At 69.3% G+C, this 56,663-nt stretch carries 50 protein-coding genes and 3 pseudogenes (2 of these 53 only partly in view); 26 read left to right on the forward strand and 27 right to left on the reverse strand.

Annotated elements, in window-relative coordinates:
• The 5 genes from AB0M87_RS15550 to AB0M87_RS15570 form a co-directional block, all read left to right on the forward strand.
• Positions 1-220: the 3' portion of a substrate-binding domain-containing protein gene (locus AB0M87_RS15550; RefSeq protein WP_365852968.1), read on the forward strand. The gene continues 962 nt to the left of window position 1, outside the view; the window shows 220 of its 1,182 coding nt (coding positions 963-1,182); the start codon falls outside the window, past its left edge; it ends in the stop codon at positions 218-220.
• Between the two features lie 27 nt (positions 221-247).
• Positions 248-1,024 (forward strand): ABC transporter ATP-binding protein, encoded by a 777-nt coding sequence (locus tag AB0M87_RS15555; protein ID WP_365852970.1) that lies wholly within the window; start codon positions 248-250, stop codon positions 1,022-1,024.
• Positions 1,021-1,779: an ABC transporter ATP-binding protein gene (locus AB0M87_RS15560; RefSeq protein ID WP_365852972.1), complete on the forward strand. Its 759-nt coding sequence runs from the start codon at positions 1,021-1,023 to the stop codon at positions 1,777-1,779. The genes AB0M87_RS15555 and AB0M87_RS15560 overlap by 4 nt, the downstream gene beginning before the upstream one ends.
• Complete coding sequence (locus AB0M87_RS15565) at positions 1,779-2,666, forward strand: branched-chain amino acid ABC transporter permease (RefSeq protein ID WP_365852974.1); 888 nt, start codon at positions 1,779-1,781, stop codon at positions 2,664-2,666. The genes AB0M87_RS15560 and AB0M87_RS15565 overlap by 1 nt, the downstream gene beginning before the upstream one ends.
• A gap of 107 nt (positions 2,667-2,773) precedes the next feature.
• Positions 2,774-3,778 carry a branched-chain amino acid ABC transporter permease gene (locus AB0M87_RS15570; RefSeq protein WP_365853421.1) on the forward strand — a complete coding sequence of 335 codons (1,005 nt, stop codon included), beginning with the start codon at positions 2,774-2,776 and terminating at the stop codon, positions 3,776-3,778.
• Between the two features lie 12 nt (positions 3,779-3,790).
• Here the strand turns inward: AB0M87_RS15570 and AB0M87_RS15575 are convergent, their stop codons facing one another.
• From AB0M87_RS15575 to AB0M87_RS15585, 3 genes are all read right to left on the reverse strand, one after another.
• On the reverse strand, positions 3,791-5,755 hold the full coding sequence (locus AB0M87_RS15575) for a GAF domain-containing protein (protein ID WP_365853423.1): 1,965 nt from the start codon (positions 5,753-5,755) through the stop codon (positions 3,791-3,793).
• Positions 5,756-5,835: 80 nt separating this feature from the next.
• On the reverse strand, positions 5,836-7,260 hold the full coding sequence (locus AB0M87_RS15580; RefSeq protein WP_365852976.1) for an MFS transporter: 1,425 nt from the start codon (positions 7,258-7,260) through the stop codon (positions 5,836-5,838).
• Between the two features lie 85 nt (positions 7,261-7,345).
• On the reverse strand, positions 7,346-8,167 hold the full coding sequence (locus AB0M87_RS15585) for a 3-hydroxybutyrate dehydrogenase (RefSeq protein ID WP_365852978.1): 822 nt from the start codon (positions 8,165-8,167) through the stop codon (positions 7,346-7,348).
• 416 nt (positions 8,168-8,583) lie between these two features.
• Between AB0M87_RS15585 and AB0M87_RS15590 the strand changes: the two genes are divergently transcribed.
• Positions 8,584-9,996: a PHB depolymerase family esterase gene (locus AB0M87_RS15590; RefSeq protein WP_365853425.1), complete on the forward strand. Its 1,413-nt coding sequence runs from the start codon at positions 8,584-8,586 to the stop codon at positions 9,994-9,996.
• A gap of 18 nt (positions 9,997-10,014) precedes the next feature.
• Here the strand turns inward: AB0M87_RS15590 and AB0M87_RS15595 are convergent, their stop codons facing one another.
• Positions 10,015-10,872: an endo alpha-1,4 polygalactosaminidase gene (locus AB0M87_RS15595; RefSeq protein ID WP_365852980.1), complete on the reverse strand. Its 858-nt coding sequence runs from the start codon at positions 10,870-10,872 to the stop codon at positions 10,015-10,017.
• Between the two features lie 174 nt (positions 10,873-11,046).
• On the opposite strand from AB0M87_RS15595, the gene AB0M87_RS15600 reads away from it, so the two are divergent.
• Positions 11,047-12,273: a hypothetical protein gene (locus tag AB0M87_RS15600; protein ID WP_365852982.1), complete on the forward strand. Its 1,227-nt coding sequence runs from the start codon at positions 11,047-11,049 to the stop codon at positions 12,271-12,273.
• A gap of 4 nt (positions 12,274-12,277) precedes the next feature.
• Here AB0M87_RS15600 and AB0M87_RS15605 read toward each other — a convergent pair whose 3' ends face one another.
• The 3 genes from AB0M87_RS15605 to AB0M87_RS15615 all read right to left on the reverse strand — a co-directional run bounded on the left by AB0M87_RS15605 (position 12,278) and on the right by AB0M87_RS15615 (position 15,684).
• Positions 12,278-13,048, reverse strand: coding sequence for a hypothetical protein (locus AB0M87_RS15605; RefSeq protein WP_365852984.1), 771 nt, complete (start codon positions 13,046-13,048; stop codon positions 12,278-12,280).
• Positions 13,049-13,214: 166 nt separating this feature from the next.
• Entirely contained in the window at positions 13,215-14,033 is an 819-nt protein-coding gene (locus AB0M87_RS15610; RefSeq protein WP_365852986.1) for an endonuclease, read from the reverse strand.
• 169 nt (positions 14,034-14,202) lie between these two features.
• Positions 14,203-15,684, reverse strand: a complete 1,482-nt coding sequence (locus AB0M87_RS15615; RefSeq protein ID WP_365852988.1) for a glycoside hydrolase family 76 protein — start codon at positions 15,682-15,684, stop codon at positions 14,203-14,205.
• A 157-nt stretch (positions 15,685-15,841) separates the two neighbouring features.
• On the opposite strand from AB0M87_RS15615, the gene AB0M87_RS15620 reads away from it, so the two are divergent.
• The gene (locus AB0M87_RS15620) at positions 15,842-16,300 is read left to right on the forward strand and encodes a DUF5990 family protein (protein ID WP_365852990.1); all 459 of its coding nucleotides are present in this window, start codon (positions 15,842-15,844) and stop codon (positions 16,298-16,300) included.
• A gap of 50 nt (positions 16,301-16,350) precedes the next feature.
• Here the strand turns inward: AB0M87_RS15620 and AB0M87_RS15625 are convergent, their stop codons facing one another.
• Positions 16,351-18,144 (reverse strand): cellulase family glycosylhydrolase, encoded by a 1,794-nt coding sequence (locus AB0M87_RS15625; protein WP_365852991.1) that lies wholly within the window; start codon positions 18,142-18,144, stop codon positions 16,351-16,353.
• Positions 18,145-18,343: 199 nt separating this feature from the next.
• Positions 18,344-19,231 carry an SGNH/GDSL hydrolase family protein gene (locus tag AB0M87_RS15630; RefSeq protein ID WP_365852993.1) on the reverse strand — a complete coding sequence of 296 codons (888 nt, stop codon included), beginning with the start codon at positions 19,229-19,231 and terminating at the stop codon, positions 18,344-18,346.
• Between the two features lie 187 nt (positions 19,232-19,418).
• Here AB0M87_RS15630 and AB0M87_RS15635 point away from each other — a divergent pair, with 187 nt between their 5' ends.
• Complete coding sequence (locus tag AB0M87_RS15635; protein ID WP_365852995.1) at positions 19,419-19,892, forward strand: VOC family protein; 474 nt, start codon at positions 19,419-19,421, stop codon at positions 19,890-19,892.
• An 80-nt stretch (positions 19,893-19,972) separates the two neighbouring features.
• Here AB0M87_RS15635 and AB0M87_RS15640 read toward each other — a convergent pair whose 3' ends face one another.
• From AB0M87_RS15640 to AB0M87_RS15650, 3 genes are all read right to left on the reverse strand, one after another.
• Positions 19,973-20,800: a hypothetical protein gene (locus AB0M87_RS15640; protein ID WP_365852997.1), complete on the reverse strand. Its 828-nt coding sequence runs from the start codon at positions 20,798-20,800 to the stop codon at positions 19,973-19,975.
• Positions 20,800-22,077, reverse strand: a complete 1,278-nt coding sequence (locus AB0M87_RS15645) for a VWA domain-containing protein (protein WP_365852999.1) — start codon at positions 22,075-22,077, stop codon at positions 20,800-20,802. The genes AB0M87_RS15640 and AB0M87_RS15645 overlap by 1 nt, the downstream gene beginning before the upstream one ends.
• Before the next feature lie 78 nt (positions 22,078-22,155).
• The gene (locus AB0M87_RS15650) at positions 22,156-22,974 is read right to left on the reverse strand and encodes a methyltransferase domain-containing protein (RefSeq protein WP_365853001.1); all 819 of its coding nucleotides are present in this window, start codon (positions 22,972-22,974) and stop codon (positions 22,156-22,158) included.
• Between the two features lie 160 nt (positions 22,975-23,134).
• Here AB0M87_RS15650 and AB0M87_RS15655 point away from each other — a divergent pair.
• Positions 23,135-23,796, forward strand: a pseudogene (locus tag AB0M87_RS15655) (SDR family oxidoreductase); the annotation flags it as partial.
• Between the two features lie 34 nt (positions 23,797-23,830).
• Here the strand turns inward: AB0M87_RS15655 and AB0M87_RS15660 are convergent.
• Positions 23,831-25,509: pseudogene (locus AB0M87_RS15660) on the reverse strand (IS200/IS605 family accessory protein TnpB-related protein).
• A 166-nt stretch (positions 25,510-25,675) separates the two neighbouring features.
• Between AB0M87_RS15660 and AB0M87_RS15665 the strand changes: the two are divergent.
• Positions 25,676-25,795 (forward strand): annotated as a pseudogene (locus AB0M87_RS15665) (SDR family oxidoreductase); the annotation flags it as partial.
• A gap of 26 nt (positions 25,796-25,821) precedes the next feature.
• Here the strand turns inward: AB0M87_RS15665 and AB0M87_RS15670 are convergent.
• Positions 25,822-27,312 (reverse strand): UDP-N-acetylmuramoyl-L-alanyl-D-glutamate--2,6-diaminopimelate ligase, encoded by a 1,491-nt coding sequence (locus tag AB0M87_RS15670; protein WP_365853003.1) that lies wholly within the window; start codon positions 27,310-27,312, stop codon positions 25,822-25,824.
• 451 nt (positions 27,313-27,763) lie between these two features.
• Between AB0M87_RS15670 and AB0M87_RS15675 the strand changes: the two genes are divergently transcribed.
• Entirely contained in the window at positions 27,764-29,128 is a 1,365-nt protein-coding gene (locus tag AB0M87_RS15675; RefSeq protein ID WP_365853005.1) for an NAD(P)/FAD-dependent oxidoreductase, read from the forward strand.
• 4 nt (positions 29,129-29,132) lie between these two features.
• Here AB0M87_RS15675 and ligD read toward each other — a convergent pair whose 3' ends face one another.
• On the reverse strand, positions 29,133-30,158 hold the full coding sequence (gene ligD / locus AB0M87_RS15680; RefSeq protein ID WP_365853007.1) for a non-homologous end-joining DNA ligase: 1,026 nt from the start codon (positions 30,156-30,158) through the stop codon (positions 29,133-29,135).
• Between the two features lie 74 nt (positions 30,159-30,232).
• Between ligD and AB0M87_RS15685 the strand changes: the two genes are divergently transcribed.
• From AB0M87_RS15685 to AB0M87_RS15705, 5 genes are all read left to right on the forward strand, one after another.
• Entirely contained in the window at positions 30,233-31,306 is a 1,074-nt protein-coding gene (locus AB0M87_RS15685; RefSeq protein WP_365853009.1) for an ATP-dependent DNA ligase, read from the forward strand.
• Positions 31,307-31,495: 189 nt separating this feature from the next.
• Positions 31,496-32,365, forward strand: a complete 870-nt coding sequence (locus AB0M87_RS15690) for a D-alanyl-D-alanine carboxypeptidase (protein ID WP_365853011.1) — start codon at positions 31,496-31,498, stop codon at positions 32,363-32,365.
• 202 nt (positions 32,366-32,567) lie between these two features.
• The gene (locus AB0M87_RS15695) at positions 32,568-33,032 is read left to right on the forward strand and encodes a MarR family transcriptional regulator (RefSeq protein WP_365853013.1); all 465 of its coding nucleotides are present in this window, start codon (positions 32,568-32,570) and stop codon (positions 33,030-33,032) included.
• Between the two features lie 303 nt (positions 33,033-33,335).
• Positions 33,336-33,539 carry a cold-shock protein gene (locus tag AB0M87_RS15700; protein WP_030072012.1) on the forward strand — a complete coding sequence of 68 codons (204 nt, stop codon included), beginning with the start codon at positions 33,336-33,338 and terminating at the stop codon, positions 33,537-33,539.
• A gap of 292 nt (positions 33,540-33,831) precedes the next feature.
• The gene (locus AB0M87_RS15705) at positions 33,832-35,370 is read left to right on the forward strand and encodes a DEAD/DEAH box helicase (protein ID WP_365853016.1); all 1,539 of its coding nucleotides are present in this window, start codon (positions 33,832-33,834) and stop codon (positions 35,368-35,370) included.
• A gap of 75 nt (positions 35,371-35,445) precedes the next feature.
• On the opposite strand, the gene AB0M87_RS15710 is transcribed toward AB0M87_RS15705, so the two are convergent.
• Entirely contained in the window at positions 35,446-36,330 is an 885-nt protein-coding gene (locus tag AB0M87_RS15710) for a glycoside hydrolase family 19 protein (RefSeq protein WP_365853018.1), read from the reverse strand.
• A gap of 197 nt (positions 36,331-36,527) precedes the next feature.
• Between AB0M87_RS15710 and AB0M87_RS15715 the strand changes: the two genes are divergently transcribed.
• On the forward strand, positions 36,528-37,304 hold the full coding sequence (locus AB0M87_RS15715) for an MgtC/SapB family protein (protein ID WP_365853020.1): 777 nt from the start codon (positions 36,528-36,530) through the stop codon (positions 37,302-37,304).
• A 133-nt stretch (positions 37,305-37,437) separates the two neighbouring features.
• Here AB0M87_RS15715 and AB0M87_RS15720 read toward each other — a convergent pair whose 3' ends face one another.
• The 3 genes from AB0M87_RS15720 to AB0M87_RS15730 form a co-directional block, all read right to left on the reverse strand.
• Positions 37,438-37,638: an antitoxin gene (locus tag AB0M87_RS15720; RefSeq protein WP_365853022.1), complete on the reverse strand. Its 201-nt coding sequence runs from the start codon at positions 37,636-37,638 to the stop codon at positions 37,438-37,440.
• Positions 37,639-37,672: 34 nt separating this feature from the next.
• Positions 37,673-38,323 (reverse strand): DUF6629 family protein, encoded by a 651-nt coding sequence (locus AB0M87_RS15725; RefSeq protein WP_365853024.1) that lies wholly within the window; start codon positions 38,321-38,323, stop codon positions 37,673-37,675.
• 89 nt (positions 38,324-38,412) lie between these two features.
• Complete coding sequence (locus AB0M87_RS15730) at positions 38,413-39,111, reverse strand: YoaK family protein (RefSeq protein ID WP_365853026.1); 699 nt, start codon at positions 39,109-39,111, stop codon at positions 38,413-38,415.
• Between the two features lie 306 nt (positions 39,112-39,417).
• On the opposite strand from AB0M87_RS15730, the gene AB0M87_RS15735 reads away from it, so the two are divergent.
• A complete protein-coding gene (locus AB0M87_RS15735) occupies positions 39,418-40,425 on the forward strand; it encodes a PRC and DUF2382 domain-containing protein (protein WP_365853028.1) in 1,008 nt (335 codons plus the stop codon).
• A 115-nt stretch (positions 40,426-40,540) separates the two neighbouring features.
• Positions 40,541-40,975 carry an SRPBCC family protein gene (locus tag AB0M87_RS15740; RefSeq protein WP_365853030.1) on the forward strand — a complete coding sequence of 145 codons (435 nt, stop codon included), beginning with the start codon at positions 40,541-40,543 and terminating at the stop codon, positions 40,973-40,975.
• A 107-nt stretch (positions 40,976-41,082) separates the two neighbouring features.
• Here the strand turns inward: AB0M87_RS15740 and AB0M87_RS15745 are convergent, their stop codons facing one another.
• From AB0M87_RS15745 to AB0M87_RS15765, 5 genes are all read right to left on the reverse strand, one after another.
• Entirely contained in the window at positions 41,083-41,646 is a 564-nt protein-coding gene (locus tag AB0M87_RS15745; RefSeq protein WP_365853032.1) for an ATP-binding protein, read from the reverse strand.
• Between the two features lie 228 nt (positions 41,647-41,874).
• Entirely contained in the window at positions 41,875-43,716 is a 1,842-nt protein-coding gene (asnB, locus tag AB0M87_RS15750; RefSeq protein WP_365853034.1) for an asparagine synthase (glutamine-hydrolyzing), read from the reverse strand.
• Between the two features lie 318 nt (positions 43,717-44,034).
• Positions 44,035-45,261 carry a hypothetical protein gene (locus AB0M87_RS15755; protein WP_365853036.1) on the reverse strand — a complete coding sequence of 409 codons (1,227 nt, stop codon included), beginning with the start codon at positions 45,259-45,261 and terminating at the stop codon, positions 44,035-44,037.
• A gap of 116 nt (positions 45,262-45,377) precedes the next feature.
• Complete coding sequence (locus AB0M87_RS15760) at positions 45,378-46,118, reverse strand: Clp protease N-terminal domain-containing protein (RefSeq protein ID WP_365853038.1); 741 nt, start codon at positions 46,116-46,118, stop codon at positions 45,378-45,380.
• Positions 46,119-46,207: 89 nt separating this feature from the next.
• On the reverse strand, positions 46,208-46,621 hold the full coding sequence (locus AB0M87_RS15765; RefSeq protein ID WP_365853040.1) for a roadblock/LC7 domain-containing protein: 414 nt from the start codon (positions 46,619-46,621) through the stop codon (positions 46,208-46,210).
• Between the two features lie 211 nt (positions 46,622-46,832).
• Here AB0M87_RS15765 and AB0M87_RS15770 point away from each other — a divergent pair, with 211 nt between their 5' ends.
• The 4 genes from AB0M87_RS15770 (at position 46,833) to AB0M87_RS15785 (ending at position 50,318) form a co-directional block, all read left to right on the forward strand.
• Positions 46,833-48,419, forward strand: a complete 1,587-nt coding sequence (locus AB0M87_RS15770) for a molybdopterin-dependent oxidoreductase (protein WP_365853042.1) — start codon at positions 46,833-46,835, stop codon at positions 48,417-48,419.
• A 33-nt stretch (positions 48,420-48,452) separates the two neighbouring features.
• Complete coding sequence (locus AB0M87_RS15775; RefSeq protein WP_365853044.1) at positions 48,453-49,055, forward strand: methyltransferase domain-containing protein; 603 nt, start codon at positions 48,453-48,455, stop codon at positions 49,053-49,055.
• A gap of 91 nt (positions 49,056-49,146) precedes the next feature.
• The gene (locus AB0M87_RS15780) at positions 49,147-49,437 is read left to right on the forward strand and encodes a hypothetical protein (RefSeq protein ID WP_365853046.1); all 291 of its coding nucleotides are present in this window, start codon (positions 49,147-49,149) and stop codon (positions 49,435-49,437) included.
• A 92-nt stretch (positions 49,438-49,529) separates the two neighbouring features.
• Positions 49,530-50,318, forward strand: coding sequence for a hypothetical protein (locus tag AB0M87_RS15785; RefSeq protein ID WP_365853427.1), 789 nt, complete (start codon positions 49,530-49,532; stop codon positions 50,316-50,318).
• A 112-nt stretch (positions 50,319-50,430) separates the two neighbouring features.
• Here the strand turns inward: AB0M87_RS15785 and AB0M87_RS15790 are convergent, their stop codons facing one another.
• The 3 genes from AB0M87_RS15790 to AB0M87_RS15800 form a co-directional block, all read right to left on the reverse strand.
• Entirely contained in the window at positions 50,431-50,976 is a 546-nt protein-coding gene (locus tag AB0M87_RS15790) for an MOSC domain-containing protein (protein WP_365853048.1), read from the reverse strand.
• Positions 50,977-51,052: 76 nt separating this feature from the next.
• Positions 51,053-51,235, reverse strand: coding sequence for a hypothetical protein (locus AB0M87_RS15795; RefSeq protein ID WP_365853050.1), 183 nt, complete (start codon positions 51,233-51,235; stop codon positions 51,053-51,055).
• Between the two features lie 117 nt (positions 51,236-51,352).
• The gene (locus tag AB0M87_RS15800) at positions 51,353-52,423 is read right to left on the reverse strand and encodes an acyl-CoA desaturase (protein ID WP_365853052.1); all 1,071 of its coding nucleotides are present in this window, start codon (positions 52,421-52,423) and stop codon (positions 51,353-51,355) included.
• Between the two features lie 246 nt (positions 52,424-52,669).
• Here AB0M87_RS15800 and AB0M87_RS15805 point away from each other — a divergent pair, with 246 nt between their 5' ends.
• Both AB0M87_RS15805 and AB0M87_RS15810 read left to right on the forward strand, forming a co-directional pair.
• Entirely contained in the window at positions 52,670-55,540 is a 2,871-nt protein-coding gene (locus AB0M87_RS15805; protein ID WP_365853054.1) for a DEAD/DEAH box helicase, read from the forward strand.
• Positions 55,537-56,663, forward strand: partial view of an SWF or SNF family helicase gene (locus AB0M87_RS15810; protein WP_365853056.1) — the 5' portion only. Its footprint extends 214 nt past the window's final position; only the first 1,127 of its 1,341 coding nucleotides appear in the window; it begins with the start codon at positions 55,537-55,539; its stop codon lies beyond the right edge, outside the window. Before AB0M87_RS15805 ends, AB0M87_RS15810 begins: the two co-directional genes overlap by 4 nt.

Raw genomic sequence — 56,663 nt, forward strand, 5'->3', positions numbered from 1 at the left:
CGGCAGTGCGACCGACACCTCGGCGATGGCCGCGGCGCTGGCGGGCTGGAGTTTCGACGGCCCCAAGGGCCGCGAGCAGATCCGGGCCACCGATCACGCGCTGCTGCAGCCGATGTTCACCGCGGAGCTGACCGGAAGCGGCGCGTCGGTCAAGCCCCGGCTGCTGACGACCGTACCGATGTCGGCGGCCGCTCCCCCGGCGAAGCCGCTGGCGGGCTGAGCGGTGACCTCCGCCAGCAGAGCGCCGGTGGGCACCACCGAAGCGGCCGACGGCTCCGCCGGTGGCCCGGTACTGCGGCTCAGCCGACTGGGCTGGGCCGTCGGCGGCGCGGTCATCATCGACGACGTCTCGCTCGATGTCCGCGAAGGCGAGTTCGTCGCCTTCATCGGTCCCAACGGTGCCGGGAAGACCTCCCTCTTCAATCTGATCAGCGGACTCATCCCGGTCTCCCGCGGCACGATCGAACTCGACGGCGTCGACGTGACGAACGGACCGGTGCACGCCCGCGCCCGGGCGGGTCTCGGCCGTACCTTCCAGACGTCGAGCCTGTGGCCCGCCATGACAGTGGCCGATCATGTGCGGCTCGCCGCGCAGGCGGCGACCGGCGGATCTCTGCGGATCTGGCGTCGGGCCGCCGGCTTCCCGGACCGGGTCAGGCAGACACTCGAGCGGACCGGGCTGGCCCACCGGGCCGACACTCCCGCCGGCGCACTGTCGCACGGTGAGAAACGCAAGCTGGAACTGGCGGTACTGCTCGTCGGCGAGCCACGGCTGATGCTGCTGGACGAACCGATGGCCGGGGTCAGCGCGGAGGAGGTGCCGGCGTTGACACGCCTGATCAGCTCGCTGCATCAGGACGAGGGCCGCACCGTACTGATGGTCGAACACCATATGGCTGTGCTGCTGGGGCTGGCCGACCGGCTGGCTGTCATGCATCACGGGACGCTGCTGGTCGCGAACACACCGCAGGCCGTGATGAAAGATCCCCTCGTCCAAGAGGCCTATCTCGGGGAGTCGTTGTGACCTCGTCCGGCACCGCCCGGCTCAGCGTTCGTGGCCTGCGGGTCATCGTGGGCGGCCGGCACATCCTGCACGGCGTCGACCTCGATGTCGCGGCGAGCGGGGTCACCGCGCTGCTGGGTCGCAACGGGGCGGGCAAGACGACCACGGTGCGCGCGGTCGTCGGTCTCGTCCCGCGGCGCGGCAGCGTGCTGCTCGACGGCAGGGAGACCGTACGGCTGGCCACCCATGCGCTGGTCCGTCGCGGAGTCGGGTACGCGCCGGAGGACCGCGGGGTGTTCGCGGCACTGACCGTCGCCGAGAATCTCCGGCTCGCCGAGCGCCGGGACACCGGGGAACCCGCGTATGCACTGGTGTACGAGCTCTTCCCGGAGCTGCGGCAGCGTGCGCGCCAGGCCGCGGGCACCCTGTCGGGCGGGCAGCAGCAGATGGTGGCGATCGCCCGCACCCTGCTGAACGCCAACCGGCTGATCATCGCCGACGAGCCGACCAAGGGCCTGGCGCCCAAGGTCGTCACCGAGGTCGCACAGGTACTGGAGCGAGCCGCCGAGGCGGTGCCGATCCTCCTGGTGGAGCAGAACCTCGCGGTGGTCCGCCGCCTCGCGACGCACTGCGCCGTGCTCGCCGACGGCCGCACGGCACACCGGGGACCGGTCGCCGCGTTGCTGTCGGACGCCGGCGCGACCCGCCGGCTGCTGGGTGTCGGCGACAACTCCGCGCACGGCCCGGCGACCGCGACCACGGAGGCGAGCCCCTGATGTCCACTGCCGTCCTGCTCGTCTTCACCGGCCTGGGGCTGGGCGCCCTGTACTTCCTGGTCGCCTCCGGTCTGTCACTGATCTTCGGACTGATGGACGTGCTCAATTTCGCTCACGGTGCGCTGCTTTCGGTGGGTGCGTACGCCACCTGGTGGGCGTCCTCCGGCCGGCTCCCGGGCGCCGGGCCCGGTGGTGCCGGTTTCCTCCTCGCGGTGGTCTTCGGCACTGCCGTCGGCACTGCCGCGGCCGTACTGCTCGAACTCGCGGTGATACGCCCGCTCTACACCCGGCCGCGCGACCAGGTCCTCGCCACTGTCGGAGTGGGTCTGGCCGTCCCCGCGCTGCTCTCGGCGATCTGGGGGGCGGACGCCCGCCCGTTCCCCGGCCCGCGCGCCCTGGCCGGTACCTTCGCACTGGGCGGCGCCCGTATACCGGTCAATCGTCTGGTGCTGATCGCGGCCGCCCTGCTGGTGCTGGTGGCGCTGAAGGTTTTCCTGGCCCGCACCCGTCACGGCCTCGTGGTGCGGGCCGGCGTCGAGGACCGGGCCATGGTGACAGCGCTGGGTATCGACGTCCGCAAGGCCTTCACGCTGGTCTTCGCCATCGGTGGAGCGGCCGCGGCACTGGCCGGCGCCCTCGGCGGCCTCTACTTCGGATCCGTCGATCCGGGACAGGGCACTTCGCTGCTGATCTTCGCCTTCGTGGTGGTCGTGATGGGCGGGATGGGCTCCACGACCGGCTGTGCCCTGGCCTCCGTCGTGGTCGGTCTGGTTCAGCAGTTCGCCAACTACTACACCACCGCAGGGCTAGGCGACCTCTCCGTCGTCGTCCTGCTCGCCGCGCTGCTGCTCACCCGCCCCCGCGGCCTCACCGGGAGACTCCTGTGACTGCCACTCGGACAGCCGATCAACCACATCCGCAGACGAAGCCCGTCCCGGCGCCCGACCGTGGTGAGAGGAGCTGTCACCTCGCTCGCTGGTGGCCTGTCGCGGCCCTGGCCGCGCTGATTGCCGCGCCCTACAGCGCGCTGCCGCTCCCGGGGCTGCTCGACGGTCCCATCGGCAGCGCGGGAAATCTCCAACTCCTGGCCCTCTGCCTTGTGTTCGGCGCGCTGGCCACCGGATACGATCTGCTGCTCGGCCGTACCGGACTGCTCTCGTTCGGTCATGCTCTGTACTTCGCAGCCGGCTCCTACGCCACCGACACGATCATGCTCGAAGCCGGGCTGCCCTTCGGGGTCTCGGCTCTGCTCGGTCTGCTCTTCGGAGTCGCGCTGGCAGCCCTGCTCGGTTCGGTAAGTCTGCGGGTGAGCGGAATCCGGTTCTCCATGGTCACCCTGGCGTTCGCCCAGGCGGGATCCATCCTCGCCGAACGTAACCCGGGCGGTATCACGGGCGGCGAGGAGGGCCGCGCGGTGCCTGCCGACCGGCTGCCCGCCTCCCTGGTCGGCATCGAGCACACCGTGAACCTCTACTGGATCGCGGTGGCCTACTTGGTGTTCACGCTGGCCGCCGTGCACTGGGCGGTCAGCTCGCCGACCGGGCGGGTGTGGGAGGGCATCAAGGAGAACGAGGGCCGGGTGGAGGTGCTCGGACTGCGGCCTTACGGCTTCAAACTGGTGGCCTTCGTGCTGGCCGGGGCGCTGGCCTCGCTCGGCGGCATCGTCCATCTGCTGCTCACCGGCGGCGCCACCCCGCAGACCACCACGTCGGACTTCACCCTGTCCCTGCTGGTCATGGTGGTCCTGGGTGGATCGGGTTCGCGCTGGGGGCCGCTCATCGGTGGCGTGCTCTACACCTGGGCCGACCACCGGCTCGGCGACCTGGCCGGCTCGGGCCCGGTCGCGGGCCTTCCCGCGGTGCTCCGGGTGCCGCTGTCCCAGCCGCTGTTCCTGCTCGGGGCCGTCTTCGTGGTGGTCGTCCAGGTGTTCCCGGGGGGTGTGGTGCGCATACCCGAGCGCGTACGCACCGCACGCGCCACCCGCCGGCGCCCCGGGTGAGCCCGGCTGCACCTACTGGCCCAGGGCCAGTAGGTGCAGCCGTAGGGCCAGGCGGAGTTCCAGTGCGCGTTCGGCACTGTTCCAGTCGGCTCCGAGCAGCGCCTGGATCCGGTCGAGCCGCTGCACGACCGTGTTGACGTGGACGTGCAGCACGTCTTTGGCGCGGGTGAGGCTCCCGCCGCTGGCGAAGTACGCCTCCAGGGTGCGGACCAGGGCGGTGCCCCGCCGGGCGTCGTACTCGAGGAGGGATCCGAGGGTGGCGTTGACGAAGCCGGACACGTCACGGGAGTCGCCCAGCAGAACACCGACGAAGCCGAGCTCCAGGACGCCGGCGCCGTCCCCCACCCGGCCCAGCGCCTGCAGGGCGCGCAGGCAGCGGGCCGCCTCCGCGTGGGCGGCCGCGATGGCCCGGGGCCCGGCGGCGGGGCCGGTGGCTCCCACGGTCACCGGAGCCCCGACGAGATGGGCGAGCTGAGCAGCCGCCGCCCTGGCCGCCTCTCCGGGCGGCCGGTCATCCCTGACGAGCAGCACCGCGGCTCCGGAGTGCTCGGCGCTGATGCTGTCGCTGCCGAACAGATACTGCACGGCCGCACCGGGCAGCTTCTCCTGCGCGCAGCCGACGGCTTCCGCGACCAGCAGCAGATGCGGCTGCTCCAGGTCGATGCCGAGCCGGCGCCCGCGCCCGACCAGCGCGCCCGGGTCACGATCGGGTGCGGCCAGCAGGTCGGCGATCAGCTCGCCGCGGACCCGGTTCTCCGTCTCGGCCACTGAGTGGCGCAGCAGCAGGAGCAGAGCGGTGATGACACCGGCGCGCTCGAACAGCCGCCGGTCCGGGTCGTCGAGGTGCGGACGGTCGTGCAGTGTCAGGCTGCCGAGCAGCCTTGGACCTGCGAGGACCGCACAGGTCCAGGTCGCGTCCCGGTACACGGGGCGGCCCGCGGAGAGCGATGCCTGGGTGGCACTGGCCGCCCGCGCCGCATCGGTCGCGGTCTCCGTGAAGGCGCTGCCGTCGGGTCGGACCGCTGCGAGGTTGCGGCCCTCACTGTCGTGAATGGTCAGGGCGCCGTCCAGCAGCTTCGCCACCGCGGTGGCGACTTCCGTGAGGTCGCCGCCGCGCAGCACGAGGTCGGTGAGCCGGTCATGGGCTTCCTCGGCGCGCTGCATGGCCGCGGAGTGTTCGCGGATGACGGCATTGGCGTCGGCCAGATCGGCGAGCGCGGCGCGGGAGTCCGCGATCGCGCCGGCCGTGTCGATCGCGATGGCGGCGTGCGCGGCGAGGGAGCACAGCAGGGCGACCTCGTCGGGGCTGAAAGGGCGCGGTGACCGGTCGGCGGCGAAGAGCGCCCCGATGACCTTGCCGCCCCGGTTTTCCCGGGAACCGAGCAGCAGCGGCACCCCGAGGATCCCGACGAGCCCCTCGTCGACCACGCCGGCGTCGATATTGCCGGTGTGGTGGAAGCGCTGGTCGGTGCGGTAGTCCGGGGTGGCGTACGGGCGTGCGGTCTGTGCCACCAGCCCGCCGAGGCCCTCGCCGAGTTCCAGTCGCAGGTTCTGGAAGAGCGGCGACACCGAGCCGTCGGTCACCCGCATGTAGGTGTCCCCGGCTTCCTCGTCGGGGAGGGTCAGGTAGGCCGTGTCCGTGCCGAGCAGCAGTCTGGCCCGGCGGACGATCGACCTGAGTACGGCGTCCAGGTCCCGTAGAGCCGCGAGATCGCCGGCCGTGTCGAACAGCGCGCTGAGTTCCATCTCGCGCCGCCGGTGCTGCCGCAGGGCGCGCCGGATGCGCAGGGCGGTCGCGGTGGCCTTTTCGATCTCGGAGAGTTCCTGCGGACTCGCGCCGCCGGTGCGGGCAGCCGCGGCAACGGCACCGAACTCCTCGGCGGGTGCGTCGTCGGCAAGGAGCTCCAGCAGGCGGTGCACAGGCCCGGAGAGGGCGACGTGCCCGTTCTGCTCGGATGTCGGGGTCTGCTCGGACATGTGTTCAGGCATGAGGGGAACCATCGTGCCGCAGGGACGTGGAAATGGGGAGGGGCGGCTGGCCCTCCCCGACGCGGACCTCAGGCGGACGTGACTTCAGGGCTCTCCGAGACCGCCGGCCTCGCCGAGCTGTGCAGGGCCGAGGTGCCAGTGACCTGGGCGAGGTCGCGGCCGCGAGTCTCCCGCGCGGCGATCAGAGCGATCACGGTGATGACGGCGGCCAGGCCGACGTAGACGGAGATCGGCGTGGAATTCCCGTAGGACTGGAGCAGCGCCACCGCGATGAGGGGCGCCGGCGCCCCGGCCGCGACGGACGCGAACTGGGCGCCGATGGAGGCACCGGAGTACCGCATGCGGGTGGCGAAGAGTTCGGAGAAGAACGCCGCCTGCGGGGCGTACATGGCGCTGTGGAAGATCAGGCCGACGGTGATAGCCAGGACCAGGGCCGGAAACGACTTGGTGTCCAGCAGTCCGAAGAACGCCCATGACCAGGCTCCGACGCCCACCGCACCGACCAGATAGACCGGCTTGCGGCCGATCCGGTCCGAGAGTGCTCCGAACAGCGGAATCAGGCAGAACTGCACCGCGGAGCCGATGAGGACCGCGTTGAGCGCCGTCTGCTTCTCGATCCCGAGGTGTTCCACGCAGTAGGTGAGCACGAACGTCGTGATCACGTAGTACGAGATGTTCTCCGCCATCCGGGCGCCCATGGCGACCAGCACGTCCCGCCAGTGGTGGCGCAGCACGGCCAGTACCGGTGGCTGCTCAGCCGCTCCTTCCTCGGCCTTGCGCTTTTCGGCCTTGGCCAGCGCCGCCTTGAACACCGGGGACTCGTCGACCGACAGGCGGACCCACAGGCCGACGCCGACCAGGACGGCGGAGAGCAGGAACGGGATGCGCCAGCCCCAGGCCACGAATGCCTCGTCGCTCTGGAAGGTCGTCATCAGCGACAGGACACCTACGGCTATCAGATTGCCCGCGGGCGCGCCGCCCTGCGGCCAGGATGCCCAGAAGCCCCGACGCTTCGCGTCTCCGTGCTCGGAGACCAGCAGCACGGCACCGCCCCACTCCCCGCCGAGTGCGAAGCCCTGGATGAGGCGCAGCGCGGTGAGCAGGACCGGGGCGGCGACGCCGATCGTCCGGTAGCCGGGGACGCAGCCGATGAGCATGGTGGCACCGCCCATCATCAGCAGACTGATCACCAGGAGTTTCTTGCGGCCGATCCGGTCACCGAAGTGGCCGAAGACCATGGCTCCCAGTGGCCGGGCCGCGAAACCGATGGCGTAGGTGAGGAAGGAGAGCAGTGTGCCGGTGAGCGGGTCGGACTCGGGGAAGAAGACATGCCCGAAGACGAGTGCCGCGGCCGAGCCGTAGAGAAAGTAGTCGTACCACTCGACGGTCGTACCGACGAGGCTCGCCGCCACGACTCGGCGCAGTGCGGCCGGCTCAGTGGGTTTCCCGGGTTCGGTGGGTTCGTGGGGAGAGTGCACGGCGGCGCTGGCCATGAGGACACCATTCTGGAGGGGTGGGGACGTGGGTGGTTGTCGTCGTACGAGGTCGTGTCATGGGCCCGTCGGCGGACCCTGCCGTTCAGCCGGCCGTCCAGCCGCCGTCCAAGGGCAGTGAGGCACCGGTGAGGTAGCCGGTGTGCGGGGAGCACAGCCACAGGGCGGCCTGCGCGACCTCTGCCGGTTCGATCAGCCGCTTCAGCGCGCTGCGTTCGAGCATCACCTTCTCGATGACCTCATCCGGCGGGACGCCGTGGGCACGGGCCTGGGTGGCGATCTGCTGCTCGACCAGAGGGGTGCGCACATAGCCGGGGTTCACACAGTTGCTGGTCACCCCATGCGGGGCGCCTTCCAGCGCGGCGACCTTGCTGAGCCCCTCGAGGGCGTGTTTGGCGGCCACGTAGGCCGATTTGTAGGCGCTGGCGCGCAGTCCGTGGACCGACGAGATGTTGACGATCCGGCCCCATCGCTGTGCGTACATATGGGGCAGAGTCCGGCGGAGGATGCGGAACGGCGCCTCCACCATCACCCGCTGGATGAGGGCGAACCGCTCCGGTGGGAACTCGTGGATGGGCGCGATGTGCTGAAGCCCGGCGTTGTTGATCACGATGTCCGCGTCGACAGGCAGGGTGTCGACACGGTCGGGGTCGGCGAGGTCGACGACGTAGGCGCTGCCACCGATCTCTTCGGCGACGCTCTTGGCCGCCTCCCCGGTCCGGTCCACCACGTACACGGTGGCGCCGGCTGCCGCGAAAACGCGTGCACAGGACCGCCCGATGCCACTGGCCGCTCCGGTGACCAAGGCTGTCCTGCCTTCCAGGAAGCGGGCGCCGGCGACCGGGACGGTGGCATCGGGCTCGGTGACCCGGCCGGAACCGCTACCGGATTTCTGGGTACTTTCCATGGCCGACACGCTAGGAACGATGGGAGTCCGGGCACACGTGGCCGACTACCACAGTGACCGGGCTCGAGGTGGTGTTCGGCGCCATGTCGCCGGCGTATCCGAGGCGCTCGCCCGGCGATCACGCGGTGGTCCCGGCACCGGGTCTCACCTCTTTACGGCATGGGCCGGGCTCCCACCATGGCCGGGGCCGACACGGAGGCCGAAGGAGCCGTATCGGGCCGTCATATATGCGGTGCGCAGCGAACGGTCGTACGTTCCGGCGTCAGTGGCTTCCGTGGCCGGGGCCGGCGTACCGCAACGCCCCCTCCGGTGACGCGACGTCGCCTGCCGACGCTCCCCACCAACAGGAGTCCGCCATGCGCTCGTTCCGCCCGCGCGACGTCTTCCGACGCCTCACCCTCACCGCAGTCCTCAGTATGGTCGTCGCCGGTCTCGGCACCATGGCTGGTGCACCCCCGGCTGCCGCAGCCGCAGGTACCTTCCAGCAGGTCACCGGTTTCGGTTCGAATCCGGGGCACCTCACGATGTACACCTATACCCCGGCAGATCTGCCGGCCGACGCGCCCCTGGTCGTCGCCCTGCACGGCTGCACCCAGTCGGCGGAGGACTACTACACGCACTCGGGGTGGCAGAAGTACGCCGACCTGTGGGGCTTCGAAGTGGTCTTTCCGCAGACCGACTCGACCAACAACGCGCTGTCGTGCTTCAGCTGGTTCGACGCCACCAAGGACACCCGCGACAAGGGCGAAGCCGCTTCCGTCCGGCAGATGGTGAACGCGGCCGAAACCCAGCACGGCTCCGACAGCCACCGGATATTCGTCACCGGGCTGTCCGCCGGCGGAGGTATGACCGCCGATCTGCTCGCCGACTATCCGGACGTCTTCGCCGGCGGCGCGGTGGATTCGGGGCTGCCCGCGCAGTGCGCCACCACGTCGGCGGCGGCCTCCGGCTGTCAGTACAGCGACCAGAGACTGTCGCCCTCGCAATGGGGCGACAAGGTACGCGGTTCCCACCCCGGTTACACCGGTCCGTGGCCCCGCGTCGCCATCTGGCAGGGGTCGTCCGACACCACGGTGAACCCGGTGAACGCCGGCGAACTCCGCGATCAGTGGACGAATGTGTGGGGCATCGGCCAGACCGCGTCCAGCACCCGGAGTCTGCCCGGAGGGACCACCCTGAGCAGTTACGACGACGGGACGGGTCAACCTGCTGTCGAGCTCTACTCGATCTCCGGCATGGCCCACGGGCTCGCGGTGCAGCCCGGGTCGGGCACGGACCAGTGCGGCACGACCGGCTCGTACTACATCAACTCCATCTGCTCGACCTACTACACCGCCCTGTTCTGGGGACTCGACGGGTCAGCCGACGGCGGTGGTACGGGTTCGCTGCCCGCCCCCACCGGTGTGGAGGTCGGCGCAACCACCGATACGACGGTGTCCCTGGCCTGGGACGCGGTGGACGGCGCGGCAGCGTACACCGTCTACCGCGATGGCACGGCGGCCGGATCGGTCACCGGGACGTCGTTCACCGACACCGGGCTGAGCGGCGGAGCCAGTTACCGCTACACCGTCGCCGCAGTCGATGCCGGAGGCGCCGTCGGCGCGTCGTCGACCGCGGTCACGGCGACGACGACCGGTAGCAAGCCGCAGTGTTTCACGGACACCAACTACGACCACGTAGCGGCCGGCCGGGCCCACCAGAGCGGTGGCTACACCTACGCGAACGGATCCGATCAGAACATGGGGCTCTACAACGTCTTCGTCCGGCACACCCTCGCGCGGACTGCCCCGGGCTACTACGTGATCGCCGACTCCGGCTGCCCCTCCTGACCGCCCGTCGTCCCGGCTTCAGCAGCCCCGGTGGATGTAACCCTCCTGGCCGGCCGGGACGACAGCACGGTCTCGCAAGGTGATCGACAGCTGACCGCCCCAGGAGCGGCAGGCCGTGTCGAAGTCCTTCAGCCGGTACTCCACGTCGAAGACCCGGCCGTCGTACGCCCCGGCGAAGTCGGCGCACTCGTGATAGCTGCCGCATTCCTCCACGACGGCGAAATCGAACCCGGCTCGGGCATGTCTGCCGACGAGGTCAGCGGTGTTCTTCTGCGCGATCGCCAGACCTTTCCGGTGCGCCCGATGTGCCAGGAGTTCCGCGAAGGCCAGCGCGTCGTCCGACGTGAGAAGACCTCGTGACCGCTCGTAGGAATCCAGATTGTCGGGTTCCACGGCATCAAAACCCGCTGCGGCGCAGCCATCGATCCAGCCACCCACAATGTCTGCGAGGTCACTGCGCTTCGAACCGGTGGAGATGTCGAGCAGCGGTTCGTCCCAGTCCGTATCGGTGACCGGCTTTCCGGCGTCGTCGCGCAGCAGCAGCCGCGGATGGTTCCGCTTCCACCAGTCCACCGCTTCCCCGGGCTGAGACTGAAAGGCGTTCACGTAGCAGATGTTGTACAGGCCCGGCACCGGCGGCGCGCTGCGGTCGCGGGAGACGGCCCGGGTCCCGGCAGGAGGCGTATAGGCGCCGCCCAGTTGATAGTCGAAAGCGGCGTCGGCGTGGGGCCGGCGAACGACCTTCCCCGTCGCGGCCGTTGACCCCTGACCGGCATCTCCCGCACCGGAATCTCCGGAACCGATGGGACCTGCGGAGCACCCGGCGAGAGTGAGCACCAGAAGGACGCCGGCGGACCGACGGATCACGGAGAGCAAAGAGGGCAGCTTTCGTCGGTCCGGTCACCAGCCGTTACGCCGCGCGAGTGCTCCCTCGCGCCGTTCAGCGCGGCGTGTCCGGAGCGATCCAACGGAGCCGGTATGACTTTCAGGTAATCACATTAATAGAACCCGAGAAAAACGCCCGCGTGGAAGGGGCGTGAAGGGAGCGGTATGTCAGAAGCCAGCCGACGAAGCGTTCTGAGTGCGGGGCTCGGAGCCGTCGCCGCCATCGCCCTCGGGGGCTGCGACAGCAGCAAGACCGCGACCCTTCCGGAGAAGAACGGACGTGCGGAGTCCGGCGCCGCCGCCCCCACGAGTTCAGTACGGCTCATCGGTGACGGTTCGACCGCCGACACCGGAAAGCAGCCGCACCAGCCGGACCCTCCGGTCCCCCTCGAACCGGGGCAGACGCCACCGCAGTTCGTCATCTTCTCCTGGGACGGCGCGGGCGAAGTCGGAAACGGCCTCTTCCCGCGCTTTCTCGAACTGGCGAAACAGCACAACGCGGCCATGACGTTCTTCCTTTCCGGGCTCTATCTGGTGCCGGAATCGAAGAAGAACCTCTACCGCCCCCCCAACAACCCGGTCGGTGCTTCGGACATCGGGTACCTCACCGATGAGCACATCAAGCTCACCCTCAAGTACACCCGTCAGGCATGGCTGGAAGGCCACGAGATCGGAACCCACTACAACGGGCACTTCTGCTCCGGGAGCGGGTCGGTCGCGAACTGGACGCCCGCCCAGTGGTCGAGCGAAATCGAGCAGGCCAAGTCATTCGTCAACCACTGGCGTACCAACACCGGCTGGCACGATCTGGAACCGCTGCCCTTCGACTACGAGAAGGAACTCGTCGGCTCCCGTACCCCGTGTCTCCTCGGGCAGGACAACCTGCTCCCCACGGCCTCCCGGCTCGGGTGGCGTTACGACGCCAGTTCCCCCGGTGGCCGACAGACGTGGCCGGTCAAACGAGGCGGTCTGTGGGACCTGCCGCTGCAGGGAATTCCCTTTCCCGGCCATTCCTTCGAAGTCCTGTCCATGGACTACAACATCCTCGCCAATCAGTCCAAGAATTCGACGCGTGGTCCCGTCGCCAACTATCCCGGCTGGCGCAAACAAGCCACCGAATCCTACCTCGCCGGTTTCCAACGCGCGTACACGACCAATCGCGCCCCCCTCTTCATCGGGAACCACTTCGAGGAATGGAACGGCGGGATCTACATGGATGCGGTGGAGAACGTCCTGACCGGCATCTACGACAAGAGCGACGTAAAGCTCGTCTCCTTCAGGCAATTCGTCGACTGGCTCGACGTGCAGGATCCGCAGGTCCTCGCCAAACTCCGCACCCTCAACGTCGGCCAGGCCCCGGCCGGCGGCTGGAACAGCTTCCTCCGGACCTGAGAGATCAGCGCGGCGGTCCGGGATCGCGGGTGCGCCCGGCCGGGTCCGGGGCACCACCGATCAGCTCCTGGGCGCGGCGCCGGGGCCCGGCCCAGCGCCGGTCGTGCCGGAAGGCACGAAGAGCGGCCCGGGCACGGGTCCGGGGACGGCGCCTGTACCAGCGCTTCGACCACACGGATCCCGGCTTCGCCAGCCGGATCGCCCCGATCAGGGCGACGAAGGGAACCACCGCACCGATCAGCGCGGTCCGCGGTTTGCCCTTGGCCAGGGCGATGAGGGCGAAACAGAAGTTCACCAGGCCGTCGACGATGATCGCCGCGCGGTTCTGTTTCTCCTGCGGACTGACGTCGTTGACTCCGAACGGCAGGAATCCGCCGAGCACCAGCGCCACCAGCGCCGCGGTGAGCACCACGATCTCGATGCTCTTGCGGCCCTGCTCGCTCCAGTACACGTCGTCCAGGTGGAGCAGCAGGGCGAACTCGTCGAGGACCAGCCCCGCCCCCGTACCGAACAGCACGGCGCAGACCGAGGCTCCGACACCGAACATGCCGCTGGTCACCGCGCCGAAGCCGCCGACGACCACCAGCACCACGCCGGGAACCACGTGATGAACATGGAGCCCGCCGGGTGACACATTGCGGAACGGTCCATGGCCCGCCCTGATGAGACGAGCGATGGTGCGCACGATCAGAAAGGACAGAACGAACGAGACGAGGGCCAGCAGCAGCGGCAGTTTGCCCGGCTCAACGATGTTCCGGTGCAGCCAGTGACCCATACCGACCCTTCCGTTCCGCCCCGTAAAGGGGCAACTTATCCGGTCGGGGCGCCGGACGGCCCGCAAGGCATGAACGGCACGCCACCACATCAGCACGACGTCGGGCCCGCGCAGCGGTGCACTGCACGGGCCCGAACTGTTGCCGGCTACCGGCCGGCCGCTCCACTCACCAGATCGACGCGACCCACTCGGGGTGGTCTATGAACGGATTGCGGTTGTGCTGGTAGTCGGTGTAAATAACGTCGTTGCGGTGCTCCTCGAAGGCGTCCGGCGGGTCCTGCAGGCTCCACTGCTCGAGCACACTGAGGCGGCCGATCGCCGGGGCAGAACCGTTGTCGACCTTGTCGTTGGGTTCGAGGTCGGGGAAGCCGTCACCGCCGTCGTATCGCACGGCCATGTAGAGGATCATGCGGGCCACATCGCCCTTGACCGCGTCCCGCGGCTCGAACGAGTCGGCGTCCGTCTTGTTGCCCGGCGCGCCGGACACCTGGGAACCGCCGTTGTCGAAGTCCTTGTTGCCCCGGACTCCGTTCACCGCGACGTCCGCGGGCCGCAGGTGGTGCAGATCGGTGCCGGGACCGGTGGCCGTGCCGAAGTCGCCGTGCGACTTCGCCCAGACGTGCTCCCGGTTCCAGTCGCCCGTGCTGCCGCCGTTGCTGGTCTTCGGTACGGAACGGCCGGTGTACAGCTCGATCACGTCGGCCGGGTCGGCGGGATCCTGGTCGGTCTTCTGCAGGGCGGTCCAGACCTGGCTGTAGGACACCGTGGACTGGGCGCTGATGATCGTGTGCAGGGCGGACTTGAGCGCTGCGCCGGTCTTGCCCTCGGCATCCGCGTAGTAGGTGTCATCCAGGGTGCGCGCGGTCGGCCGTGACAGCGCGGCGCTCACCGCATGCGCCGCGAAGGTGGGGGGCGCCGCGCTCAGAACCGCCGCGGCCGCGACCGCGGCGGCGGCTATCCATCTGGTGGCCGGAATACGGGACATGTGGGGTGTGTCCTCTCCAACTGCCGTGCTGGAGCACGGCATTGACGGTTGATGGTCTCGAGGGACAATCCCACACCGCCCGTGCCGGGAGGTGAAGACCGCGGAACGGTCGGATGGCGATCTCCCCCTGCGCTCACACTCCGCGGTACGCACGGGAGCCCCCACGGGCTCAGCCGGTGGGCTGGGGAGCCGCGTTCATCAGGTCGAGCGCACTCTGCTGCCGCGCGGCGTCCGCCCTGTCCAGCGGCCCCTTCCAGCGCAGTCCGTACTGATCCAGGGCATTACGGTCCGAGGTGTGGGCGTGATCTGCCTGGCGCTCCAGATACGAGGTGTAGGGATGGTCGGCCAACAGGCTGTCGAGCTTGCCCAGGCCGCGGACATCCGCCCCTTTGAAGGAGGGCCCGTCGGCGCCGCAGTCCCCGCTCTCACAGGGGTCGGTCAGGGTTCCGTCCGCCGAGTTGAGCACCGGGGAGGTGGTGGCGGCATCCGCGATCTGCCGTGCGGCGGTCAGTACCGATGTGTCGTTCGTCGCCCGGTACAACTCACTGAGGCCTCCGACGAGTACGCCCTGGTTGTAGGACCACACGGTGCTTCCGTTGTTCTTGCAGGTCGACAGACTGATGCCGTCGTTGACCAGATGGCCCGGGTTCACCATCCCGGTCTGCTGGAACCAGGACCAGTCCGCGCGCGCCCGCTGCAGATACGTGGTGTCGCCGGGGATGCGGTTGTGCAGCGCCGCATTGAGCTGGATGTACAGGGAGTTGGGGATGGCGTTCTTGACCGTTCTCGCCGTGCTCCACCACACGCCACCACCGCAGGTGCTGTCCCAGTACGAGGCCATGTCGTCGGCGTCCGCGCGCGCTGTGCTGAGGTAGCGGCTGTCCCCGGTGAGGTCGTATGCCGCTACCCAGGCAAGTCCCCACCATCCGGTGTCGTCGATGTAGTCATTGCGGAACTGGCCTTGTTGAGCGGTGATGTCCAGGTCGTAGGTCCGGGCGATGGCGTACGTGTAACTGGGCATCCCGGTCACCCGGATGTTGTCGATCAGCGCGGTGAGCGCGTTCGCGGAGTTCCACCACCCGGTCGTGTCGAAGAGGCCGGTGCCGTAGTCGTAGAACTGCATCAGCGCGGTGGCCGCAGCGGTGCGGCGGTTTCCGGCGTTCCAGGTGGAGCGGGCCCAGGGCGTGCAGGCGATGTCGGAGCGGTCACCGGCCTTTCCGCAGGCGCGCAGCGCGCCGATGCCCCGGCCGTTCCAGTCGTCCACGTTCTGCATGAGGGTGCGCCAGCCACGTCGGCCCGGGGGCACCGAGGTGTCGCCGAGACGGCTGCCTGACGCCCACGTGCGGCCACCGTCGAAGGACCGGTCGATCCACACCTCGTCCCCCGGACCGCCGTTGTCGATCGATGCCCAGCCCATCGCGTCCTGGTCGTCGAAGTGCAGCGCCAGCGTTCGTGCGAAGAGCCCCGCGGCGACCGGCGTCCGGTCCTGCGCGGAGAGACCGGGATCGCGTCCGTCGCAGTAGGTGTTGCAGATCGCTGTGTTTGCTTCCGCGGCAGCCACCGGGGCGACCGGTTCCGCGTCCGCCGAGGCCGACAACGTTGTCCAGAGCGCACAGGCAAGGGCTGCGACCAGCAGCCGTCTCGCTTCCATATGGAACCTCCGAGAAGTTCACGACCGTGGGGGCGGGAGCAAGGGGCGGGGAGTGAGAGCGCTCTCCATAGTCCTCGACGCGGCAGGTACACGTCAATCAGCGGGCATGGAACGGTCGTGCGTGATGTCCGGCCCGCGGTGGCCCGACAATGGCCTCATGCAGATCCGTATCGAGGCGTCCGCCCTCCCGGGCCGCACCTGTGCCGCTACCGACTTCGCCGATGCCGACGACATCCACGTGGGCGTCCAGGCCAGGAACCGACCGGACGAGGTGATCGGCCTGCATCCCGGGGACAGTGCGTCCGCCGCCTGGACCCTGGACTGCACGGTCACCACTGACGCGGGGGACGTCGCCCTGACGGGGCCGTACGTCCAGAACCGTCTGGGTGGCCGGTTCGTCTATCTCTCCTGGGTCACTCTCGACGAGAGCGGACGCGCCGTCATGTTCCGCAGGGCCAAGCTGATGCTCGACGCCGTGCCGCCCGAGGTGCTCGACGCCGCCGTGTGGTCCGGCCGTCTCACCGGGAGGCTGCGACTCACCGATGCCGAGGGGCAGCCGGTGTGCGCCTCGGTCCGGCCGCCGCGGATCACCTGGTCGGCCGAGCCGCCCGAGTGACCGCGGCTGCCGTGCGGCAGTACCCGCCGCTCCCCCCGGTCGAGCGTCGGTCAGGAAGCCGTGCAGCTCAGCTCCGGGACGCCGCCGGCGCCCGGGGTCCCCTGGAACCCGAAGTCGGCATGGCCTCCCGCTGCGGCGGCTCCGTTGTGATCGACGTTCTTCGCCGTGACGGTTTTCCCGGTCCGGGTGTAGGTGGCGTTCCATATGCCGGTCACCTGCTGGTCGCCGGCCCAGCCCCACGTCACCCGCCACGACGAAATCGGAGCCGTGCCGTTATTGGTCACCGTCACGTCGGCAGTGAATCCGGCACCCCAGTCGCTGGTGACGGCATAGGCCGCGGTGCACACGGCATCGGCGCCGCCGCCGGAACCACTGGTCGTGACCGTGACGGTGGTCGAGGCCGCCGAGGTGTTACCCGCCGCGTCGCGTGCCCGGACGCTGTATGTGTACGGGGTTCCGGACGCCAGGCCGGAATCGGTGTAGCTGGCGCCGGCCGCGGTGCCGGCGTTGCTGGAGCCGCGGTAGATGTCGTAGCCGGTGACGCCGGTGTCGTCGGAGCCGGCCGTCCAGGACAGTGAGATCGAACTGCTGGTAATGCCGGTGACCTGCAGAGCGGTCGGCGCGCTCGGCGCCTGGACGTCACCGGCGCCTCCGCCGCCACCGAAGCCCGGCGCCTTGATGTCCGCCAGATAGCCGTCCTTGACCGTATCGACGGTCGACCAGTCGTCCTTGAGGATGCCTCCGGTGTCGCCCGAGTTCGGGTTCCACGACCAGAAGGTCCACGAGAAACTGTCGGCGCCGTACTCGGCGGTCGGGCGCAGGTAGTCGGCCAGGGCGGAAAGCCACTGCCGGTCCACGGCGGGCTGGAGCGTAGTGCCGAACTCGCCGATCCACACCGGTGCGATGTTCTGCTTGAAGACATAGCCCCAGTACTTGTCCCAGACACCGGGCATATTGGCGGGGAATGACGGGTCGGTGAACCACGGCTGCTGGGACACACTGGTCGCGTAGTCGTGCGCCGAGTAGACGACGCGGTGCGCCACGTCGAGTTCCACCGGATGCTGCGCCACGCCCTCGAGGTTGCCGCCCCACCAGCCGGAGTCACCTCCGAAGGTCTGCACGCCCTCGACGAAGATCAGCAGCTCCGGGTTGACCGACTGCACCGCGTTCCCCGCGCGTTCGGCCGCCAGCCGCCAGTCCTTGGTCACGTCACCGCAGCCCCAGCAGGCGGGATCGTGCGGCTCGTTGTGGAGGTCGATGCCGATCACCGCGTCGTTCCCGTCGTACCGGGCGGCCATCTCCTTCAGATCGGCGATCCAGGTCGACTCGGGCACCGACGTCGTGTACCAGAGTGCCGACTGCCCGCTCGCGTCCGGCCGGTGCCGGTCCAGGATGACCTTCATCCCGGTCCGGCCCGCGTAGTCGACGATCTTGTCCATCACCTGGAGCGAGTCCAGACCCTGCAGGTCACCGTTCATGCCGGCGGAGAAGTTGATGCTGGACGGCTCGGTGCCGCGAAAGATGTCGTCGCTGTAGGGCAGCCGGATGGTGTTGTAGTGCAGCGACTTCATCTGGTCGATCATGCTCTTGTAGTCACGGGACCAGAGACCGTGGGCCACGTGATCGGCTGTCTCGAATCCGAACCAGTTGATCCCGGCGATGCGCACCGGGGCGTCATGGGAGTCCAGGATCTGCCGGCCGCTGGTGTGCCAGTAGCCGTCGCCCGGAACTGCCGCACCGGCGGCCTGCGCCGCTTGGACACCCGCCAACGGCAGCAGCAGGGCGGCCGCCAGTACGACCGCCGTCCTGGCGGCTCTTCGGAAGCTACGGAGAGGGTGGGGCATGTCCATGGTTCCTCTCTCGGGAGTGGGGGCGGGCGATCGGAAGGTGGGAGCGCTCCCATCGCTTCGCGTTCGGCCATCAAAGCTCGAAGCCATGGACACGTCAATACCGCGAGCCGCGCCGAGGGAGCGACGGACCGGCCGGCGCCCGGTCGGTGGCGCCGGCTGAAGTCCTCCGCAGAGGTGCGGAATCCGACTGCGATCAGAACTTTCTGAGGAAGGTGTCCGCGATCACCTGATAGCCCGTGTCGTTGGCATGGATGTCGCCGCGCGCCATATTGGTCCACTGCAGTACGCGGGTGACGTTCAACGGCAGCTTCTGCCCGTTGAACGAGGTGAGCGGCAGGAAGGAATTGGTACGGAAGGCCGCGGCGACATCGGCGGTCGGCACTCCGTGCGCGGCGTCGGCCAGGCCGATGGTGGCGTTCAGCGCATCCCCCAGCGGCACCGAGAGCGCAGCGGCCGTCCGGCCCTGGGAGGCCGTCAGCCACGCTGCCAGATAGGGGTCGTAGAGGTTCATGCCGACGATCCGGGTGTGCGGGCCTGCGACGGCCTTCAGGCGGTCCAGGATCGTGTCGAGTCCCGTACGGACCGTGCCTATGCCGGTCACCGTGCACCTGATATCGATGGCTCCACCGGTCATACAGCTGTCGACGTCATTGGCGCCGATGTCCAGGGTCACGACGGTCCGGTCGTCGTGGTGGGCGCGCAGGAAGCCGACGGCGTGGGCCAGTTGCGGGTCGGTGTACGGGTGGGGATACGGGCAGCCACCGTTGATCATGGAGCCGGTCGTCTCACCGGGACAGCCGAGCCCGACGAAGTCGAACGGCCGGCCGGCGGTCGAGGCCCGGGCGGACATCGTCCGGGCGATGTCCTGTGCGTAACCGCGGCCGGTCACATGCCCCCCGCCGGGCAGCGTCTGATAGCCGGCGGCCAGCGAGTCGCCCAGCGCCAGGTAGTAACGCGGGGGTTGATGCGGCGACGCGGCGTCCGATGCCGAGGCCGATGTCTCGGTACCGAACAGCGCCACGGCGGCGAACAGCGCCGTCGTCAGGGCGATCCGGGCGGGTCTGAGCAGTGCTGCGCGCATGGAGCCTCCAGCGGTGTCGGGTGGAGAACCCCGTTGACGCTACTGCCTGGTAGCCACGGTGAGTAGATTGCGGACCGGACTACTCGGAGCGGTTCGCGTACCGCTGCTCCTCGCGATGAGTTTCCGGCGGCACGGGAGTCGGAACAGATGACAGACCGCGTTCCCGACAACAGCAGGAGAGAGTGCCATGCCCCGGATCACGCCCAACCTCTGGTTCGACACCGAGAGCGAGGAGGCCGCCAACTTCTATGTGTCGGTCTTTCCCAACTCGAAGATCAAGAACGTCACCTACTACGGAGAAGCCGGCCCCCGCCCGGCCGGCATGGTGCTGACCGTCGACTTCTCTCTCGACGGCCAGGACTACATCGCGATCAACGGAGGTCCGCAGTTCACCTTCGACGAGGCGATCTCACTGATGATCACCTGCGCCGACCAGGAGGAGGTGGACCGCTACTGGAGCAAGCTCTCCGAAGGCGGGGAGGAGGGCCCGTGCGGATGGCTGAAGGACAAGTACGGGTTGTCCTGGCAGGTCGTCCCGGAAGGGATGAACGACCTGCTGAGCGACCCGGACAATGCCCGCGGCCAGCGCGCGATGAAGGCGATGCTCGGAATGAAGAAGATCGACCTGGCGGCCCTTCAGGCGGCCGCCGACGCGGCCTGAGCATGATCGGCACTGCGGTCCCACTGACGCCCGCCCCGTCCGGCTGTACACGCGACGGGGCGGGCGGGGCCGACGGGGTCTCAGGTGGACGGCATCCGCCGGGTGGTGCGGTTGTGGCCACGGGCCAGCGCATATCCGGCCACACCCGCAAGCGCCCCCAGGGCTCCCCCGGCCACGGTCCAGATCCAACGGTCCGACCACCAGCCGGACGCCCAGCCGTCCGTCGGCTCCAAGGCGGCTGTCGCGGGCTGCCCGTCGGTGGAATCCGCGTCCTGTGCCGCATCGCCCATGGCCGCTCCGGGAGTCAGCGGCGCAGCCAGCCTGCCGTCGACATCGTGGGAACCACCGCTGTCCTCCGTGGTGGCCTCGACCTCGGCTTTTACCGGTAGCCCAAGGTCCTGCTGCGGCAGGTCCAGGACGGTCAGGCGGATGTAATAGCTGCCGGGCAACGGGTCGTTGGCCCACGGCTCCGCCCAGGAGCGGACCGTACGCAGATGGCAGGTCATCGTGACCGACGCAGCGTCCGGCGCGGCGACCCTGCTCTGATTGCCGTATCTGCAGGCCTGGCGACGGCGCAGGCCGTCGTAGACGTCGATCTGCCAGGTGGACGCGCCGTGCCGGGAGCCGGCGGAGGGCAGATTCACCGTGGTGCGGACCGTCGCGTTCTGGCCGGCGTCGGCAGGAAAGACCCAGTAGAGGTAGTCGCCGGTGGAGGCATTCGCCGTGGCGCGCTGCCCCGGTTCGAGGGCCGTCGCCGTACGGAAGTCGGTACCCGCGTCGGTCGGAGTACCGGCATCGCCTTCCGGGAAAGCGGACGGCGACGGCGTGTCGGCCGTCGCTGTCCCCATCGCGGCGAAGAGGGCCAGGCCGGTCAGCAAGGCGTGCGGCAGCAGGCGAGTGAAGCGCATCAGTTGGTCCTCCGGAGATTGCGGTGCCAGCGGGAGATCCAGCCCCACAGCAGGCCCGCGAGCAGGCCGGTGCCCGTCAGGACGCCGAGCAGCCACCAACCGCGGCCGAGCCCGAATGCGGCTACGTCGGAGGCGTCGTCGGGAGCGTCCACGAGTGCGACGGTGAGTTCCACCGGGAGCCCCGGAGTGGTCTTGACCGACGGAGGGGCGGAGAACGAGTTGCTGAGCTGGAGGCACACCGTTTCTGCTGTGCTCTGCGCGTCGTCCGCGTCACCCGGGTCACGCGGCGGTTTGGGGTAGCGCAGACCGGCCGAGATGGCGTCGGTACGGCCGGTGCCCGCCTCCTGGCCGCGGACGATTTCCCGCCCGTGCACGGTGACGGCCCGGAGCAGTACGCCGTAGTCCGGGTCGACCGCCCGGTCGGCGGCGACACTGGCCGAAACCCGCAGTTCCTGGCCGGGCATGACGTCCACCCGGTACCAGCGGTGCTCCGCGAACTTCTCCCGGTCGCTGTACAGTCCGGGCTTCAACCGCGGGGCCCGTGAGCAGCTCTGAGCGCCTTTCGTCGCCACCGGAGTGGCGACCCGGGCGGCCGCCCGGTCCACCAGTTGGGTGACGCGTCCGGAGAGTTCGTCGGTATGCCGCACCGAGGTGTACGTGCCACCGGTGGCATCAGCGATACAGGCGAGCTGCTCACGGGTCTTGGTGTCCGGCACGAGACCCAGGGTGTCGACCACCAGGTGAAGACCCTTGGCGGCTATCTCGCGGGCCACCTCGCAAGGGTCCAGCGGAGCGCAGGTGTCCTCGCCGTCGGAGATGAGCACGATACGGCGTGTCGCTTCGCCGCCGCTGAGGTCGCGAGCCGCCGCCTGCAGCGCGGGGCCGATCGGCGTCCAGCCGGTGGGTGCCAGCGTGGCCACAGCGGTCTTGGCGTCCGTCCGGTCGAGATTACCGACGGGGTACAGCTGCCTGGTGTCCTTGCACCCGGTCTTCCGGTCGTTACCCGGATAGTCGGCACCCAGCGTGCGTATGCCCAACCGCACCTGATCGGGGACCGCGTCGAGCACTTCGTTGAACGCCTGTTTCGCCGCGGTCATCCGCGAACCGCCGTCGATGTCCCGGGTTCGCATCGAACCGCTCACATCGAGCACCAGCTCCACCTCGGGCGACGGTTTCGCGGATGGTTCGTCGGCTGCCGCGCCGGCGGGAAAGGTTCCGACGGCCAGGGCCGCCAGGAGCAGAAACGCCCCGGCCGCCGGCCGTTTTCTCATGATCATCACCGGATCGTACGGACAACCCGGCCCAACTCCAAAACGACTGCGACGAAGGGGAGTTCAGGTCGGCACCGGCCGGGCTCAGCGGGGTCGGCGGGCGATCACGCCGAACATGGTCACCGACATGTGCAGCGCGCCGCGCCCGGCTGCCGCGGTGAGGTCCGCATACAGCCGGTCCCGCTGCCGCTCGGTGATCAGTTCCCGGCGCAGAGCCTGCTCACCGAGCATCCGGACGAGCGGCCAGTTGACCTTCCCGGGGTCCTGGATGAGTGCCTGGGAGCCGATGTCCTGGGTCTCGAGTCCGGCGGCAGCCAGTTGCCCCACCAGTTTTCGCCCGGCGTGCGGATTGGCTGCCGCCCAGAGCGCACCAGCCGTCAGGGCGCTCACCACGTCCGGCTCGCCGGGGTGGAGGATCGTGGTGGCCCAGTCACTGTCGAGCAGCGCGACCCGCCCGCCCGGCCGCAGCACCCGGGCGATCTCCGCCGCCGCTCGGTCCGGCTCGCTGAGATGCTGGAACACCCGCTCGCACCAGACCACATCGGCGTCCGCGTCATCGACCGGAAGCGCGACCGCGTCGCCGTCGACAAAGCGGGCCGTGCTGCCCGCAGCCGCCGCCCGCTGCATGGCGAGCGCCCGCAGCGCGGGGTTGGGTTCCACACCGACCGCGTCGCCGCTCGATGTCACGGCGGCGGCGAGCACCCGGGTCTCCGAACCGGTTCCGGCCCCGATGTCCAGCGCACGTTCCCCTGGCCGGGCATCGATCCCGCGATGCGCCCAGTCCCGCAGCCGCCGCACGCCTGCGGCGGACGCCTGGGCGTCCAGCGCGCCGACCAGCCGGTCGGCGTGCGAAGCGTTCATGTTGTCCGCGTGGAAGGGCGAGGTCGGCCCGGAATCCCCCATGCCGACCACTGTAGGGCCGATCGGGCCAGGGGGGTGGTGACCGGGAGTGCGTGGCGGCCGGGTGACCGGATAGCTGCAGTGGGCACACAAGCGCCCCGAATCGTCGCCCTGCGTCGAAAATCCGTTGCCGGACCGGCCGCGGGCCGCGACGATCCTCTCCGTGACCACAAGCAGCGGCACGCATCAGCCTGACGGCGACCACGGGCTCCCGGCCAGCGGTCGCCCGGTCGCCCTGGTGACCGGCGTGGGCCGCACCGTCGGCATCGGCGCAGGCATCGTTCGCCGACTGGCCGGATCGGGCTGGGACATCGCCTTCACCTACTGGAATCCCTACGACCGGCGGATGGACTGGGGCGTCGAATGCGGAGCCACCGATGCCATGACCGATGCGCTGGCCGAGCAGGGGGCCACCGGCGCGGCGATCGAGGCGGATCTCGCCGACACCGACGCCCCGGCTCGGATCTTCAATGACTCGAACGCCGGCTGGCCGGTGTCACCGCCCTGGTGATGTGCCACTGCGAGTCGGTCGACTCCGGGCTGCTCGACACCACGGTGGAGAGTTTCGACCGGCATTTCGCGGTCAACGCACGCGCCACCTGGCTGCTGATCCGTGAATACGGACGACGCTTCAACGGCGCCCATGGAAGCGGCCGGATCATCGCTCTCACCAGCGACCACACCGTGGGCAACCTTCCATACGGCGCCAGCAAGGGCGCCCTGGACCGGATCACCTTGGCCGCCGCCCGCGAACTCGCTCACCTCGGCGTCACGGCCAACGTCATCAATCCCGGCCCGGTGGACACCGGGTGGCTGTCCGAACAAGGGCGGTCGCTCTGCGTGGCTCAGACCGTTCCAATTAAGTGACCGGGAGTGAGTCTTGTACCCATACGTGGTCACTGCGGATATCCCGAACGGTTTTGGATATCCGACTGGTTGCCCGCGTTCCGGTGTTTCCCGCTCGGGCACGTGCATCGTGTGCACGCTCCGTGACGGGTGGGCGGGTTCCCTCACGCCCTCGGGTCTCCGGCCCGGCCTGGACGGTCCGATGCCCCGCACGATCACTCCGGTCGTGCGGGGGCGGTGCCGTCCTCCCCCAGTGCCTTAACGGCCTGGGAGGTACCCCCATCCGGATCGGATGCCCGAGCGCGCGTCGCCCGATCGCAATGCCGGCAGCATCGTGTCGGGACATGGTGCGATGTGGGGTGGCCAGTGGCGTGCGCCAGTGCTGGCTGCCCCACATCGAGGTGTAGGCCGGGTCGACGGCCACGATCGACACGTCCATCTCGGCGGCCATGGAGACCAGCCGGGCTTTGAGCCTGCCGGTCGGGATACCGGTGATCAGCTGCCTAAACCGCTTCTTGCGGCCGTGCTTCTCACGGGTCTTCTCCGCGGTGAAGTCCAGATCCTCGATCGCGATAGCCGCCACGCCGCATTCTTTCGCCCAGCGCAGGAGACGGGTGATGGCGTGCCGGATCTGCGCATCCCGGGGCGGGGCGGTGCCGGTCAGGTCGTAGAAGAACAGCTGGGGGTGGCCGACCGGGTTGCCGTGCCGGTCGAGGCGGTAAGCGGCGAAATGGTCGGCGTTGGTATCGACACCGACCATGCCGTGGGCGCGGGCGGCATCGAGCGGGACCGTCTGGACGACGGGACGCTGCCACGACGCGGTCACATACCAGCGCCCGCGTTCCACGTCCCGGTGGATGCGGTAGGCGACAGCCCGGTTGACCGCGATACGGTCGGCCCACTCGGCGCCCCGATGCGCGCAGGCAATCTTGCATGCCGGACGTACCGGCCGCGTGGGGCGTTCGCACGGTGCGCCAGTACGGCGGGCAGCTTGATGCTGATCTCACCGTCCGGGGTGACACGGATCGTCTCGTTGCCGAAACGCTTGCCCGACTCCCCGTCCGCCTGGAGGAACCACCGCTCGGCTTCCCACCGTCGCCGCCACTGGTCTTCGGTGAGCTGTGCCGCTGGAAGGTGGTGGCGGGTGTTGAGCAGGCGCCGCCCGCCCCGCACCACATGCACAATTCCCTTCGCCCAGTCGGCGCGGTCAACATCAAGACGGTGCTGAAGGGTGTGCAGGCGACGCGACTTCTGGAACCACTACGACTTCGACCGGTAACCGCCCGGAGCACGCTTCGTACCGCGCTCACCGACCGGCAGGGACAGTCGGTGCATCAGCGTGCGCACACCGGCCTCGAGGGACTGGATATGGGCGAGCTGGCAGCGGCGGGACAGAGCCCACTGATCATGGGTGGCCTTCGTGATGCTGCCCGCCCACCGCGACGACGACACTGCGGTCAGGCCCTGCTTACGAACCGCCCACCGGTTCGCGTCATGACCGGTGCCGTCCGCGCACCGCACCGCCAGATCACCCGACGCCAGACGCCCCAGGTGCGCGCCGACCAGCCGCAACACCTCCTCATCCACCGGTGTGAGGCCCTTGAGCCGATCACGTACCGCAACCCCCGACGGCCTGGCGGCAACGAACGGCGCATCGATCACCCGCAGGTGCCGTTCCGTATCCCGCCCCACCGCTCGCCTCCCTCCCGATCACCACCCGGGACCAACACGCCGAACCTACCGGCCCCCACTGACACTGACCCGGCGCTCCCGCCTACAGCACTCCCCCACCACGACCAAGGAAGCACTCCTACGCCCTCACACACACTCCTGAACACCCAACCGGCAACAGTTCCCAACCCCACTCGGACGTCTGGGCACGCCGCAGGACACCGGCCACCTGGTGGACTTTCTGTGCTCGCCACAAGGGCAGTGGGTCAACGGACAGCTGCTCATGAGCAACGGCGGTTTCGCCTAGCCGATCCCGCCGCCGCGCATCTTGACCTACCGCTGAACGGCGGCGAGTTCGCGAACCGTGCCCATGTCGCTGAACGGGATGAGACGTTCACCGACGATCTGGTATGGCTCGCTTCCCTTCCCCGCGACCAGAACGATATCGCCGGGCCCCGCGTCGGACAGCGCGAAGGCAATCGCCCGGCGCCGGTCGGCGAGCCGCTCGAACCGGGCGCCGACGGCCACGAGCCCCGGCGTGATCTGGTCCATGATCGCCTCGGGGTCCTCGTTCCGAGGATTGTCCGAGGTGAGCACGGAGAGGTCGGAGTGGGACCCGGCGATCTCGCCCATCCGGACTCGCTTGGTGACGTCGCGGTCCCCTCCGCAGCCGAAGACGGTAATGACCCGCCCTTCGGTAAAGTCCCGGATGGCGGAGAGTACTTTCTCCAGCGAATCGGGCGAGTGCGCATAGTCCACGATTACCGCGGCGCCCCCGGGCGTCACGAAGCGTTCGAGGCGCCCGGGGACAGGAGGCATCCGGTCCAGTGCGGCGACGAGGCCTGTCAGGCCGTGACCGAGCGTGTGGCAGGCCGCCACCGTGGCGAGCGCATTGGAAACCGAGAATCGGCCGGGCACGGGGAGAGCAGCGGGATACTTGCGTCCGGCATGGTGAAGGGTGAATCGAGTTCCGAAAGCGTCCATGTCCAGGTCAGTGGCCCGGTAGTCGGCGTCCGTATCCAGCGCGTACGTACTGACAGCCCCAGGCATCATCGCCGAAATGCCGGCTCCGACAGGATCGTCCGCATTGACCACGGCATGCCGGCACAACCCCTGGAACAGCCGTAGTTTGGCATCACGGTAATGCTCCATGGTGCCGTGGTCATGCAGATGATCCTGGGTGAGATTGGTGAAGACGCCTACGTCGATGAATGCGTGATCCACCCGGTGCTGCAGCAGCCCCATCGAGGTGGCTTCGAGGACCACGGTGCTCACCTCCTGGTCGCGCATGTGCCCCAGCAGGTATTGGAAGTCCGGTGACTCCGGCGTCGTCAGTACCGAACGCGGCATGGGGATCAGCTCATCGCCGATGCGGCTGCCCGCCGTCCCGATGACTCCGGCCCGGACACCTTCGGCCAGCCTCAGCACGGACTCCACCATGTAGGAGACCGATGTCTTGCCGTTGGTTCCGTTGACAGCCACCATGTCCATCTCCCGGCCGGGCTCACCGTAGTAGCGAGAGGCGACCACAGCGGCCGCTGTCCTGGCGTCCGCCACCCGTACGACGCACACGTCGCCGGCCGAGACCCGCACCGAGGTGAGGATGTCGGGTGCCGCCCTGTCGACGAGTACGGCCACCGCTCCGCGTGCCAATGCGGAGCTGACAGCTTCGGGGCCTCCCTCCCGGTGGCCGGGTACCGAGATGAAGAGCGAACCCGGCGAGACACGGTGGACGTCGAAGCAGGCCCCCGTGGTGATCCTCGTTCCCGGGTCACCGATCAGCACCTCGTGGTCGTATCCGGCCAGCAACTCGCTCAACTTCATAGGGGTCCTCTCGGGGATGCGGCGGCTCGGCCCTGCGGCGACGCCGGAAGCGGAGCCGCCGGCAGGCGGAATGGCTGCGCAGGTGTGCGGGTGCTGCGGAACGGCAGCGAAGGGGGGAGCCTGAGTGGCGGCAGAGAATCCGGTCGGTGGTCGGCGGAGATCCGGCTAGCCGTGACCGTGCAGCGCGCCGCAGTGCGCCCATGGCGCAGCATGGCGGGACATGGGAGGGGCCTGTCGCAGGCGCGCCCTCATCACATCCGTATCGCTCATAGGCGCAGTGTACGTCCGGAGAACAGGCCCTGATTCCGCCCCGTCCGCGATCACGGCCGGCTCGGCCGCCGCACTCAGCAGGCGAACTCGCGACCGGCCCGGGAAGATGGTCTGTGGCATGCAGCGGTTAGTGGGCAGGCGGGTGGAGACGACCGTGCAGACCCGAGAAGGGACTAACACCGTGGGACGACCCAGGATCCTCGTAGTGGGCGCCGGCTTCGCCGGAGTGGAGTGCGTACGCCGCCTCGAGCGGAAGCTTTCCGTGGGAGAGGCGGAGATCTCGCTGGTCTCGCCGTTCTCCTTCCAGCTCTACCTGCCGTTGCTGCCCCAGGTCGCGTCCGGTGTGCTCACTCCGCAGTCGGTCGCGGTATCGCTGCGCCGGAGCCAGAAGCACCGCACCAGGATCATCCCCGGCGGCGCGATCGGAGTGGATACGAAGGCGAAGGTCTGCGTCGTCCGGAAGATCACCGGTGAGATCGTCAATGAGCGGTACGACTACATCGTGCTGTCGCCCGGCAGCGTCACCCGGACCTTCGACATTCCCGGCCTCGTCGACCACGCGATCGGGGTGAAGACGCTTGCCGAGGCCGCGTACATCCGCGACCACGTGATCGAGCAACTGGACCTCGCCGACGCGAGCCAGGACCCGAACGAGCGGATTTCCCGGCTGCAGTTCGTCGTGGTCGGCGGCGGATACGCGGGCACCGAGACCGCCGCCTGTCTGCAACGACTGACGTGCAATGCGGTGAAGCACTACCCGCACATCGATCCGAAGCTGATCAAGTGGCACCTGATCGACATCGCCCCGAAGCTGATGCCCGAACTGGGGGACAAACTCGGGACGAGCGCACTGAACATCCTGCGGGCGCGCGGCATCGAGGTGTCGCTCGGAGTGTCGATCGCCGAGGCGGGGCCCGACAAGGTGACGTTCACCGACGGCCGGGTGCTGCCGTGCCGCACGCTGATCTGGACGGCGGGCGTGGCCGCGAGCCCGCTGATCGCCACGCTCAACGCCGAGACGGTGCGCGGCCGCCTCGCCGTCACACCCGAGATGACGCTGCCCGGCAGCGACGGTGTCTTCGCGCTCGGTGACGCCGCAGCGGTCCCCGACCTCGCCAAGGGGGACGGCGCCGTGTGCCCGCCGACCGCGCAGCACTCGATGCGTCAGGGTCGGAAGATCGCCGACAACATCATTGCCTCGCTGCGCCACCGGCCGCTGCAGCCGTATGTGCACAGGGACCTGGGCCTGGTGGTGGATCTCGGTGGCAGGGACGCCGTTTCGAAGCCGCTCGGCATCGAACTGCGCGGGGCCTCCGCGCAGGCCGTGGCGCGTGGCTACCACTTGGGGGCGTTGCGGACGAACGTCGCGAAGACCCGGGTGATGACCAACTGGATGATCAATGCCATCGCCGGCGACGATTTCGTACGCACCGGGTTCCAGGCGCAGCGGCCCGCGACCCTGCGGGACTTCGAGTACACGGACGCCTATCTGACTCCCGAGCAGGTGCGCGAGCACACCGCTTCCACGGCAGCGGGAGACAACTGACGGCTCACGCCCCGGGTTCCGGCTTGTGCCTGGCACGGCTCGGCTGTACCCGGGTGGGCTCGCCCGGCATCTTCGGATACTCGGGCGGGTACGGGAGGTCACCGAGGCCGCCGTCCCGCTCCTGGTGGTCGGCGAGTTCGATGAGGGCGTCCAGATGGAAGGCATGGTCGTCCATGTCGGCGTGGACATCACCCAGTTCGGCATAGCGCACGGGCATGGAGGCGATGTCGAAGTCGGCGGGTGCCGCGGTGTCCAGTTCCTCCCAGCGCAGCGGCGCCGAGACCTGTGCACGGGGGTGGGCACGGACCGAGTAGGCGGAGGCGATCGTACGGTCTCGCGCCGTCTGGTTGTAGTCGACGAAGATGCGCTCGCCCCGCTCCTCCTTCCACCAGGCCGTGGTCACCCGTCCCGGCATGCGCCGCTCCAGCTCGCGACCACAGGCGATGGCCGCGCGGCGCACCTCGGTGAACGTCCACCGAGGCTCGATCGGTACGAAGACATGCAGCCCGCGTCCGCCCGATGTCTTGGGCCAGCCGCGCAGCCCGCCGAACTCGCTCAGCACCGAGCGGAGTTCCTGGGCTGCACGCCGCGCGTCGGAGAAGTCCGTGCCCGGCTGTGGATCCAGGTCGATACGCAGCTCGTCGGGATGGTCCAGGTCGTGACGGCGTACCGGCCAGGGGTGGAAGGTGAAGGTGGCGAACTGCGCGGCCCACACCACCGCGGCCGGCTCGGTGGGACAGAACTCGTCCGCGGTACGCCCGCTGGGGAAGCTGATGGTGCTGGTGGGGATCCACTCCGGGTGGTTCTTCGGGGCGCGCTTCTGGAAGAAGGATTCGCCCGCCAGGCCCTCCGGATAGCGCTCGAGGGCGGTGGGGCGGTCCCGAAGCGCACGGATGATGCCCTCGCCGACAGCGATGTAGTACTGGGCGAGATCGAGCTTCGTGAAGCCCCGTTCCGGAAAGTAGATCTTGTCGGGGCTGGACAGACGTACGGTCCGCTCCCCCACTTCGAGTTCCACTGCTGCGCCCATGCGCGTCACGGTAGGCGCAGCGCACCCGGTTCGCATATCGGGCGCGCGGCGCCGCACGGCAGCAGAATCAAGCCATGGAACTACCGGTGATGCCGCCCGTGAAGCCGATGCTCGCCAAGTCCGTCAAGAGCATCCCTCCCGGCATGCAGTACGAGGGGAAATGGGACGGCTTCCGGGCGATCATCTTCCGGGACGGTCCGGAGGTGGAGCTGGGCAGCCGGACAGGAAAGCCGCTGACCAGGTACTTCCCCGAGCTGGTCGACGCGCTGCGGAAGAACCTGCCGCAGCGCTGCGTGCTGGACGGCGAGATCGTGATCGCTCGCGAGGGACGGCTCGACTTCGACGCGCTCACCGAGCGGATTCATCCCGCGCAGTCCCGGGTGAAGCTGCTGGCCGAGCAGACCCCGGCCTCCTTCGTGGCGTTCGATCTGCTGGCTGTGGGGGACGAATCCCTGCTGACGGCCGGCCAGGCCGACCGGCGGGCACGTCTCGTGGCGGCGCTGGAGACTGCCCGGACACCGGTGTTCGTCGCGCCCGCCACCACGGATGCCGCGTTGGCCGAGGAGTGGTTCCACGCCTTCGAGGGCGCCGGTCTCGACGGGGTGGTCGCCAAACCGCTCGATCTTCCGTACCGGCCGAACGAACGGTCGATGTACAAGATCAAGCACGAGCGGACCGCGGATGTGGTGGTCGCGGGCTACCGCTTCCACAAGAGCGGCCCGGTCGTCGGGTCGCTGCTGCTCGGTCTGTATGACGCCGGAGGTGTGCTTCAGCACGTCGGCGTCTGTGCGGCCTTCTCGATAAGCCGCCGGAAGGAACTGATCGAGGAGCTGGAACCGCTGCGGATGGATTCCGTGGCCGACCATCCCTGGGCCGCCTGGGCGGAGGAGGCCGCCCACGAAGGGGCACGGCTGCCGGGGGCACCGAGCCGTTGGAGCGGCAAGAAGGATCTGTCGTGGGTGCCGGTACGTCCGGAACGGGTGCTCGAGGTCGCGTACGACCATCTCGAGAACGGCGCACGGTTCCGGCACACCACCCAGTGGCGCCGGTGGCGCCCCGACCGGGCCCCGGAAAGCTGCACCTACGCCCAGTTGGAGGAGCCGGCCCGGTACGCCCTGCTGGACATCCTCTCCGGCGGCGCCTCCTGACGGACCACCACCGTCGGCGGCAGTGACCGCTGACGCCGGACATGCGGCGGCCGGCGACCGACGGAAAAAATATCGCAATGCCGTACATCCATCAGCCTGTTTCGTGCGTCTCATGGGGAAGCGCCACGTCCACGTGGCCGCACAATCGGGGCATTTGGAGTATTCGACTTGATCACCGGCATCAAAGGCATGCGTCGCGTATCCACGGTCGTCATCACCGGGGGGGCCGTCCTGGCCGCCGGGGCATTCGCCGCCCCGGCCCAGGCCGCCACGCTCAAGACGCCCACGATCGTCGCCAAGGGCGGCTTCGTGATGAACAACGGTACGGGGAAGACCCTCTTCACCAAGGCCGCGGACACCCGTCGTTCCACCGGCTCCACCACCAAGATCATGACGATCAGGGTGGTGCTCGCGCAGAAGAACCTCAATCTGGACTCCAAGGTCACCGTCCAGAAGGCGTACAGCGACTACATCGTCTCCAAGAACGCATCGTCGGCCCATCTGATCGTCGGGGACAAAGTCACCGTCCGTCAGCTTCTCTACGGCCTGATGCTCCCCTCCGGTTGCGACGCGGCGTACGCACTGGCCGACAAGTTCGGCAGTGGCTCCACCCGGGCCGCACGGGTGAAGTCGTTCATCGGCAAGATGAACACCACCGCCAAGAGCCTCGGCTTGAAGAACACGCACTTCGACTCGTTCGACGGCATCGGCAGCGGCGCGAACTATTCGACGCCGCGGGACCTGACGAAGCTGGCGAGCAACTCGATGAAGTACTCCACGTTCCGTACGGTCGTGAAGACGAAGTCGACCAAACAGAAGGTCACCACGAAGAGCGGTGGCTACCGCTACATGTCGTGGACCAACACCAACACCCTGCTGGGCAGCTACTCGGGCACCATCGGCGTCAAGACCGGCTCCGGTCCTGAGGCCAAGTACTGCCTGGTCTTCGCCGCCACCCGGGGCGGCAAGACGGTCATCGGCACGGTTCTCGCCTCCTCCACGGTGGCCAACCGCACCGCGGACGCGAAGAAGCTGATGGACTACGCATTCAAGAAGTAGCCGCCGGCGACACTCTTCGGCCCTGCCCATGACCGCCCGGTCGTGGGCAGGGCCGAAGCCCTTCTCGCCCGGGGGGCCACCTCGACGAGCCCGACACTTGCAGGCGCTCTCTATCTCACACGCGGTATAGTGCTGTACGCACTACACAGCGGCTCTCGGCTTCCCGGCCCGCCCCGCAGAGCTCTTGCCGCAGGAGGCACTGATGACCGCAACCGATCCGGCGCTGACCGCCCTCGCGCAGGGTTGGTGCGCGCTCTCCTTGCTGCACGGCAGGATCGAGACGCATATCGAACGCCGCCTGCAGGCGCAACACGGGCTGAGTGTCCGTGAGTACTCGCTGCTGGACGTGCTCAGCCGGCAGCACAACGACGAGGGCGGCCACCTCCAGATGAAGCAGGTCGCCGATGCCGTGGTGCTCAGCCAGTCGGCGACGACCCGTCTCGTCACCCGGCTCGAGGACCGGGGGCTGTTGTCCCGGTACCTCTGCCCCACCGACCGGCGCGGCATTTACACCGACGTCACCGAGGCGGGTCTGGAACTCCTGGAGGAGGCCCGCCCCACGCACAATGCCGCCCTGCGCGCCGCACTGGACGAGGCGGCCACGAATCCGGAACTCGCCCCGCTGGTACGGGCCGTCGAAGCAACGCGGCCTGCGGCCGGCTGCTGACCCGCGCCCGCACAGCTGAATTTCTATTTCTCCGGGTGCAGAAATAGAGCCGGGGAGACGGAAGGTCCGGTACACGACGCCCCGCGGCGGGAATGCCTGCCGTGCCGACCGGCCCTCAGCGTGCTAGTGTCGTCACCAGTTGCAGTTGTGGTTCCCAAAGACTTCAAGTGCTCTCGTCGGCTTTCTGCGCCGATGAGCGCACTTTTGTATTTCCGGAGCATTCCGGATGGGCCAATCATCTCAGTGACGCGAGGCTCGCACAGTGCGATCCTCCGGGCATTTCGCCCTGAAGGAGTGTTTGACATGGCAACTGGCACCGTGAAGTGGTTCAACGCGGAAAAGGGATTCGGCTTCATCGAGCAGGAGGGTGGCGGCGCTGACGTCTTCGCCCACTACTCGAACATCGCCGCCCAGGGCTTCCGCGAGCTCCAGGAAGGCCAGAAGGTGACCTTCGACGTCACGCAGGGCCAGAAGGGCCCGCAGGCGGAGAACATCGTCCCCGCCTGACGCGCGACACGCAGCTGGGGCCCGCACCTTGGGGTGCGGGCCCCAGCTCGTTGTATTCCCCGGATCGCCTCCGGTCGCCCTTGAGGCCGCGGAAGGCATCCGAATCACAAGCCAGCATTTCAGCCGCCTCTGCACGGCAGGCGATGCTGGCCATTTCGATGTGTACGGCCCGGCGCTTCCGCAGAAATGCCCGGCCTGTATTTCATTTTGCTTCGGCTCGTTCTTGCGATTCTTCGGCCCTGTCCACGCTGCCGAGAATTCCTCGATACGTGCCACATCGAGGAGGTTCCGTATGGACCGCACAGCGCGCACGAACGATCGTTATTCACGGACCCGTACCGGCACCGGCGCCGGCCGGGGCGGTTTCCGCTCGCAGGGGCAGAACCGCTCGGGTGCGCCCAGCCGTTCGGGAGGCCCGAGCCGTACCGGCGGCCGTGGCCGCCGGCCCGCCGCTCAACAGGGCGAGTTCGCACTGCCGGTCACCCTCACCCCCGGGTTGCCCCCGGCGGCGAGCTTCGCCGAGATGGAACTGCCCGCCGAGCTGCTGACGACGCTTACCGGCCTCGGCATGAACGAGCCGTTCCCGATCCAGTCGGCCACCTTGCCGAATTCGCTGGCCGGCCGCGACGTGCTGGGCCGTGGCCGCACCGGATCGGGCAAGACCCTCGCCTTCGGTTTGGCGGTGCTCACCCGTACGTCCGGACAGCGCGCACAGGCCCGCCGGCCGCTGGCGCTTGTACTGGTCCCCACCCGGGAACTGGCCCAGCAGGTCACCGACGCACTCACCCCGTACGCCAGGACGCTACGGCTCCGGCTGGCCACCGTGGTCGGTGGCATGTCGATCGGCAGGCAGGCCAGTGCGCTGCGGGGCGGCGCCGAGATCGTCGTGGCGACCCCGGGGCGGCTCAAGGACCTCATCGAGCGTGGGGACTGCCGCCTGGACCGGGTGGCCATCACGGTCCTCGACGAGGCCGATCAGATGGCCGACATGGGGTTCATGCCGCAGGTCACCGAGCTCCTCGACCAGGTGCGCCCGGACGGTCAGCGGATGCTCTTCTCGGCCACGCTGGACCGCAACGTCGATCTGCTGGTCCGCCGCTATCTGCACGATCCGGTGGTCCACTCCGTCGACCCCTCGGCAGGTGCGGTCACCACGATGGAGCATCACGTCCTGCACGTCCACGGGGCCGACAAGTACGCGACCACCACGGAAATCGCCGCGCGGGACGGCCGGGTGCTGATGTTCCTGGACACCAAGCACGCCGTCGACCAGCTCACCAAGCACCTGCTCAGCAGCGGTGTACGAGCCGCCGCACTGCACGGCGGCAAGTCCCAGCCCCAGCGCACCCGGACGCTCGCCCAGTTCAAGACCGGTCATGTCACGGTTCTGGTGGCCACCAACGTGGCGGCCCGCGGAATCCATATCGACAACCTCGACCTGGTGGTGAACGTCGACCCGCCGAGTGACCACAAGGACTATCTGCACCGGGGCGGACGCACCGCGCGCGCCGGTGAGTCCGGGAGCGTGGTGACCCTCGTACTGCCGAATCAGCGGCGCGAGATGAGCCGGCTGATGGCCGATGCCGGGATCACTCCCCGTATCGCGCAGGTGCGCTCCGGAGAGGCCGAGTTGAGCCGGATCACCGGCGCCCAGGCTCCTTCCGGCGTGCCGGTGACCATCTCGTCACCGGTCACCGAGCGGGCCAAGGGCAGCTCCGCGTCGGCCCGGGGCCGGCGCAGCGGTCCGGCGCAGGCCCGTCGTGCCTCCGGTTCCTCGCGGGGGCGCTCGGGCAACCCGCCGCAGCGGTCCTCGTTCAGGGACGTCGCCTGACCGTTCGCATAGGGCGGGCAGGGAGCTTCTTGCGGCTCCCCGCCCGCCCTTATCATGACGCCGGCACCGGCCGCGTCAGCAGCTCAGGTTCGAGCCGGCGGTGGTCCCCAGGATCTGCACGAAACGCTGGTAGTTGTCGATCCGGCTCTGCACCTGGGCGGGGTTGCCGCCATCACACTCGATGCTGCCGTTGATGCTGCGGATGGTTTGCCCGAATCCGGCGCCGTTGACCATGGCGTTGTGCGGGGTCATCGTGCCGGGGCCGGTCTGGGTGTTCCAGTACCAGAGTCCGGTCTTCCAGGCCACCGCAGAGTCGGTCTGCACCAGACCGGGATGGTCGAGCAGGTCGATGCCGAGGGCGTCCCCGGCGGCCTTGTAGTTGAAGTTCCAGCTGAGCTGTATCGGTCCGCGTCCGTAGTAGGCGGCCGTGCCGGCCGGGCATCCGTAGGGCTGGGACGTGTCGCAGTAGTGCGGGTAGTTGGCGGTGTTCTGCTCGACGACATAGACGAGCCCGCCGGTCTCATGACTGACGTTGGCCAGGAACGCGGCCGCTTCCTGCTTCTTGACCGTGTCGCTTCCGGTGGTGGCGAAGGCGGGGTAGGCACTCAGCGCCGCGGTCAGTCCGCTGTAGGTGTAGAAGGAATTCCGGTTCGGGAACATCTGATTGAACTGGGCCTCGCTGACCACGAAACCGGAGCTTGTCGGCGGCTCGGTGCTGCCGCCGCCGCAGGTCCCCTGGTCCGCCCAGACGTCCGAGGAGCCGGGCCTCTCGTTCTGGGTCCACCATTTCGCGGACCAGTTGTGCCCGTTGTACGAGGCCACCAGGCCGCCGGTGTACACGGAGGAGGAATTCCAGGCGGTGGCACAGGTCGCCGCCGAGGCCGATGCCATCGGCAGGAAGACGGCGAGCCCGAGAGCCGCCGCCAGAGCGGTGAGCAGAGCCATGATGCGTCGTGACACGTGATCACTCCTTCGTAGCGGCGCATCGGCATGATGATGGCCGCCTGTGGGGGTGCAGGCACTTAAGCGCCCCTGGTCTGGACCTGTCAAGGTCTAGACCACACACTGATGCACGAGGGAGTGCTCCGGTGGCGCGTCCGGGTCAATACCGGCCAGGATGAGGCTCGGTATGGTGTGTCCGAGGTTGGGAGGCCCGCTTGCACCCTTTCGCTCTGCCTCTGTTCCATCCCGGCGCGGGTCAAGGAGTACGTCAGTTCGCCGAACTCGGCTTGGCGCTGCTGCTGTCCACGCTGATCGGGGCGGAACGCGCGACCAAGCAGAAGAGCGCGGGGCTGCGCACACACACCCTGGTCGGCGTCGGCAGTGCCCTGTTCATGGAGGTGTCGCAGCACGGCTTCAACGGTGTTCTCGGCCTCGACAATGTCTCCTTCGACCCGTCACGGGTCGCCGCGCAAGTGGTCTCCGGCATCGGTTTCATCGGCGGCGGCCTCATCTTCGTACGCCGGGACGCCGTACGGGGGCTGACCACCGCGGCTACGGTCTGGCTCACCTGTGCCATCGGCATGGCTTGCGGTGGCGGCCTGCCGCTGCTGGCCATCGGGGTCACTCTGGTGCACTTCGTGGTGGCGCAGGGCTACCCCTGGGTGACCCGGCGGATCCCCGCCATCGCGACGGCCGAGCAGACCAGGCTGCACCTCGCCTACCGGATCGGCACCAGCGTGCTGACCCGGATCCTGGAACACACCACCACCGAGGGTTTCCAGGTACTGCAGGTCAGGGTGGACCGCCCGGACGGGAAATCGCCGCCGGACAGCGCGCACCGGAGCGACGAGGATGACACGGTTGCGGCCGGCACCGTCTTCGTCCAGCTGGATATCGAGGGCACCGCCGACGTCCATCGACTCGTCGCGGAGCTTTCCGAATTCGACGATGTACTGAGTGTCTCGTCCCTCAAGGGTGAACTCGCCGACTGATCCGATGCCGGGTGGCGCGCGGACGCAGTGACGCCGGGTGGTGGAGCCCGCGATGGGGCTCCACCACCCGGCGTCGGTCGCCGTCACACCAGGTTGGCGCGCGTCACACGTACTGCTGCCCTATCGGGCACAGTCAGGGCTGGGTGGGGCCGCCCGGCCCCTCGTCCCGCTCCGAGTCGATCCGGTTCTTCAGCTGGTCCTGAGCGGTGTCGACCTGGCTGGTGTACTTGCCCTGGGTCCTCTCGTCGGCAAGATCACCCGCCTTGTCGACGCCCTTTCCGGTCTGGTCCTCGTGGCCCTTCATCATCTGCTTCAGCTTGTCCATCATGGACATGGGTCAGCCTCCTCTTTCCCCCACTCCTCCAGGGTCACCGCACTTCACTCGCTTCGCATCCGGACGCGCCCGGTCCCCGCGACTCCCGCCGCACCCAGCGCAGCATCAGCACCGCGGAAACAGCCGCGAACGCACACCAGGTGGAAGCGAACTCGAGGCGCCAGAGCAGAAAGCAGATCACGGCGCCGGACGCCATCACCGCTCCGCACAACCGCAACAGGGGGTCTCCGGCGAGCAGCAGCGAGCCGACGGTGGCGAAGAGATAGCCCGCGACCAGCACATACGGAAATGGCACATGAATCGCATAGCCGACAGTGTGACCCCGCACTTCGGCGGTGACCGGCCTGTCGGCCAGGCAACCCGCAAGGACCGCTGCGACGGCGAGCCCCGCCGCAGCGGGCCACCTGAGGCGGCGCCTGGCGGCCGGCGGGGCGGCGACCAGCACGCCGAGCGGCACCCACACCGCGAGCAGCGGCAGCGCGATCACGGCCCAGGCCGTGACGGCCGGGCCACTGCCACCCGCGGAACGCCAGACGGCCGACTCGATGATCTGATGGACGCCCAGAAGCAAGGGAAGCGCCGCCAGCGGCAGGTCTCCGGCCCGGCGCACCGGCAGCAGGCAGGTGATCCCGATCGCGGCGATTCCGGCGCCCGCCGCGAGGTCGGCTGTCGCACTCCAGCACATGGCGCCTCCTGGGACCGGACCAACAGTGTCGCGCCTGCCCCGGGGCCTGCCGTGGGAACCGGCGGGGCACCGGACCGGCATCTGACCGCTCATCGCCGACGCCGTTCCGCCACCAGGGCGGCCGCCACCGCCAGAGCCGTCAGGACCGGGGGCGGACAGGCGGCCCAGGCCGGCATCCAGGTGTGCAGCGCCGCCGCCCCGACTGCGCCCACCATCAGCGCGGCGAGCCGGAAAACAGCGAGGCCACTGCCCGACGGAGACGTCAGCAGATTGCTCAGGGTGCTGGTGAAATATGTCGTCGGCGCGCCCTGCGGGCCGGCGGCGAGCATCGCGCCGGTCTGCAGCCCCATCGCCAGGGCCAGCACAGCGATCAGGACGGCGCGTCCGACGCCGTCCGGATGCCCTTCGACCGCCGCCCAGGCCACCCCGACACCGGCGAGCACGACAGTGTCGGCGGCGAGGCAGGCATACACGCTCCCTGACCACTTGCCCGGACCGGCCCTCCCGCCGGACCCGGCAGCGCCGTCGGCCGCCTTGCCCACGCGGCAGATCCGTCCCGCGGCGATTACGGCGATCGAGAACCCCGCGAGGGCCACCAGGGGGAACCCGGCATCCCCCGGGGAGCGGCTGCCGAGAGCGATCGCAAGCAGGACCAGGTTGCCGGTCATCACCCCGGCGAAGACGTGCCCCAGCGCGATGAAGGCCAGCGCGTCCACCGACCCCGAGGCAGCTGCGAGCAGAGCCAGTGCCGTGGCGCGCGAAAGCCGTGCTGTACGTGTGCTGGTCAAGATCAGCCTCCGAGCCCATGCTCGCCGCCGGCAGCGGACAGCACAACGCCACAGGCGGCGTTCGTCCGGGTGGCGCAGTCACCCTGAAACCCCCGATATCCGCCCGAATGGCGTAAGCAGCACATAACGGCGCAAGATGGGTGAACAGGGGGCATGAGCGCCCTCCTGGTGCCATGCGGCAGCCGACCGAGCCAGCCCTTGGTTGCCGGGAGGCGAGATCGAGCACCCGATGGAAGAACGCGCGATTCCCCGGGCGGGGGCCACCCCGACCCCCCTGCCGGACCACGCACAAGGGAGTGATCACTGATGGCAGCCGACTTCCGTAGCCCCGATGAGCTGACCGGCCTGACGGTCTATGACGTCGCCGGGGAAAAGATCGGCGGCGTCGAGCAGGTCTACCTCGACGACCAGAGCGGTACCCCCGAGTGGGCCACGGTCAAGACCGGCCTGTTCGGCACCAAGGAAACCTTCGTCCCCCTCGAAGGTGCCCGGCGTGAGGGCGATGCCCTGCACATCCCGCACGCCAAGGAACTCGTCAAGGGCGCCCCGCGCCTGGAGGCGGAACAGCACCTCGACCTCCCGCAGGAACAGGAACTCTACGAGCACTACGGGCTCAGCCGGCCAGGTCGTCCCAGTGGCGCCCCCGGCGTCGGTGACAGGCGTCCCAGCCAGCCGATGCACGGCAAGGCAGCAGACACCGCAGGCACCCGTGACACGACGACCGGCATGGACGAAACCGGCATGCGCGGCGGCGACCGGACCACCGGAACCGGCGGCATGTACGGCGGCGCTGCGGGCACCGGAACGACAGCGGGGTCCGGAGCGGCCGTCGGCGCGGGAGCCGGTACACCCGTCGGAGCCGGGGCGGGCACCCGTGGCGCCCAGGACATGACCGGGAAGGCAGCCACCCAGGAAGAACTCATACGCTCCGAGGAGCAACTGCGGGTCGGCACCGAGGAGCACGAGTCGGGCAGGGCGCACCTGCGCAAGGTCGTCGTCACCGAGAACGTCACCACCACCGTTCCGGTCAGCCACGAAGAAGTGCGTCTGGTGCGCGAACCGATCAAGGACGGGGACCGTACCGCTGCGGAACGTGCGCGCATCGGAGAGGCCGAGACCGAAGTGGTGCTGCACGCCGAAGAACCCGTCATTCGCAAGGAGGCGGTGGCCGTCGAGCGTGTGCACATGGAGACCCAGAAGGTCACCGAGCAGCAGGAGGTCTCTGCCGATCTCCGCAAGGAGCAGATCGAGTACGACGACGGTCTGCGCGAGGAGCTGCGCGACCGGAAGAAGGGCCCCGGTCCCGGCCGCTGACGACACGGCCCCGGACAGCACCTCGCGGCGCTTCGGCCCACCGGCAGAACGAGGGCGGTGTGTCTCCACCGGGAGACACGCCGCCCTCGCCGGTGAGTGCCTCTAAGGTCATCCTGTGGCTCTCTTCCATGTCGAACGCTCCGCCGTGCTGTCTGCGCCCGAGGCGTGGCGCCGGCTCACCCGGTGGGAGCTGCACGCCGCCCCGGTCCCGCTGACCAGGATCACCGTCATCAACCCCGGGGCCACTGGGGTGGGTGTCCGGTTCGTGGCACGCACCGGGCTCGGTCCGGTGGGGTTCGACGACCTGATGGAGGTCACGCGCTGGGAGCCGCCCCGGCCCGGCCGGCCGGGCGTGTGCCGTCTGGAGAAGCGCGGCCGCGTGGTGCGGGGCTGGGCTGAGATCGAAGTGCGTCCGGCCGCCTCGGGCTGTCGCGTCGTATGGCGCGAGGAACTGCGGATCATCTGGCTGCCCCGGTTCTTCGACGGCCTCACTGCCGGGGCGGGACGGCTGATGTTCGGGCGGGTCATGACCGATCTGCTGCGCGGCTGACCGCCCCGCACCACCACGCGTGCCCTGCGCGGCTCGACAGGCCTGCGCAGGGCACGGTGGGAAGGGGCGCGGGTTCGGCGGCGGGAGCCACGGACCATAGGAGCACGCTAGGACCTGCCTGCCTCCACGAGTTCGGCGAAGTGCACGTCCTCTGCTGCGAACTGCGCGTCTTCGGTGCGCCGTTGGGGCAGCGCGGGCTTCTCGGCCTCCGCGGCCGCACGGGCAGCGGTGGCGACGAACGGCTTCGGGGTACGGAGAACGCGCGGCCGGCCGGTGCCGGCCTGCGCGCGAAGGGTGAACCACACGACCTTGCCGTCCGCGGTGGCCTGGGTGCCCCAGCTGTCACTGAGGGTGGCCACCATGGGCAGCCCGCGGCCGGTGGTGACGAGCGGGCTCGCACACCGCAGCCGGGGCAACCTCGGACAGGCGTCCAGCACGGCCGCGGTCAGGTTCCGGCCGGTCCAGCGCAGTTCCAGAGTGCAGTGCTTGTCCTCACCCGCGTGCAGATGGACGTTGGTGAGAAGCTCACACACGCCCAGACTGACGGGCTGGATCAGCTCTTCCAGCTGCCAGTGGCGAAGGTGCGCTGCGACGATACGCCGGACCTGCGGCACTCGGGTGGGAGTTGCTTCCAAGTCCAGTACGTACTCGCGATGAACTTCAGTGATCACGACTGCGTCTCCTCATCAGGGTGAGCGGCGCTGGGCCGACCTCACCTCGTCTGATATGACAGCCCCGAGGACACCGAAAGTAATCGGGTGAACACACTTTGACTGGAACAAGCGTCCCCCCACGCGGGTGAATTCGCAACGCGCGGCCGCCGTCGCCCCTCCACCTGGGCTTTCGCGGACCGGGTGACGGTGGGCGGCCGCCATTTCGGCCACCCACCGCCACCGCGTTCAGGAGAGGATCAGCTCCGGCGCGTAGAGGTCCAGCCAGAGCGCCAGGTCCAGGGTGCGCTCCAGACCGCGGCGCGAAGCCTGGGTGATCTGTGGTAGCTCGCGTTCGGCTGCGCTGCGCACCCTGGCCCGGTCAACGAGCTCGAAGACCGGGTGGGACGGTTTGGCGAGCAGGTCCTGGGCGTGCTCCTGGAGGGCGATCGCGTACTTGGGGTCCTGGGTGGACGGGTAAGGGCTCTTCACCCGGTCGTACACCGACTTCGGCAGCACGTCTGCCGTCGCCTCCCGCAGCAGGCTCTTCTCCCGGCCGTCGAAGGACTTCAGCGACCACGGAGCGTTGTACACGTACTCGACCAGCCGGTGGTCGCAGAACGGCACCCGCACCTCGAGGCCGACCGCCATGCTCGCCCGGTCCTTGCGGTCGAGCAGCACCCGGACGAAACGGGTCAGGTGCAGATGGCAGATCTTCCGCATCCGGTACTCGAAGTCGCTCTCCCCGGCGAGCCGAACGATGCCACTGACCGCGTCGGCGTAGCTGTCCGCGAGGAACGCCGGCAGGTTCAGAGCGGTGCTCAGTTCCGGGCGCAGCACGTCGGCGTCGTCACCGAAGTGCCGGGTGAAACGCACCAGCCACGGAAACATGTCGGCGTTCCTGGCTTCCTCGTCGAAGAACTGCAGATAGCCGCCGAAGACCTCGTCGGCCGACTCGCCGGAGAGCGCGACGGTCGACTGTTCCCGGATCGCGCGGAAGAGCAGATACAGCGAGGCGTCCATGTCACCGAATCCCATGGGCATGTCCCGCGCGGTGATCATCTTGGCCCGCACGGCCGGGTCGGCCAGCGCGTTCGAGTCGAGGACGATGTCCCGGTGGTCGGTACCCGCAGCCGATGCGACGTCGTGCACGAACGGGGTGTCGGGGGTGGGACGCAGTTCGTCGGCAACGAAGTTCTCCGCCTGGCCCACGAAGTCGACCGCGAAGCTGCGGACCGTCTCACCGGATTCGGCGAGCTTGCGCGCGGCCAGCGCGGTCATGGCGGACGAGTCCAGACCACCGGAGAGCAGAGTGCAGCGCGGCACGTCGGAGACCAGTTGGCGCTCGACGATGTCCTCGAGGAGTTCACGCACCCTGGCGATCGAGGTGTCCCGGTCGTCGGGGTGCGGCCGGGTCTCCAACGACCAGTAGACATGGTGACGCAGCCCGCCGTGGTCGACCGTCACGACGGTGCCCGGTTCGACCTCGTGCATGCCCTCCCAGAAGGCATGGCCGGGCGTCTTGACGAAGGCGAAGAGCTCGCGCAGTCCGTCGAGTCCGACCCGGGCGCGGGCCAGCGGATTCGCGAGGATGGCCTTCGGCTCCGAGCCGAACAGCACTCCGTCCGGGGTCGGGTAGTAGTAGAAGGGCTTGATGCCCATGCGGTCGCGGATCATCACCAGCTTCTGGCTGCGTCCGTCCCAGACCGCGAAGGCGTACATGCCGTTGAGTCGTTCGGCGACAGCTTCGCCCCACTCCAGGTAGCCGTGCAGTACGACCTCGGTGTCGGATTCGGTGGTGAAACGGTGGCCTCGGCCGGTGAGTTCACGGCGCAGTTCGGTGAAGTTGTACGTCTCCCCCGAGTAGACGACGGCGAGCGTGCCCTGTGGTGTCTGAAGCTCCATCGGCTGACGCCCGCCCGGCAGGTCGATGATGGCCAGGCGGCGGTGGCCGAGTCCCACGGGGCCGCTGATCCAGGTGCCGCGGTCGTCGGGACCGCGGCAGGCCATCGTCTCCGTCATCGCGTCCAGCGTCGCGGTTTCCCCGCGGATGTCACGGTCGTAGGAGACCCAGCCGGTGATGCCACACATGTGTTTCCTCCTGTTTCCGATCGCAGGCCGACGCGCCGACGCCCTGCGGGAAGCCGCGCATGTCGCGGGCGAACGATACGCCCGACCACGATCGTTGTAGTCAGCACCTATATGGCGAGCCTGAATCATCCGACCGGGTCGAGTCAACGCGTCCCCGATGGGTCTCACGGCCGCAACCTGGGTGTTTCGGCCGCTCGGCGGCGACCGGCACGGCGCACCCGATACGGGACCACCGGTCATGGCCTGATCATGCCGACCCGCGGGCGCGGCGGAGCGGCATGATCAGGCCACAGGCAAAAACTTGACCAATCAGCCGAGTCAGGGGACCCGGAGCCGCTCGAGCCGTTGTTGCAGGAGTTGCAGCGCGCCGCGCTGGCGGCCCGGCACTCGACGGCGCAGTTCGAGCAGGTCCGGGGCGAGCGTGCGGGCCCGTGCGACGTCGGTGATCTGCTGCCATTCGTGGTGGGCCCGGTCCACGGCCGCCTCGACCTCGGGGTCGTCCGCGCTCGGCCGGCCCTGCAGGCGCGCGCCTGCCGCCATCATCCACAACTCGCAGCTACGGCCTGGGTCCTGGGCCAGATGCGCCAGATCAGCCCGCACCTCCAGCCAGTGCAGCGCCTGCGCCGAACCCGGCCCATGGGCGCGCAGAGCCTCGCTCTCCCAGGCGGCGGCCGCAGCAGCGGCTTCCGTGTGCCGTCCCGCATGGGCGGCCGAGAGTATCGCCGGATGCGGATCCGGGGCGGGGGCAGCTGCTTCGGCGGGCGCGGAGCGGCGGTCGGACTGCCCGGGAATGGGCGCCCGTTCGCGCCGCGTCACCGGTTCACCCTGCGCCGCCGATTCGCGGTGCGCCGCCGGTTCGTGCTGCGGTGTCCGTTCATGTTGCTCCGCACGCGCCCCCGTGGGGCCCGCGGTGAAGAGCCGGGCGCCTTCGGATCCGCTCCGCGCCGCGGCCATTTCGTGCAACTGGTCCATCTGGGGCCTCGCGCCGCTGCGCCAGATCTCGGCCATGGCCTTCAGATAGGCGGGGGTGGCAGTCGCCCGGCGCGCGGGCGGCGGGGCCAGGCGCCCGAACATCGGGACTCCGGGACCGAGACCGAGCCCTGCACCGGAAAGGTGCTGCCAGGTCTCGGCATCCGCGACCAGGTCGACGACCACCGTCGTGGTGCCCGGACTGCGGGCGCTCAGTTCGCCGGCCAGCCAGTGCCACGGCAGGCCGTCGTAGCGCACGGTGGCCGGAGTCGTACGGGCGAGCGCGAGGTGCACCAATCGTTGCCTGCGGTCGAGTTGCAGTTGGCCCGCGAGATAAAGACGCAGCGGACCCGGCGTGGCCGCGACCGCGCGGAGCCGGGTCAGTACGGTCTGCGGCTCCAGCGGATCGGCGAGTTCGACCACGGTCGCCGTCGCGGTACCGGTGAGCGCGCTCGGGGGCACCGCCGCGAGCGGCGCCAGTACGGAGGTCGCGTCCGTCAGCCGACCCCTGCCCGCCGGGGCCACCGCCAGCAGCAGCGCGGTCCCCGGTGTCTTGTCGTCCCCGTCGATCACCACAGCAGCACCGTATCCGGTACGGGGCGCGGTCAGTGACGCAGCCGGTGCCTCCGGTTACCGGTGCACCGCTGGAGGCGCACACCGGCCGGTCCGGTGAAGCGCGGGGCGGAGCGGCGTCATCCCTGCTTGCGGGCGGCCACCACGGTGGCGAGGGCGTCGGTGACGGCGGTTTCGACGGCTGCCTTGTCGATGCCGAGTCCGGCCAGGACGCCCGCTCCGTCCTCGAGTTCCAGCAGGGCGAGCAGGATGTGCTCGGTCCCGATGTAGTTGTGTCCGAGCCGCAGAGCCTCCCGCAAGGTCAGTTCCAGAGCCTTTCGCGCGGACGCGTTGTAGGGGATCAGCTCAGGTACCTCCTGCGCAGCCGCGGGGAGCCCTTGGACCACCGCCCCACGGACCGCGTCGAGTTGGACGCCTTGGGCGAGGATCGCGAACGCGGCGAGCCCCTCGGGCTCGCTCAGCAGGCCCAGCGTCAGATGTGCGGGGCCGATCTCCGTGTTTCCGGCTGCGTGGGCCTCGTTGTGCGCCGCCGTCACGACGTTGCGTGCCCGTGCGGTGAAGCGGCTGAACCCCTGGGCCGGGTCGAGGTCGGCACCCTCGGTGGGGGCCTTGGGTACGAATCGCTTCTGGGCGGCCTGCCTGGTGACCCCCATGCTCTTGCCGATGTCTGTCCAGGAGGCGCCGGAGCGCCTCGCCTGGTCCACGAAGTGACCGATCAGATGATCCGCCACTTCGCCGAGGTGGTCTGCGGCCAGGACGGCGTCGGTCAGCTGCTCCAGCTCATCGGTGTGGACCTTCTTGATGGCTTCGATCAGATCGTCGAGACGGATCTGGGGCGTCAGCGGTACTGGATTCACCATGTGTCAACCTTAAGTTGACACGCGCGAACTGTCAACCGAAGGTTGTCACTCGGAAGCGTCGCCTCGTACCGCTCGGTCCCCGGCCATCGCTACCAGGGCGCGGCCGGGGAGCCCTCCGGCCGTCTCGCGGAGACTGCCAGGTGCTCACCGACCCGGTTGACGAGCAGCGTCCTCTCATACGCGACCTGGCCGATGTCCGCCTCGGCGGCGCCCAGCACGCACAGGCAGCTTCCCTCCCCTGCCGCGGTGACGAAGAGGACTCCCTCGTCGAACTCGACCATCGTCTGCCGGACGGCACCCGCCCCGAAATGCAGCCCCGACCCCTTGGCAAGGCTGTGCAGACCCGAGGAGACGGCCGCCAGATGCTCCGCGTCCTCGCGTATCAGCTCCTGACTCGCACCGGTCACCAGGCCATCGTTGGACAGTACGAGCGCATGCCGGACGTGCTCGACCCGGGTCGTCAGATCGTCCAGCAGCCAGTCGAGTCCCTTACCCAGCGCCATGTTCCGGCCCTCCCCGATCACTCGTTCCGCTGACCCCGCGATGTGCGCCAGCCTCCACCAATGCCGGCCCGTGGGCAAGGAGACGCGCTTCCTCGCACCGGCGCAGAACACCGGCCGACCGACCTGCCGACAGCGGGCCGAACGGGTCGTTCTTCGGCGCATTCGCCGCCCGGGACCAATCCTTCGAAGCTTCCGTGCCGAAGACCAGTGCGTGACGACCACACCGAGAAAATGGATCCGGCCGCCGCTGGCCGCGCTGGCCGGACTGCTCGCAGGGTACGCGGCGCTCGCCGTCGCGGAATTGGTCTCGGCCGCGGTGCGTCCCGAAGCCGGACCGGTGATCGCGGTGGGCGGCGCGGCGATCGACCGCACTCCCCCGGCGCTCAAGGATTATGCGATCCGACACTTCGGGACCCACGACAAACTCGTGCTGCAGCTGGGCATTCTGGCTGTACTGGCGGTGCTGGCGATCGTTCTGGGTCTGCTGGCGCTGCACCACCGGACGGCGGGCGCGGTCGGGGTGCTGCTGTTCGGTGTGGTCGGCGGTGTGGCCGCGACCGGGCGTCCCGACTCCACCGGCATCTCCGACGCGCTGCCTTCGGTGGTCGGCGCGCTGGTGGGAGCCGCGCTGCTGTACTGGCTGGCCGGGCGCCTGGTGGCCGCAGGGTCATCGGCCACGGCCGGCGCCGATGTGCGGGAGGACCGCTGGGATCGCCGCGGTTTCATCGTCGCGGCGACTGCCGCGGCTGCGGCGTCCACCGGCGCGGGAGCGCTGGGCAGAGCGCTGAACAACTCGCGTGCGAACGACGCCGGCGCATCACGGGCCGAGGTGAGACTGCCGAAACCCGCGTCCCCTGCTGCCCCTGTTCCGAAGGGCGCACAGCTCCGGGTTCCCGGCGTCAGTCCCTTCTTCACGCCCAACGGCGACTTCTACCGTGTCGATACCGCTCTGGTCGTGCCCCGGGTCGATGCGGGCACCTGGCACCTTCGTATCCACGGGAAGGGCGTCAGCCGCCCGGTCACCGTGGATTTCCAGGATTTGCTGCACCGCGACCTCATCGAGCGGGACATCACCCTGACCTGTGTGTCGAACGAAGTCGGTGGTCCATACATCGGAAACGCCCGCTGGATCGGCGTACGCCTCGCGGATCTGCTCGAGGAAGCCGGCGTGCGGCCGCCGTCGAAAGGCGGACCCGCCGACCAGTTGGTGGCCCGCTCGGTGGACGGCATGACGATCGGCACCCCGGTCGAGGACATCATGGACGGCCGCGACGCGATGCTCGCACTCGGCATGAACGGCTCGCCGCTGCCCTTCGTCCATGGCTTCCCGGTCCGGATGCTGGTGCCGGGGCTGTACGGATACGTCTCCGCCTGCAAGTGGATCCAGGACATCGAGCTCACCACGTTCGACAGCTACGACCCGTACTGGGTGAAGCATGACTGGTCCAAGAAGGCGCCGGTCAAGACGGAGTCGCGCATCGACACGCCCAAACCCTTCGCCCGTCCCACGACCGGTGTCACGATCATGATCGCTGGGGTCGCCTGGGCACAGCAGCGCGGTATCGACAAGGTCGAGGTCCGGGTGGACGACGGCGCGTGGCAGCGGGCGGATCTCGCCGCCGAGGACACCACCGACACCTGGCGCCAGTGGTCGCTGCCCTGGAAGCCCACATCGGGCCCTCACACACTCACCGTCCGCGCCACCGACCGCACCGGTCGGCTCCAGACCGAGAAACGCACCGACACCATCCCGAACGGAGCGAGCGGCCGGCACTCGGTGTTCGTCACGGCGGGCTGACGGGGCTCGGCCTGTTGCTGGGATCATCCTTGGATGACCGACGCAAACAGAAGAGATGTCCAGGCATTCTTCGGCGCGCGGGCGGCGGGCTGGGATGTGCGCTTCCCCGACGACGGACCGGCGTTCGCCGCTGCCGTCGCCGAGCTGGGGCTGCGCCCCGGCGATGCCGTTCTCGACGCCGGCTGCGGTACGGGGCGGGCGCTGCGTCCGCTGCGTGCGGCAGTGGCGACGGCGGGCTGGGTCATCGGGGCCGATCTGACCCCCGCGATGCTGGAGGCCGCGGTGCGCGCCGGGCGACAACACGACGCGCAACTGCTGCTGGCCGACGTGGCGCGGCTCCCGGTACTCGGCCAGTCGCTGGACGCCGTGTTCGCGTCGGGGCTCATCGCCCATCTGCCCGACCCCGATGCGAATCTCCGAGAACTGGCCAGGGTGGTCAAGCCGGCCGGTGTGCTGGCGCTGTTCCACCCGATCGGGAGAGCCGCGCTCGCCGCCCGGCAGGGCCGCACGCTCACCGCTGACGATCAGCGCGCCCCGTCCCGATTGCGGCGACTGCTGACTGCCACGGGCTGGCGGCTGAGCCGTTACGTCGATGAACCCGAGCGGTTTCTTGCGCTGGCCGTCCGCCGGGACTGAGTTGGGGCCCCGCGCTATGAGGCGGGGCCCACTCGGGAAGAACCAGGGAGTGAGGGCCGGTTCGACTCGTTGCCCGGAGAAGGTGGTCCAGTTGTTGACCAGACTCAGAAGATTCTTCGCCGTCGATCCGGACGGCTCCCCTCCGTTGGGCGAGCAGTCGCGCCGACAGCACAACATATTCGAGGCGGCGGCGGCCTATGTGTCGGCGTCCGCTGAGGACGATTTCGACCGGATGGACCAGGCCGTGCGATGGGTGTCGCCGGAAGCTCTGTCGTTCGGCGTCAGCGAACTGGCCTGCCGGGCCGTCATCGCCCTGGCTCGCGAACGCGGCGAAAGCCCGCAGGCGGTGGCCCGCGAGCTCCTCGGGCTGCCGACGGTTTGACCTCTCCGGTGGTGGTTTCCGGGCCCCGCACTCGACGCCGGGGTTACCCACTGGTTATGGTGCGCCGACGACTGATCAACCAGGAGGCGGCCGTGACCGGGACGGACGATGCCGACGACGATGCACTCTATGTGCTGACTGCGGTATTGCTGACCCCAGCTCAGTTTCCGAGCGTGCTCGGCGACGACTACCCGTCGGCGTGCGAGGCGCTCGGCCTCGCGCCGTACCCGGACGGGTACGGCGTCGTGCTCGGGCAGGACGGGACCGGCGCGCGGTGGACGGTGGTCATCGACGATGTGTCGCTGGTCGCGGTCGCCATCGCGTCGTGGGACTGCGGTATGGAGTACGACCTCTCACCGGACGACCGCTCCATCGTCGTCTCGCTGCCGGGCTGGCCGCTCGCGGTGGCCGTCGCGGCGCCGGGACTGCCCGCGCCGCACGATCCCCGCACCGAGGGCGGCCGACCACCGCTCGCGCCGCCCGACACCGACGCCTGGGGCCCCGCCCAGCGGCGGCTCGGCGCCGATGAGATCGCCTCGCAGTGGGCTGCCTGGCGCGAACAGCTCGGCGGCGCGGAGAGCTTCAGCGCGCCGGCGGACTCCGGAGGCAAGCCGTCAGGACCGGCCCGGCGTGTCATCGAAGAACTGCTCTGCTATGTGGACTCGCCGCCACCGCCCGGACGCATACGGTCCTCCTTCGCACCCGACGGGGCCCGCACCCTGCGCGCCGAGGGGCCCGGGTGGTCCTTGGTCGCCAGGACGGACGACATCGCCTTTGTACTGCTCGACGACCGGCCGGGCGAAGTGGTGCCGGTCGGGCGCGGGCCGGAGCTGCCCGGACTGCTGAAGGCGCTGGACACGCTGGCCGTACGGCCCGCCTGAGCGGGGAGCAGGACCGGGCCGGAGGAGCGGGACCGGGCCGGAGGAGCAGGGCCGGGCCGGAGGAGCAGGGCCGGGCCGGAGGAGCGGGACCGGGCGCCGAGCGGCCGGCCGGTCAGACGACTTCGAGGGCCCGGTGCGGCCCGTCCGGCAGTTCGGCCACGATCGGGTCACCCGGCCGTACCACACCGCCTGCCACCACCACACTCATGATCCCGGCCTTGCGGACGAGGGTGCCGGCGTCGTCGCGCCCGACCATCTGCTTGAGCAGTCCCTGCTGGAAGTTGTCGATCTGCAGGCAGGGGTTGCGGAGACCGGTGACCTTCACCACGGCGCTGTCGCCGAGGCGGAGCAGCGTCCCCGTAGGCAGTCCGAGCAGGTCGATCCCCCTGGTCGTGACGTTCTCACCGAGTTGACCCGGTGCCAGGTCGAAGCCCTCGCCGCGTGTCTCCTCGAAGAGCTCTTCGTGCATCAGGTGCACCTGACGGAGATTGGGCTGTGTGGGGTCCTTCGCCATCCGCGAACGGTGCTTCACCGTGACGCCCGCATGGACGTCGCCCTCCACACCCAGACCCACCCGCAGGGTGATGCTCTCGCGGTTCGGCTTGGTGAAGGAGTATGCGCCGTTGCTGCTGACCGTCGTGACCCTGCTGTCCGCCATGGGAGCCCCCTCGTCGTGCCGGTGATCGTTCCCCGACGATAACCCGGCGCGATCCGAGGGGGTCGGGGAGCGGCGGTCAGCGGCCGATCTCCTTGCGGGTGATCCTGCGCAGCCTCCGGCGCTGGCCGGAGTCCAGCAGCAGATACGCCACGACGGGCACTCCGATCAGCACCAGCAGGGCCGGGAAGAAGCCGATCAGGGGAATCAGGATGACGCCGGCGACCACGCCTCCGACGGCGATCATTGCGGGCTTGGACATCTTCGACGCCTCCTCAGTGGCTACTGCCACTCTCTGACTACAGGAACGCACGGCTGCGACTCGCGGTTCCGCCAGGTCCTGTCCAGCCGATCTTTGCCGGGCCCGGAACGACAGGACCTATCCGGACACCGTACTCGCGGCGCGCAGCGGCTCACCGACCTGATGCATGTGCGTGAGCGCCTGCCGGTAGGAGTCGATCAGCGAGGTCTGCGCATACGGCATGCCCAGTGCCTCGCAGTGCTCTCTCACCAGCGCCTGGGCGCGGCGCAGGTGGGGACGCGGCATGCTGGGGAAGAGGTGGTGCTCGATCTGGTAGTTCAGGCCGCCGAGCAGCCAGTCGGTGATCACTCCGCCGTGCACGTTCCGCGAGGTCAGCACCTGTCGCTGAAGGTGTCCCCAGCGCTCGCCGTCGGGGTCGGGCATCTCCATGCCCTTGTGGTTGGGAGCGAAGGTCATTCCGAGGTGCAGGCCGAAGAGCGCGTGGTGCACCAGGGCGAACACGACCGCCTTGCCCGGGGACATCACCATGAGGAGCAGCGTGGTGTACGCAGCCAGGTGCGTGAACAGCAGGATTCCCTCGACCGCCCGTTCGCCGGCGGGCTGACGGGACTCGTCGTCCTTGGCGAGCACCGTGCGGAATCCGTAGACCTTCAGGGCGATGCCTTCGAGCAGCAGCAATGGGAAGAACAGCCGCGCCTGGTTGCGGGTGAGCCAGCGGGCCAGACCTTCGCGCTCCGCCGCCTGGTTCTGCGTCCAGACCATGACGCCGACCCCGACATCGGGGTCCTTGTCGACGTGGTTCGGATTTGCGTGGTGCCGGTTGTGCTTGTCGTTCCACCAGCCGTAGCTCATCCCGAGCAACAGGTTGCTGTGGAACAGCCCGACCGCCCTGCTCACCCTGCGGTCGCCGGATATCTGCGCGTGTCCGGCGTCATGGCCGAAGAACGCGGTGCGCGACCAGAGCACCGCCAGCGGTACCGCGAGCGCCAGGGTCCACCAGGAGTCACCGGTGAGGACCATGCCGGCCACCGTCGCGGCGAGCGCCAGCAGATTGGTGGTCATGCTGAGGCCGTACCAGCCGGTGCGCCGCGCGAGGAGCCCGTGCGCCTTCACCGTCCTCAGCAGGGGGGCGAAGTCACTGCCCGTCTTCTGCTCGGGTTGAACGAGCAGCGCGGCGGTGTACGGCATGTCGGTCTCCGGTCTGTTGGCCCATGCGCTGACCTCATGAAACGTAGGGCTTCGTGACCCTGCGGAGCCATGGCGCCATCACCCGTACAGGGAGGGGGAAAGCCCCCTGCCGCAGGGGTGGTGCTGCCTCCACCCTCAGTCGGCCCCGCCGAGTCTCATGGTGGTGTCGTTCGCCGGGCATCTCCGGTGAGGTACCCTCGGCGATCCCGGCCCACAGTAGTCAAATTTGAGGAATGCGCTATCGCTGTGCACGGACATCCCACGGCAACGCTCTCCGAGATCGCCCCGCTCTCCCGCTGCTCCGCGGTGTTTCTGGCTGCGGACCCGGCCCGTGCCGGCCGGGTCGCCTTCTGGCACCCCGATGACAGCGAACCCCCGAACCACGGCTCCCTCGAGGAGCTGATCGTCGTCGGCGGTGACACCCGGCCGTACTCCGTACGGGCGATGGTGCTGACCGTACAGCAAGCCCTGCCCGTCCTCACCCGCGCCCGCGCCTCCGCTCAGTCGTCGGCTGCCGCTGCGTTCTGGGGCGCGGCCGCCGTACTCGCGCTTCAACTCGCCGCCCGCGGGCGGTTGCTGCCCGGTGTGAGCGCCGCGGGCCACGACATCTGGCGGCTCGGCCCGCTCTCGGCAGCCGACCTGGCACGGGTGCGCGAACTGGCCGCCGCCATGCCGCCGGAGGCACACGCCGCACCGCTGGACCCGACACGGGACCCGGTCCTGCTGCCCCAACCCGAGCGACTGGTACGTGACTTCCTCGACGCGGTCGCCGACGGACTGCCCCGTACACCCGCGGCGCCCTTCGCGGCCGGCGGCGCCGCCTTCACCGCGGACACACCCCAGCCGGTGTCCGAACAGCGGTCCTGGGCGGCCGACATCGCCGCGGCGCAGGACGAAGGTGTACGGATCTCACTTCGGGTGGAACTGCTCCACCGGAAGGCGGAAGTCAGCGGCACCGAGCCCGAAACGGGGCCCGGCTTCCGGGCGGTCCTGCAACTGCACAGCGTCGGCGACCCGTCCCTGGTCGCCGACGCCGCGGCGGTATGGTCCGGCGAAGCGGCCGGGTTCGGGCCGCGTGCCCGGATGGATGCACTGCTCGCCATGCGCCGGGCCGCAGGCGCCTGGGCCCCGCTGGCTCCCCTACTGTCGGCCGCCGTGCCGGACGCCGTCGAGCTGGCCGACGAGGACATCACCGAACTGCTCGGCGAGGCCGCCCCGGCCCTCGCCGCCTGCGGGGTGCACGTGCACTGGCCGCGGGAACAGGCCGGGACACTGACGTCGCGAGCCGTCATCGGTCCGGCCGCATCGGATTCCGACCGGCCCGGTCCGGCCGACAGGCTGTCCTCCGCCGCGCCGTCCGTCCTCTCCGCCGATGCGCTGCTGTCGTTCAACTGGTCGTTCGCGCTGGGTGATCGCCGACTGAGCCGGAGCGAACTCGACCGACTCGCCGAAGCCGGCAGACCGGTGGTACGCCTGCGTGATCAATGGGTGCTGATCGACCCGGCCGAGGCCAGGCGCGCCCGCGACGCTCAGGACCGCAAGGTCACCCCGCTCGACGCGCTCAGCGCCGCCCTGGCCGGCAGTACCGAGGTCGACGGTCACCGGGTCGATGTCACCGCCACCGGCTGGCTCGCGCAGTTGCGCGACCGGCTGGCCGACCCGGAAGGCGCCGTCGGGCAGGTGGTCGGACAGCCGGCCGCGCTCGCCGCGTCGCTGCGCGACTACCAGCTGCGCGGCCTGAACTGGCTGCACCGGATGACCTCGCTGGGGCTCGGCGGCTGCCTGGCCGACGACATGGGCCTCGGCAAGACCATCACGCTGATCGCGCTGCATCTGCACCGGCAGACCGACGAGGCGTCGGCGGGCCCCACCCTGGTCGTCTGTCCGGCCTCGCTGATGGGCAACTGGCAGCGGGAGATCGAGAAGTTCGCGCCGGGTAAGGCAGTACGCCGTTTCCACGGGACGTCCCGGAAGCTGGCGGACCTGGCCGACGGGGAGTTCGTCCTCACCACATACGGCACGATGCGGCTGGACACCGAAGGGCTGCGCGGGACGCGTTGGGGTCTGGTCGTCGCCGACGAGGCGCAGCACGTGAAGAATCCGTACTCCGCGACGGCCAGGCAGCTACGGACGATCGACGCGCAGGCGCGTGTCGCGCTGACGGGGACTCCGGTGGAGAACAACCTCTCCGAACTGTGGGCGATCCTCGACTGGACCACCCCGGGGCTGCTGGGCCGGCTGGGCCACTTCCGCAGGCACTACGCCCGCACCATCGAGGGCGGAGCGGACCCGGCCGCTGCCGAGCGGCTGTCGCGGCTCGTCGCCCCGTTCCTGCTGCGCCGACGCAAATCCGACCCGGGGATCGCGCCGGAACTCCCGCCCAAGACGGAGACCGACCTGGTGGTCTCCCTCACCGGGGAGCAGACCGGCCTGTACGAGGCGGTGGTTCGGGAGACCCTGGCGGAGATCTCGGGAACCGACGGCTTCGCCCGGCGCGGACTGGTGGCGAAGCTGCTCACCACGCTGAAGCAGATCTGCAATCACCCCGCGCAGTACCTCAAGGAGGAGTCGCCGCGCATCGAGGGGCGTTCGGGCAAGCTGGAGCTGCTGGACGAGTTGCTGGACACCATCCTCGCCGAGGGCGCGGGTGTGCTGGTGTTCACCCAGTACGTGCAGATGGCGCGGCTCATCGAGAAGCATCTGGCGGCTCGCGCGGTACCCACCCTTTTCCTGCACGGCGGCACGCCGATCGCCCGGCGCCAGGAGATGGTGGACCGGTTCCAGGCGGGCGAGGTCCCCGTCTTCCTGCTGTCGTTGAAGGCAGCGGGCACCGGGCTCAACCTGACCGGCGCAGCCCACGTCGTGCACTACGACCGCTGGTGGAACCCGGCTGTCGAGGCGCAGGCCACCGACCGGGCCTACCGCATCGGGCAGACCAGAACCGTACAAGTGCACCGGCTCATCGCCGAGGGAACCATCGAGGACCGGATCGCCGAGATGCTCGACCGCAAACAGGAGCTCGCGAACGCGGTCCTGGGCTCCGGTGAGGCGGCGCTGAGCGAACTGACCGACGAAGAGCTGGCGGATCTGGTGAAACTGCGAGGGAGTGGGCGATGAACGCTGCGGACGGACACGAGCGCACCTTCGCACCGCCGGGCCCCGCGGGCGGCCGGGGCTTCGCGCAGAGCTGGTGGGGCCGGGCCTGGCTGAAGGCGCTGGAGGACACCGCTCTCGACGGTGCGCAGCTCAGGAAGGGGCGGACGTACGCCCGGAAGGGAGCGGTCGGCGCGGTATCGGTACGACCGGGACGGATCACGGCCGTGGTGCAGGACCCCGACTCCTCCCGCTGCCGCAGCGATGTGCTGTTGCAGCAGCTGAGCGACCAGGAATGGGACAGTTTCCTCGACATGGCCGTGGACAGGTCGGGCCACATCGCGGCACTGCTGGACCGGGAGATGCCGCCCCATCTGGTGGAGGACGCGGCTGCGGCCGGTGTTGACCTGCTCCCCGGCATAGGGGATCTGGAGCCGGAGTGCTCCTGTGACTCCTGGGACCACTGCCCGCACACGGCGGCTCTCTGCTACCAGGTGGCCCGTCTGCTGGACCAGGACCCCTTTGTGCTGCTGCTGATGCGGGGACGCGGCGAGCGGGAGATCCTCGGCGAACTCCAGGCGCGCAGCATGTCCCGGGCGGCGCGGCCCGGACCCGAAGCACACGGCACACCGGCGGACCGCACACCGGCTGACGGCACACCGTCTGATGGCACAGCAGCGCACGGCAGCCGGCAGGAGACCGTGCAGGAGGGGGTACGTGCCGATGAGGCATTCGCCGCCCTGAGTCTGCTGCCGCCCCTGCCGCCTCTCCCCGCGCCGCCCGACGGGCCCGGCCGGCCACCGTCGCTCGACACCGCGTCGGGGCCGCCGCCCGGCATCGACCCCGCCGCGCTGGAGTTCCTCGCCGCGGATGCCATCGCCCGGGCCTGTGCCCTGCTCGCCGAAGCGGTGGAACCGGATCACGAACACCGGCCGGTGGAAGCGGGCCTGACGCCGGGGCAGGACGCGGTACGGCTGGCCGCCACTGCCCCCGAGGGACGGATCACGGCCCGGCTCGCCGAGGGATCGGGCCGCGACCCGGCCGCACTGGCGCTCGCGGTGCGGGCCTGGCAGTGCGGTGGCGCGGCCGCGCTGGCCGTGCTGGAGGAGCGGTGGACGCCGGGGACGGAGGCGCTCGCCCGAGCCCG

Source organism: Streptomyces sp. NPDC051320 (assembly GCF_040682175.1).
Taxonomy (GTDB): domain Bacteria; phylum Actinomycetota; class Actinomycetes; order Streptomycetales; family Streptomycetaceae; genus Streptomyces.

What these genes read in the sequence shown, in the direction of transcription:
- AB0M87_RS15565 (WP_365852974.1), top strand. Translation starts at nt 1,779, where the DNA reads ATGTCCACTGCCGTCCTGCTCGTCTTCACCGGCCTGGGGCTGGGCGCC.
- AB0M87_RS15575 (WP_365853423.1), bottom strand. Translation starts at nt 5,755, where the DNA reads ATGTCCGAGCAGACCCCGACATCCGAGCAGAACGGGCACGTCGCCCTC.
- AB0M87_RS15580 (WP_365852976.1), bottom strand. Translation starts at nt 7,260, where the DNA reads ATGGCCAGCGCCGCCGTGCACTCTCCCCACGAACCCACCGAACCCGGG.
- AB0M87_RS15585 (WP_365852978.1), bottom strand. Translation starts at nt 8,167, where the DNA reads ATGGAAAGTACCCAGAAATCCGGTAGCGGTTCCGGCCGGGTCACCGAG.
- AB0M87_RS15590 (WP_365853425.1), top strand. Translation starts at nt 8,584, where the DNA reads ATGGTCGTCGCCGGTCTCGGCACCATGGCTGGTGCACCCCCGGCTGCC.
- AB0M87_RS15600 (WP_365852982.1), top strand. Translation starts at nt 11,047, where the DNA reads ATGTCAGAAGCCAGCCGACGAAGCGTTCTGAGTGCGGGGCTCGGAGCC.
- AB0M87_RS15605 (WP_365852984.1), bottom strand. Translation starts at nt 13,048, where the DNA reads ATGGGTCACTGGCTGCACCGGAACATCGTTGAGCCGGGCAAACTGCCG.
- AB0M87_RS15610 (WP_365852986.1), bottom strand. Translation starts at nt 14,033, where the DNA reads ATGTCCCGTATTCCGGCCACCAGATGGATAGCCGCCGCCGCGGTCGCG.
- AB0M87_RS15615 (WP_365852988.1), bottom strand. Translation starts at nt 15,684, where the DNA reads ATGGAAGCGAGACGGCTGCTGGTCGCAGCCCTTGCCTGTGCGCTCTGG.
- AB0M87_RS15620 (WP_365852990.1), top strand. Translation starts at nt 15,842, where the DNA reads ATGCAGATCCGTATCGAGGCGTCCGCCCTCCCGGGCCGCACCTGTGCC.
- AB0M87_RS15625 (WP_365852991.1), bottom strand. Translation starts at nt 18,144, where the DNA reads ATGCCCCACCCTCTCCGTAGCTTCCGAAGAGCCGCCAGGACGGCGGTC.
- AB0M87_RS15630 (WP_365852993.1), bottom strand. Translation starts at nt 19,231, where the DNA reads ATGCGCGCAGCACTGCTCAGACCCGCCCGGATCGCCCTGACGACGGCG.
- AB0M87_RS15635 (WP_365852995.1), top strand. Translation starts at nt 19,419, where the DNA reads ATGCCCCGGATCACGCCCAACCTCTGGTTCGACACCGAGAGCGAGGAG.
- AB0M87_RS15640 (WP_365852997.1), bottom strand. Translation starts at nt 20,800, where the DNA reads ATGCGCTTCACTCGCCTGCTGCCGCACGCCTTGCTGACCGGCCTGGCC.
- AB0M87_RS15645 (WP_365852999.1), bottom strand. Translation starts at nt 22,077, where the DNA reads ATGATCATGAGAAAACGGCCGGCGGCCGGGGCGTTTCTGCTCCTGGCG.
- AB0M87_RS15650 (WP_365853001.1), bottom strand. Translation starts at nt 22,974, where the DNA reads ATGGGGGATTCCGGGCCGACCTCGCCCTTCCACGCGGACAACATGAAC.
- AB0M87_RS15670 (WP_365853003.1), bottom strand. Translation starts at nt 27,312, where the DNA reads ATGAAGTTGAGCGAGTTGCTGGCCGGATACGACCACGAGGTGCTGATC.
- ligD (WP_365853007.1), bottom strand. Translation starts at nt 30,158, where the DNA reads ATGGGCGCAGCAGTGGAACTCGAAGTGGGGGAGCGGACCGTACGTCTG.
- AB0M87_RS15685 (WP_365853009.1), top strand. Translation starts at nt 30,233, where the DNA reads ATGGAACTACCGGTGATGCCGCCCGTGAAGCCGATGCTCGCCAAGTCC.
- AB0M87_RS15690 (WP_365853011.1), top strand. Translation starts at nt 31,496, where the DNA reads ATGCGTCGCGTATCCACGGTCGTCATCACCGGGGGGGCCGTCCTGGCC.
- AB0M87_RS15695 (WP_365853013.1), top strand. Translation starts at nt 32,568, where the DNA reads ATGACCGCAACCGATCCGGCGCTGACCGCCCTCGCGCAGGGTTGGTGC.
- AB0M87_RS15700 (WP_030072012.1), top strand. Translation starts at nt 33,336, where the DNA reads ATGGCAACTGGCACCGTGAAGTGGTTCAACGCGGAAAAGGGATTCGGC.
- AB0M87_RS15705 (WP_365853016.1), top strand. Translation starts at nt 33,832, where the DNA reads ATGGACCGCACAGCGCGCACGAACGATCGTTATTCACGGACCCGTACC.
- AB0M87_RS15720 (WP_365853022.1), bottom strand. Translation starts at nt 37,638, where the DNA reads ATGTCCATGATGGACAAGCTGAAGCAGATGATGAAGGGCCACGAGGAC.
- AB0M87_RS15725 (WP_365853024.1), bottom strand. Translation starts at nt 38,323, where the DNA reads ATGTGCTGGAGTGCGACAGCCGACCTCGCGGCGGGCGCCGGAATCGCC.
- AB0M87_RS15735 (WP_365853028.1), top strand. Translation starts at nt 39,418, where the DNA reads ATGGCAGCCGACTTCCGTAGCCCCGATGAGCTGACCGGCCTGACGGTC.
- asnB (WP_365853034.1), bottom strand. Translation starts at nt 43,716, where the DNA reads ATGTGTGGCATCACCGGCTGGGTCTCCTACGACCGTGACATCCGCGGG.
- AB0M87_RS15760 (WP_365853038.1), bottom strand. Translation starts at nt 46,118, where the DNA reads ATGGTGAATCCAGTACCGCTGACGCCCCAGATCCGTCTCGACGATCTG.
- AB0M87_RS15765 (WP_365853040.1), bottom strand. Translation starts at nt 46,621, where the DNA reads ATGGCGCTGGGTAAGGGACTCGACTGGCTGCTGGACGATCTGACGACC.
- AB0M87_RS15775 (WP_365853044.1), top strand. Translation starts at nt 48,453, where the DNA reads ATGACCGACGCAAACAGAAGAGATGTCCAGGCATTCTTCGGCGCGCGG.
- AB0M87_RS15790 (WP_365853048.1), bottom strand. Translation starts at nt 50,976, where the DNA reads ATGGCGGACAGCAGGGTCACGACGGTCAGCAGCAACGGCGCATACTCC.
- AB0M87_RS15795 (WP_365853050.1), bottom strand. Translation starts at nt 51,235, where the DNA reads ATGTCCAAGCCCGCAATGATCGCCGTCGGAGGCGTGGTCGCCGGCGTC.
- AB0M87_RS15800 (WP_365853052.1), bottom strand. Translation starts at nt 52,423, where the DNA reads ATGCCGTACACCGCCGCGCTGCTCGTTCAACCCGAGCAGAAGACGGGC.